The organism is Bacillus sp. ISL-46, from assembly GCF_018613205.1.
Window position 1 is genome coordinate 1 of record NZ_JAGGQR010000002.1, and the last position, 57,671, is coordinate 57,671.

At 39.2% G+C, this 57,671-nt stretch carries 52 protein-coding genes (1 of these 52 running past the window's edge); 47 read left to right on the top strand and 5 right to left on the bottom strand.

Annotated elements, in window-relative coordinates; all coding sequences use genetic code 11:
• Positions 1–308: 308 nt before the first annotated feature.
• Complete coding sequence (locus J7E67_RS01010; RefSeq protein ID WP_214718863.1) at positions 309–2,228, bottom strand: ABC-F family ATP-binding cassette domain-containing protein; 1,920 nt, start codon at positions 2,226–2,228, stop codon at positions 309–311.
• 178 nt (positions 2,229–2,406) lie between these two features.
• Here J7E67_RS01010 and moaC point away from each other — a divergent pair, with 178 nt between their 5' ends.
• The 12 genes from moaC to J7E67_RS01070 all read left to right on the top strand — a co-directional run bounded on the left by moaC (position 2,407) and on the right by J7E67_RS01070 (position 15,072).
• Positions 2,407–2,904 (top strand): cyclic pyranopterin monophosphate synthase MoaC, encoded by a 498-nt coding sequence (gene moaC, locus J7E67_RS01015; protein ID WP_214718862.1) that lies wholly within the window; start codon positions 2,407–2,409, stop codon positions 2,902–2,904.
• Between the two features lie 36 nt (positions 2,905–2,940).
• Positions 2,941–3,597 carry a redox-sensing transcriptional repressor Rex gene (locus J7E67_RS01020; protein WP_214718861.1) on the top strand — a complete coding sequence of 219 codons (657 nt, stop codon included), beginning with the start codon at positions 2,941–2,943 and terminating at the stop codon, positions 3,595–3,597.
• 159 nt (positions 3,598–3,756) lie between these two features.
• Positions 3,757–5,004, top strand: coding sequence for an NADP-dependent malic enzyme (ystJ, locus tag J7E67_RS01025; protein ID WP_214718860.1), 1,248 nt, complete (start codon positions 3,757–3,759; stop codon positions 5,002–5,004).
• Between the two features lie 271 nt (positions 5,005–5,275).
• Positions 5,276–6,028, top strand: coding sequence for a sulfite exporter TauE/SafE family protein (locus tag J7E67_RS01030; RefSeq protein ID WP_251026494.1), 753 nt, complete (start codon positions 5,276–5,278; stop codon positions 6,026–6,028).
• Positions 6,029–6,224: 196 nt separating this feature from the next.
• Positions 6,225–7,844 carry a DcuS/MalK family sensor histidine kinase gene (gene dcuS, locus J7E67_RS01035; protein ID WP_214718859.1) on the top strand — a complete coding sequence of 540 codons (1,620 nt, stop codon included), beginning with the start codon at positions 6,225–6,227 and terminating at the stop codon, positions 7,842–7,844.
• Positions 7,822–8,529, top strand: a complete 708-nt coding sequence (locus tag J7E67_RS01040; protein WP_214718858.1) for a response regulator — start codon at positions 7,822–7,824, stop codon at positions 8,527–8,529. Before dcuS ends, J7E67_RS01040 begins: the two co-directional genes overlap by 23 nt.
• A 119-nt stretch (positions 8,530–8,648) precedes the next feature.
• Positions 8,649–9,992, top strand: a complete 1,344-nt coding sequence (locus J7E67_RS01045) for a 2-hydroxycarboxylate transporter family protein (protein ID WP_214718857.1) — start codon at positions 8,649–8,651, stop codon at positions 9,990–9,992.
• 82 nt (positions 9,993–10,074) lie between these two features.
• On the top strand, positions 10,075–11,289 hold the full coding sequence (locus tag J7E67_RS01050; protein WP_214730722.1) for an NAD(P)-dependent malic enzyme: 1,215 nt from the start codon (positions 10,075–10,077) through the stop codon (positions 11,287–11,289).
• A 176-nt stretch (positions 11,290–11,465) separates the two neighbouring features.
• Positions 11,466–12,089 (top strand): YhbD family protein, encoded by a 624-nt coding sequence (locus J7E67_RS01055; RefSeq protein ID WP_214718854.1) that lies wholly within the window; start codon positions 11,466–11,468, stop codon positions 12,087–12,089.
• A gap of 12 nt (positions 12,090–12,101) precedes the next feature.
• Positions 12,102–12,821: a bactofilin family protein gene (locus tag J7E67_RS01060; protein ID WP_214718851.1), complete on the top strand. Its 720-nt coding sequence runs from the start codon at positions 12,102–12,104 to the stop codon at positions 12,819–12,821.
• A 13-nt stretch (positions 12,822–12,834) separates the two neighbouring features.
• A complete protein-coding gene (locus tag J7E67_RS01065) occupies positions 12,835–13,545 on the top strand; it encodes a cytoplasmic protein (RefSeq protein ID WP_214718850.1) in 711 nt (236 codons plus the stop codon).
• Between the two features lie 12 nt (positions 13,546–13,557).
• Positions 13,558–15,072, top strand: a complete 1,515-nt coding sequence (locus J7E67_RS01070) for an MDR family MFS transporter (protein WP_214718849.1) — start codon at positions 13,558–13,560, stop codon at positions 15,070–15,072.
• Between the two features lie 51 nt (positions 15,073–15,123).
• Here the strand turns inward: J7E67_RS01070 and J7E67_RS01075 are convergent, their stop codons facing one another.
• A complete protein-coding gene (locus J7E67_RS01075; RefSeq protein WP_098934557.1) occupies positions 15,124–15,327 on the bottom strand; it encodes a YdiK family protein in 204 nt (67 codons plus the stop codon).
• Entirely contained in the window at positions 15,324–16,046 is a 723-nt protein-coding gene (locus tag J7E67_RS01080; RefSeq protein WP_214718847.1) for a CPBP family intramembrane glutamic endopeptidase, read from the bottom strand. Before J7E67_RS01080 ends, J7E67_RS01075 begins: the two co-directional genes overlap by 4 nt.
• A 353-nt stretch (positions 16,047–16,399) precedes the next feature.
• On the opposite strand from J7E67_RS01080, the gene groES reads away from it, so the two are divergent.
• The 9 genes from groES to J7E67_RS01130 all read left to right on the top strand — a co-directional run bounded on the left by groES (position 16,400) and on the right by J7E67_RS01130 (position 27,264).
• The gene (gene groES, locus J7E67_RS01085; RefSeq protein WP_026565252.1) at positions 16,400–16,687 is read left to right on the top strand and encodes a co-chaperone GroES; all 288 of its coding nucleotides are present in this window, start codon (positions 16,400–16,402) and stop codon (positions 16,685–16,687) included.
• A 56-nt stretch (positions 16,688–16,743) separates the two neighbouring features.
• Entirely contained in the window at positions 16,744–18,378 is a 1,635-nt protein-coding gene (gene groL, locus J7E67_RS01090) for a chaperonin GroEL (protein WP_088085080.1), read from the top strand.
• A 478-nt stretch (positions 18,379–18,856) separates the two neighbouring features.
• On the top strand, positions 18,857–20,350 hold the full coding sequence (locus J7E67_RS01095) for an aldehyde dehydrogenase family protein (RefSeq protein WP_214715659.1): 1,494 nt from the start codon (positions 18,857–18,859) through the stop codon (positions 20,348–20,350).
• 355 nt (positions 20,351–20,705) lie between these two features.
• Positions 20,706–21,608, top strand: a complete 903-nt coding sequence (gene dapA / locus J7E67_RS01100) for a 4-hydroxy-tetrahydrodipicolinate synthase (protein ID WP_214715660.1) — start codon at positions 20,706–20,708, stop codon at positions 21,606–21,608.
• Positions 21,609–21,654: 46 nt separating this feature from the next.
• Positions 21,655–23,046 (top strand): protoporphyrinogen/coproporphyrinogen oxidase, encoded by a 1,392-nt coding sequence (locus tag J7E67_RS01105; RefSeq protein ID WP_214715661.1) that lies wholly within the window; start codon positions 21,655–21,657, stop codon positions 23,044–23,046.
• A gap of 233 nt (positions 23,047–23,279) precedes the next feature.
• Entirely contained in the window at positions 23,280–24,656 is a 1,377-nt protein-coding gene (locus tag J7E67_RS01110) for an MFS transporter (RefSeq protein ID WP_214715662.1), read from the top strand.
• A gap of 119 nt (positions 24,657–24,775) precedes the next feature.
• Positions 24,776–25,678, top strand: a complete 903-nt coding sequence (locus J7E67_RS01120) for a DMT family transporter (RefSeq protein ID WP_214715665.1) — start codon at positions 24,776–24,778, stop codon at positions 25,676–25,678.
• 45 nt (positions 25,679–25,723) lie between these two features.
• Positions 25,724–26,236: a prolyl-tRNA synthetase associated domain-containing protein gene (locus J7E67_RS01125; protein ID WP_214715667.1), complete on the top strand. Its 513-nt coding sequence runs from the start codon at positions 25,724–25,726 to the stop codon at positions 26,234–26,236.
• Between the two features lie 158 nt (positions 26,237–26,394).
• Positions 26,395–27,264 (top strand): MurR/RpiR family transcriptional regulator, encoded by an 870-nt coding sequence (locus tag J7E67_RS01130; RefSeq protein WP_214715669.1) that lies wholly within the window; start codon positions 26,395–26,397, stop codon positions 27,262–27,264.
• A gap of 268 nt (positions 27,265–27,532) precedes the next feature.
• Here J7E67_RS01130 and J7E67_RS01135 read toward each other — a convergent pair whose 3' ends face one another.
• Positions 27,533–28,735, bottom strand: coding sequence for a macrolide family glycosyltransferase (locus tag J7E67_RS01135; protein WP_214715672.1), 1,203 nt, complete (start codon positions 28,733–28,735; stop codon positions 27,533–27,535).
• A gap of 314 nt (positions 28,736–29,049) precedes the next feature.
• Here J7E67_RS01135 and J7E67_RS01140 point away from each other — a divergent pair, with 314 nt between their 5' ends.
• The gene (locus J7E67_RS01140) at positions 29,050–29,553 is read left to right on the top strand and encodes a DUF6241 domain-containing protein (protein ID WP_214715674.1); all 504 of its coding nucleotides are present in this window, start codon (positions 29,050–29,052) and stop codon (positions 29,551–29,553) included.
• Between the two features lie 155 nt (positions 29,554–29,708).
• Positions 29,709–30,416, top strand: a complete 708-nt coding sequence (locus tag J7E67_RS01145; protein WP_214715676.1) for an SH3 domain-containing protein — start codon at positions 29,709–29,711, stop codon at positions 30,414–30,416.
• A 311-nt stretch (positions 30,417–30,727) separates the two neighbouring features.
• Here J7E67_RS01145 and J7E67_RS01150 read toward each other — a convergent pair whose 3' ends face one another.
• The gene (locus J7E67_RS01150) at positions 30,728–33,262 is read right to left on the bottom strand and encodes a tetratricopeptide repeat protein (RefSeq protein WP_214715677.1); all 2,535 of its coding nucleotides are present in this window, start codon (positions 33,260–33,262) and stop codon (positions 30,728–30,730) included.
• A 191-nt stretch (positions 33,263–33,453) separates the two neighbouring features.
• Between J7E67_RS01150 and J7E67_RS01155 the strand changes: the two genes are divergently transcribed.
• The 24 genes from J7E67_RS01155 to J7E67_RS30985 form a co-directional block, all read left to right on the top strand.
• Entirely contained in the window at positions 33,454–34,515 is a 1,062-nt protein-coding gene (locus J7E67_RS01155; protein ID WP_214715678.1) for an NAD(P)-dependent alcohol dehydrogenase, read from the top strand.
• Positions 34,516–34,542: 27 nt separating this feature from the next.
• Positions 34,543–35,955 carry an MFS transporter gene (locus J7E67_RS01160; RefSeq protein WP_214715679.1) on the top strand — a complete coding sequence of 471 codons (1,413 nt, stop codon included), beginning with the start codon at positions 34,543–34,545 and terminating at the stop codon, positions 35,953–35,955.
• A 59-nt stretch (positions 35,956–36,014) separates the two neighbouring features.
• Entirely contained in the window at positions 36,015–36,983 is a 969-nt protein-coding gene (locus J7E67_RS01165) for a carbohydrate kinase family protein (protein WP_308160648.1), read from the top strand.
• Positions 36,984–37,458: 475 nt separating this feature from the next.
• Positions 37,459–37,755, top strand: coding sequence for a WXG100 family type VII secretion target (locus J7E67_RS01170; protein ID WP_214715681.1), 297 nt, complete (start codon positions 37,459–37,461; stop codon positions 37,753–37,755).
• A 222-nt stretch (positions 37,756–37,977) separates the two neighbouring features.
• Positions 37,978–41,316, top strand: coding sequence for a type VII secretion protein EsaA (gene esaA, locus J7E67_RS01175; protein WP_214730724.1), 3,339 nt, complete (start codon positions 37,978–37,980; stop codon positions 41,314–41,316).
• The gene (gene essA / locus J7E67_RS01180) at positions 41,291–41,803 is read left to right on the top strand and encodes a type VII secretion protein EssA (RefSeq protein WP_214715684.1); all 513 of its coding nucleotides are present in this window, start codon (positions 41,291–41,293) and stop codon (positions 41,801–41,803) included. The genes esaA and essA overlap by 26 nt, the downstream gene beginning before the upstream one ends.
• A 13-nt stretch (positions 41,804–41,816) precedes the next feature.
• A complete protein-coding gene (locus tag J7E67_RS01185) occupies positions 41,817–42,068 on the top strand; it encodes an EsaB/YukD family protein (protein ID WP_088085120.1) in 252 nt (83 codons plus the stop codon).
• A 66-nt stretch (positions 42,069–42,134) separates the two neighbouring features.
• Positions 42,135–43,316 (top strand): type VII secretion protein EssB, encoded by a 1,182-nt coding sequence (essB, locus tag J7E67_RS01190; RefSeq protein ID WP_214715685.1) that lies wholly within the window; start codon positions 42,135–42,137, stop codon positions 43,314–43,316.
• An 11-nt stretch (positions 43,317–43,327) separates the two neighbouring features.
• Positions 43,328–47,866, top strand: a complete 4,539-nt coding sequence (gene essC, locus J7E67_RS01195) for a type VII secretion protein EssC (RefSeq protein WP_214730726.1) — start codon at positions 43,328–43,330, stop codon at positions 47,864–47,866.
• A complete protein-coding gene (locus J7E67_RS01200) occupies positions 47,859–48,263 on the top strand; it encodes a chorismate synthase (RefSeq protein WP_214715687.1) in 405 nt (134 codons plus the stop codon). The genes essC and J7E67_RS01200 overlap by 8 nt, the downstream gene beginning before the upstream one ends.
• On the top strand, positions 48,250–48,549 hold the full coding sequence (locus tag J7E67_RS01205; protein ID WP_214715688.1) for a WXG100 family type VII secretion target: 300 nt from the start codon (positions 48,250–48,252) through the stop codon (positions 48,547–48,549). Before J7E67_RS01200 ends, J7E67_RS01205 begins: the two co-directional genes overlap by 14 nt.
• Positions 48,546–49,256, top strand: coding sequence for a DUF5081 family protein (locus tag J7E67_RS01210; protein ID WP_251026495.1), 711 nt, complete (start codon positions 48,546–48,548; stop codon positions 49,254–49,256). Before J7E67_RS01205 ends, J7E67_RS01210 begins: the two co-directional genes overlap by 4 nt.
• Complete coding sequence (locus tag J7E67_RS01215) at positions 49,249–49,572, top strand: hypothetical protein (RefSeq protein ID WP_214715690.1); 324 nt, start codon at positions 49,249–49,251, stop codon at positions 49,570–49,572. Before J7E67_RS01210 ends, J7E67_RS01215 begins: the two co-directional genes overlap by 8 nt.
• Before the next feature lie 4 nt (positions 49,573–49,576).
• Positions 49,577–49,876: a hypothetical protein gene (locus tag J7E67_RS01220; protein WP_214715692.1), complete on the top strand. Its 300-nt coding sequence runs from the start codon at positions 49,577–49,579 to the stop codon at positions 49,874–49,876.
• A gap of 12 nt (positions 49,877–49,888) precedes the next feature.
• A complete protein-coding gene (locus J7E67_RS01225; RefSeq protein WP_214715694.1) occupies positions 49,889–50,359 on the top strand; it encodes an SMI1/KNR4 family protein in 471 nt (156 codons plus the stop codon).
• A gap of 37 nt (positions 50,360–50,396) precedes the next feature.
• Positions 50,397–50,795: a hypothetical protein gene (locus J7E67_RS01230; RefSeq protein WP_214715696.1), complete on the top strand. Its 399-nt coding sequence runs from the start codon at positions 50,397–50,399 to the stop codon at positions 50,793–50,795.
• Between the two features lie 47 nt (positions 50,796–50,842).
• Positions 50,843–52,771, top strand: coding sequence for a hypothetical protein (locus J7E67_RS01235; protein WP_214715698.1), 1,929 nt, complete (start codon positions 50,843–50,845; stop codon positions 52,769–52,771).
• Positions 52,772–52,787: 16 nt separating this feature from the next.
• Positions 52,788–53,171 carry a hypothetical protein gene (locus tag J7E67_RS01240; protein ID WP_214715700.1) on the top strand — a complete coding sequence of 128 codons (384 nt, stop codon included), beginning with the start codon at positions 52,788–52,790 and terminating at the stop codon, positions 53,169–53,171.
• 74 nt (positions 53,172–53,245) lie between these two features.
• Positions 53,246–53,635 (top strand): hypothetical protein, encoded by a 390-nt coding sequence (locus tag J7E67_RS01245; RefSeq protein ID WP_214715702.1) that lies wholly within the window; start codon positions 53,246–53,248, stop codon positions 53,633–53,635.
• 282 nt (positions 53,636–53,917) lie between these two features.
• Positions 53,918–54,409 carry a hypothetical protein gene (locus tag J7E67_RS01250; protein WP_214715704.1) on the top strand — a complete coding sequence of 164 codons (492 nt, stop codon included), beginning with the start codon at positions 53,918–53,920 and terminating at the stop codon, positions 54,407–54,409.
• A gap of 15 nt (positions 54,410–54,424) precedes the next feature.
• Entirely contained in the window at positions 54,425–54,889 is a 465-nt protein-coding gene (locus J7E67_RS01255) for a hypothetical protein (protein WP_214715706.1), read from the top strand.
• Between the two features lie 14 nt (positions 54,890–54,903).
• On the top strand, positions 54,904–55,053 hold the full coding sequence (locus J7E67_RS01260) for a hypothetical protein (protein WP_214715708.1): 150 nt from the start codon (positions 54,904–54,906) through the stop codon (positions 55,051–55,053).
• A gap of 116 nt (positions 55,054–55,169) precedes the next feature.
• Positions 55,170–55,598, top strand: a complete 429-nt coding sequence (locus J7E67_RS01265; RefSeq protein ID WP_214715709.1) for a hypothetical protein — start codon at positions 55,170–55,172, stop codon at positions 55,596–55,598.
• A 302-nt stretch (positions 55,599–55,900) separates the two neighbouring features.
• Positions 55,901–57,671: the 5' portion of a DNA/RNA non-specific endonuclease gene (locus tag J7E67_RS30985; RefSeq protein WP_251026496.1), read on the top strand. The gene runs 29 nt beyond the window's last position; 1,771 of the gene's 1,800 nt are visible here — the first part of the coding sequence; its start codon is at positions 55,901–55,903; its stop codon lies off the right edge, out of view.

The following is a 57,671-nucleotide window of genomic DNA, read 5'->3' on the forward strand; positions in this document are numbered from 1 at the left end:
GGATTTGTCGACAGTCTGAACTCTTCTGGATAAGAAGAGTTTTTTTGTTGATAAGATTTTATAAAAATGCAGATCAAAAACTGGTGAATGTGGATAAGTGGGGTGTTTTCTGTGGATAATGTGGATAAGTAAGGTCTTTATTGTGGATAATGTGGAAAAGTAAAAATAACATTGAAACTGTCCTGTTTGCAATGTGAATAAGAATGTGGAAAAGTGTATAACTTAATGAATTAATGCCATCATATCAAAATTTGTCGATAAATGTCATAATAAACAAAAAACCAGGCGAATGCCTGGTTTTTGCATAATTATTCAGCCAGCTCTGCCCATTCTTCCATTAAGTGCTCGAGTTCAGACTTTGCCTTTTCATTTTTTATGTTGATTTCCAACACTTTTTCATGATTTTGAAAAATGTCTGGTTCGCATAATTGCTGCTCGAATTCTTGAATTTGCTCTTCTAGCTCTTCAATTCGTTGTTCCATTTCTTCTAATTTCCTTTTGCGCTGACGCTCTTGTTTTTTACTTTCCTTATCCTGTTGATAAGAGTTTTTCTCGAAAGCATCCGTTTGTGCTGCCCTTTTTGCTGTTGCGGCTAGCGCTAGTGCTGCAAGTTCTTCCTGTTCTAGTTTCTTCTCTAAATAATAATCATAATCCCCGAGGTATTCTGTACTTCCATGACGACTAAGTTCTAAGACCTTTGTGGCAATCCGGTTAATAAAATACCTGTCGTGTGAGACAAACAATATCGTGCCCGGGTAATCGATTAATGCATTCTCTAGAACTTCCTTACTATCTAAGTCAAGATGGTTGGTAGGCTCGTCCAAAATTAAGACATTTGCTTTCTCCAGCATCAGTTTAGCTAAAGCTAGACGGGCTTTCTCACCACCGCTTAAGGTGGAAACTATTTTTAAGACATCATCACCAGAAAATAAGAAATTACCGAGCACCGTACGTATTTCTTTTTCATTTTTTAGTGGATAGTCATCCCAGAGTTCATTTAAGACCCGCTTATTGGAGGTCAATTCAGCTTGCTCCTGGTCGTAATACCCAATCTGAAGGTTTGTCCCATAGAGTATGGTTCCCTCAAGTGCAGGCAACTTTTTGATAATTGTTTTTAAAAGTGTTGATTTGCCGATACCATTCGGTCCAACCAATGCGATACTTTCACCTTTATAGGCCCGGAAAGAAATGGACTCTGAAACCTTACCATCCTTGTATCCAACAGCGAGTGAATCCACTGTTAAAACATCATTTCCGCTTTGTTTTTCAATTTCAAACGTGAAGGAAGCAGACTTTTCATCGCCTAATGGACGATCCATCATCTCCATCTTTTCAAGCTTTTTACGCCGGCTTTGGGCTCGTTTGGTTGTCGATGCCCGCGCTAAATTGCGGTTGATAAAGTCTTGGAGATCAGCGACCTCTTGCTGTTGTTTTTCGAAAAGCTTTAAATCACGCTCATAATTTGCCGCCTTTTGATCAAGGTAAGAACTATAGTTGCCTGTAAACCTTTGGATTTGCTTACGGGATACTTCATAAACTTGAGTAACAACTTTATCTAAAAAATAGCGGTCATGGGAAACGATCAAAATCGCCCCATGATAACTTTGTAAATATTGCTCCAGCCAGGAAAGCGTATCAATATCAAGGTGGTTTGTGGGCTCATCCAATATTAGGATATCAGGCCTGGTTAACAAGAGTTTACCAAGGGCTAGACGAGTTTTCTGACCGCCGCTTAAACTAGATATCATCAAGGATTTGTCATGGAAATTCAGCCCATGAAGGACGGAGCGCATCTCTGCCTCATATTGATACCCTCCCTGTTCTTTAAATTTCACCTGAAGATGATCGTACTCTTTTAGGATCCTTTCGTACCTGCCACTGTCTTCAAAAACAAGAGGATCAGCCATTTGTTCTTCAAGTGTGCGGAGTTGTTTTTCCATCAATCGCAGCGGTTCAAAAACCGTCAGCATTTCATCCCATATGGATAATGATGATTCTAACCCAGTATTTTGAGCTAAATAGCCAATCGTCACTTCTTTTGGCTTGATGATTTCTCCGCCATCATGCGACAAGTGTCCGGCTATAATCTTCAACAATGTCGATTTTCCCGCCCCATTGCGTCCAACAAGGGCAACACGGTCCCGAGTTTGTAATTCGAGCTTAATATTCGATAAAATAAGGTCAGCACCATAATATTTTTGTAATTGATTAACCTGTAGCAAAATCATTCTCATTCACCTCTATTACATAGGATTAGTGTACCTTATTCCCGGTATGTCGGCAATAAACTGCTCGCCATATTAGCGGAGTAAGGGTCCTAAATCGACATAAAATGTAATATTTAGTTCAAAGTTTCACACACATATAAGGAAAAATAGTGTATGATTTGATGGGAGGATTTTTTATATGGCAGAATTTACGCATTTTAATGAAGAAGGCAGAGCAAAAATGGTCGACGTCAGTGATAAGCCGGAAACGGCACGTACGGCGCTTGCTCATTCCAGCATTACCGTTAGTAAAGAAATTTATGATAAAATAACTAATAATGAGATGAAGAAGGGCGATGTCTTAGCAGTGGCCCAGGTAGCAGCTGTCATGGCAGCAAAGAAGACATGGGATTTGATTCCAATGTGCCATCCGATTCCATTAACAGGTGTTAATATTTCTTTCTCTTGGGAACAGGATAAGGATGAGAATTATCAATTATATATTGCTGCAGCCGTTAAAACGAAGGGGAACACAGGAGTGGAAATGGAAGCGTTAACAGCCGCATCCGCATGTGCCTTAACAGTTTATGATATGTGTAAAGCCGTTGATAAAGGTATGGTAATTGGACCGACGTATCTTGTCGAAAAAACAGGCGGTAAAAACGGTGATTTTAAAAGAGATGAAAGAGTTAAATAAATTTTTAACTAAACCATTCATGGGGTGTGGGAGATTATGAGTAATGAAACAACGAAAATACCACAGGCGACAGCAAAACGGCTGCCCCTCTATTATCGATTTCTAAAAAACCTGCATAGTTCCGGCAAGCAAAGGGTCTCTTCAGCGGAATTGAGTGAAGCAGTAAAGGTAGACTCAGCAACGATTCGCCGCGACTTTTCCTATTTCGGTGCGTTAGGAAAAAAGGGCTATGGGTATAATGTTAATTACTTAATATCCTTCTTCCGAAAGACCTTAGATCAGGATGAATTAACTAAGGTTGCCTTAATAGGAGTCGGAAATCTTGGGACTGCCTTTTTAAACTATAACTTTTTAAAAAATAATAACACAAAAATAGAATGCGCCTTCGATGTGGATCCCGACAAAATGGGAACCATGATTCGCGAGGTACCCGTTCATCCTATGGATGATTTAGAGAAGGTGTTATCAGAAACTAATATTTCAGTGGCGATATTAACGGTTCCGGCTCCTGCCGCACAAATGATAACCGATCGACTGGTCCAAGCGAATGTAAAAGGGATCTTAAATTTCACTCCGGCAAGGTTAAATGTTCCACCATTAATAAGGGTCCATCATATTGACTTGGCTGTGGAGCTTCAATCGCTAGTCTACTTTTTAAAGCATTATCCAACGGTGGAAATAGATGAAGAATAATTAGTTAATAAGGCTTTCCACAAAATTTGTGGAAAGCCTTTTGTATGATTAAATCCCTGCTTTTTTTAATTACATAATCTATCAAAATATTGACCTATGCACTAAGATTTAGATAGATAAAGTGCAAGCGGTTACTAATTCGGAAAGTGGGGAAATCCAATGTCAATTTTACGAGATGAAGCGTTAAAAATGCATAAGGAGCATCAAGGAAAGGTTGGAATCTATTCAAAGGTTGCAGTACATAATGCAAAAGATTTAAGCCTAGCCTATTCACCTGGTGTGGCAGAGCCATGTTTGGACATTTATGCAGACGAAAATAAAGTCTATGATTATACCTCAAAGGGCAATCTAGTTGCAGTTGTATCCAATGGGACAGCAGTCCTGGGGCTTGGGAACATTGGACCAAAAGCTGCGATGCCTGTGATGGAAGGAAAGGCCGTGTTATTCAAATCATTCGCAGATGTTGATGCTTTTCCCATTTGCTTGGCCACAACTGATACAGACCAGATCGTAGAAACCGTCAAATTGCTAGAACCAACATTTGGCGGAGTGAACTTGGAGGATATTGCTGCGCCGCAATGCTTTGATATTGAAGACCGCCTCCGCAAAGCCTGTGATATTCCTGTTTTTCATGATGACCAGCATGGAACAGCGATTGTAACAGCGGCTGGTTTAATCAACGCATTAAAATTAGCGGATAAAAAAATTGAAGATATTCGTGTTGCAGTAAATGGAGCAGGTGCAGCAGGAGTAGCGATTGTTAAACTTATGCTACATATGGGCGTGAAGGATGTTATTTTATGTGATACAAAAGGAATTATTTATGAAGGCCGCCCGGTTGGAATGAATCGATTCAAAGATGAAATGGCACAAATCACAAATCGCGAGCAAAAACAAGGAACGTTAGCCGATGCGCTTGTTGACGCAGATGTGTTTGTGGGGGTATCAGCAGCTGGGGCCGTTACGAAGGAAATGGTTGGTTCTATGCACCGTGACCCGATAATCTTTGCCATGGCCAACCCGGTACCGGAAATTATGCCGGATGTGGCCAAAGAAGCAGGAGCACTTGTAGTGGGTACAGGACGTTCTGATTTTCCGAACCAGGTTAATAATGTGCTTGCATTCCCAGGAATTTTCCGCGGTGCTTTAGATGTCCGTGCAAAGGAAATCAACGAGGAAATGAAGCTCGCCGCGGTTTATGCAATTGCTGGTTTAATTTCAGAGGATGAGCTCCATGCCGATTATGTCATTCCAGATCCATTTGACCCTCGGGTCGCAGCACAGGTAGCAACCGCGGTTGCGTATACTGCAATGGAAACAGGGGTAGCCCAAAAAATTATCAATGTTGAGGAAATTAAGCAACGCCTATCAGCATTAGCAGAAGCAAAACAACCAGTGCTTGCTTAGGTCGAGTAAAATCTAGCTTTTAAGGGAAGACTACCTCAACCTAGTTGAGGTAGTCTTTCAAATTTTGGAAATTAGGGCATAATTCCAATATATCTTTTAAATTTTTAGTACAATAATGAATGATAGTTTTTTCTTTTTCAAATCAGTGGGTAAAATAAGGACAAAATCGATGGTGAACTGACTCATTTTGTCGGTATGACCCCGTCCTTAGGTAAGTAATAAAACATTTCCTAGAAGGACATCTAGGGTTTTGCAATCGGAGGGGATGAAGTTGGCGATTGTGCTGACGATGTTTGTGCTTGGGATTTTATTAGGATTTGTCGGGGCAGGCGGCTCTGGCTTTATTATTGCCATCTTAACAGTTATTTTTGGAGTACCAATACATATGGCGTTAGGGACATCACTAGCAGCGATGGTATTTACTAGCATGTCAGGTGCCTACAGCCATTTTCGTCAAGGAAATATCTCAATTAAAACGGGTTTAATCGTCGGCGGATTTGGGGCAGCTGCCTCCTATTTAGGTTCAAAACTAGCCAGTTTGATTCCGACTCATTCTTTGCATTGGTTAACAGCGGGGATGTTATTTTTGTCGGCTGTGATCTTGGTTGTTCGCTTATTTATTGTTCAAAAAATAAAGGCAAACAACAAAAAAGTGAAACCTGGCAACCTGTTTCTCATTAAGAAAGCGGCAGTTGTCGGGTTGGTTACCGGATTGTTGTCTGGTACATTTGGGATAGGTGCTGCACCGTTCATTCAAATCGGATTGCTGGTCATCATGGGACTTTCGCTTAAGCAATCAGTGGGTACAACAATGCTCGTTATTTTGCCGATCGCTTTAGCAGGAGGAATCGGCTACTATTTCGAAGGATACCTGAATTTAACCCTGTTAGTTGAAGTGGTAGGAGGAACGATGATTGGCTCCTATGTCGGGGCTAAGTTTACAGCCCTTGCTCCGCAGCCCGTATTAAAAGGTGCGATGGTCCTGACCCCTATTATCGCAGGAGCTATTTTGCTCATAAGTTAAGGCATCGTTCGCAAGGATGGTTAACTGAGACGATGAACTCTCAGACCAGCCTAAGTTAAAGAAAGTTTCTAAGACTGCAAGGTATTTTCATAAGAATGCTTTGCAGCCTTTTTGCGTTTACTTACCGGGATGGTTAGTATGTCATCAGGTGGAGATCAGAATGGTGCCTGTCGCCTTCTCAAAGATGGAGGGAAATATGAGAAAGGGAAGATGGAGTTTACAGTCGGTAATTATTGTCTTTGTGTGTATGGTGGTTACTTTTTCACTATTGATAACAGATTTACTAATAAGTTCGAGAATTGCTAAGGAGACGGAAAAAGGTCAGGCTGAGAAAGCAAGAAATGTGGCTCGAATGGTTGCTCATAGTCCGCTTGTTGTTAATGCAATGAGTAGAAAACAGAATGAAAAGGAAATCCAAACGTTTGCCAATGAAATGAGAAAGGTCACGAACGTTTACTTTATTGTTGTGATGGATATGAACGGGATCCGAAAATCCCACCCTGATAGTAAAGAGATAGGGAAACCATTCAAGGGTGGAGATGAAGGGCCTGTCCTAAAAGGAAAAGAGCATCAATCTATTTCAAAGGGATCTCTTGGACCTTCATTACGCTTCTTTACGCCAATTAAGGATGCAACCGGGAAGCAGATCGGGGCCGTGGCTGTTGGGATATCTTTAGATAATGTGGAAAAGGCCGTCAAAAAGAGCAGAATGGGGATTTATATTGGGACGATGATTGGTATCTTAATCGGTGTTCTCGGGGCTGTTATTTTAGCTAGATATATAAAAAAGATCTTACTTGGGCTTGAGCCGTTTGCGATTGCTAAATTATTAGAGGAACGAAGCGCGATGCTTCAATCGGTGCGTGAGGGAATTGTTGCAGTGGATCAACACTCAAACATAACACTTGTCAATCGAGCAGCCTTAAAGCTGTTTGATAAAGCAGGCCTGCAAGATAACCCAATGGGGACAAATATAGAAGAATATATGTCATCTACTCGCTTAAGTGATTTATTAAAAACAGGTAAACCTGAATTGGATGAAGAACAGAATATAAATGGGATGACCATTTTAACCAACCGAGTCCCCGTTATCGTTGGGAATAAGGTAGTGGGCGCAATTGCTACTTTTCGCGATAAAACAGAAATACAGGTACTCGCTGAAGAACTGACAGGAGTAAGAGCATACGCCGATGCACTTCGGGCCCAGGCACACGAGTTTATGAATAAACTTCATGTGATTTTGGGGATGGTCCATACAGGTTATTATGAAAAAGTTGTCGAATACATCAATGAAACGGTTGATCATCGTAATAACGAAATTGGCTTCGTTACCAAAAAGATAAAGGACCCTGTTTTAGCTGGCTTTTTAATTGGAAAGTTGAGTTATGCAAGGGAATCAGGGGCAGAGTTATCAGTTTCCTGTGAACAGCCTCTTCCGCAGCCCGCTGTTTCTGATGTGACACACGAACTCATAACCATTGTTGGCAATTTAATTGATAATGCCACCGAGGCTGTGAATGGTTGTACGGTTAAAAAAATAGCAGTAGAATTCGAATATGGCGATGATATTTTAACAATTGAAGTAAATGATACAGGGGCAGGGATGAGTGAAGAACTGCAAAATCAAATTTTTAACAAAGGATTCTCAACAAAAGGTGAAAATAGAGGGTTAGGACTGTATCTCGTTTCGCAGGCGATTAAGAAGCTGAGAGGGGAATTAATTCTTTCATCAAAGCCTGGAAAAGGGACTGTTTTTACCGTGTATATACCATATGAAGGGGAGGGGGTCCAGAATGATCCGGGTAATGATTGTTGAAGATGACCCAATGGTGGCTGAATTTAATAAACGCTATCTTGAGCAAGTTCATGGATTTACCTTGATGGCAATGGCCGCATCCGTGGATGAGGCGATTGGGAAAATTGAAAAACTAGAAATCGATCTTATCTTATTGGATATATTTATGCCGGGGAAACAAGGATTAGAGCTGTTAACCTACCTTCGTGAAAATGAGAAAGAGACCGATGTGATTATTATTTCAGCTGCGTCAGATATGGAGCGGATTAAAAAGGCTTTAAGATACGGAGCCGTTGATTATTTAATTAAGCCTTTTGAATTTGAACGCTTTAGTAGAGCATTAGTTGCATATAAGGATCAAACAAAGTTTATTCAAACTCAACAAGTGATTAACCAAGACGTATTGGACAATCAATTACTGCACCGAGAGGATAGGCCTCTTATCGAAGATTTACCAAAGGGATTGACAAAAGATACCCTTAAGCAAATCTGGGATACGATTCAAGAGTTAAAAAATGTCCCGTTTTCAACAGAGGACGTAGTGAAGGTCGTGGGAATTTCTCGGGTCTCGGTCCGTAAGTATTTAAATTTTTTAAAGGAAATTGGAATCCTTGACGTTAAGGTAATCTACGGTACAGTAGGGAGACCCGTTTACCAGCATGAATTTAATCGATTGAAACAACATCTGATCAAAAACTTTTTGTAAGCAGCCTAAAACTGCTTACTTTTTTTATTTACAAAAACCTTATTAAATTTACATAAACTATGAAAGCGGTTTAATTCAGAATATGATAGAAACATCAATAGATTGGGGGATGAACACTTATGGAACCAGCAAGAAAGTTGCAATCGCTTACGGTTGTTGCAGGGGAAAAGGAAAATAAGGGGATTTTAGGTAAATTTGGCAGTTTGAAGGTAGGGGTAGTTCCACTGCCACTTTATATCGTTATCGCAGCTGTTGTCTACTTTTCAGCCGTCTATAAATTGCTTCCAGCGGATATGATTGGTGGCTTTGCCATTATTATTGTTATGGGTATTTTACTTGGCGATCTTGGCATGAAGATTCCGGTTCTAAAGGATATTGGCGGACCGGCAATTTTAGCACTTTTGATTCCGTCTATTTTAGTCTATTTTAGTGTAATTAACACGACTGGTATGAACGCGGTTACCCAGTTGATGAAAACATCCAATTTCCTTTACCTCTATATCTCTATTTTAGTAGTGGGCAGTATTCTTGGGATGAATCGTAGAGTCTTAATTCAAGGCTTTACACGCATGTTTATCCCGCTTATTTTCGGAACACTTGCATCTGTTACAGTAGGCGTTCTTGTTGGTTTGCTTTTTGGATATGACATGAAACACACATTATTCTTTATTGTTGTTCCAATTATCGGCGGTGGGATTGGAGAAGGAATTTTGCCACTTTCATTAGGCTACGCAGAAGTGCTCGGAAAATCTTCTGAATCATTTGTAGGGCAATTAATTCCAGCAGCGGTGATTGGAAATATTGTCGCCATCATTTGTGCAGGGATTTTATCACGCTTAGGGGAGAAAAAGAAGCATCTGACTGGTAATGGAGTATTAGTGAAGACAAAAGGCGGCGATGGTATCTCAGAAGCCGCAACGATAGATAAACCGGTTGATTTCCCACTCATGGGTGCTGGACTGCTAATAGCGTGTAGTTTCTTTATCTTAGGTGGACTAGGAAATAAATTCCTCGGTATTCCTGGGCCAGTGTTAATGATTATTGCAGCAGCCGTTGTGAAAAGTATTAAAGTAATGCCGGCTAAAATGGAACAAGGTGCCTATCACTTATATAAATTTGTATCATCGAGTTTAACCTGGCCATTAATGGTTGGATTAGGAATGCTGTATATACCGCTTAAGGATGTAGTAAAAATCGTCACACCTGGATATGCGGTTGTCTGTACCTCAGTCGTAGTCGCAATGGTTACTACTGGTTACTTCGTAGGAAAGTTGATGAAGATGTACCCGGTCGACTCAGCGATTGTTACAGGCTGTCATAGTGGTTTAGGGGGAACGGGTGATGTTGCAATTCTTTCCGCTTCCAACCGGATGTCATTGATGCCATTTGCTCAAGTTTCGACTAGAATCGGGGGCGCCTCAACGGTTATTTTGGCTATTCTTTTGCTTAAATTATTAAGCTAGTCATTCGTAAATCGGGCTGTGCCTGTTTGTCACGGCCCGATTTTTTATTAGTTTTAGATTGGACCAAAAGGAGAAGGTTGGAATGAATGAAAGCAAGATAAAAGAACAGGCAGTGCTGCTCCATAAAAAGCTGGCAGGTAAAATTAGCATCGTCAGTAAAGTAGAAGTGAACAATGCCGATGATTTGAGTTTAGCTTATACGCCCGGTGTAGCTGAGCCTTGTAAGATCATAGCAAAAAATAGTGAAGCTTCCTTCGAGCATACAGGTCGGGGTAATCTAGTAGCAGTTGTAACAGATGGAACAGCGGTATTAGGATTAGGAGATATTGGCCCTGAGGCTGCTATGCCAGTAATGGAGGGAAAGGCTGTTTTATTTAAACAATTTGCCGGGATCGATGCGTATCCGCTTTGCTTAGGTACAAAAAATGTCGATGAGATTGTCAATATTATCAAAGCACTAGAGCCAACGTTCGGCGGAATCAATTTGGAGGATATCGCCGCCCCAAGATGCTTTGAAATTGAGGAACGCCTAAAAAAGGAACTTAACATTCCGGTCTTTCATGATGACCAGCATGGAACGGCGATTGTCGTACTAGCAGGCCTTTTGAATGCACTGAGAATTGTGAAGAAAAGTATCTATAAGGTTAAGGTTGTTCTAAATGGTGCTGGTTCTGCTGGTATAGCGATTGCCAAGCTTTTATTAAAAGCGGGTTTTAAGGATGTTACCTTAGTAACCCTGGAGGGAATTCTTTGTCCAGGTGAAGAGTGGATGAACGACCGGCAAGCAGAAATAGCAGAGAGAACAAACCTGGGCAGGTTACATGGGACCCTAAAAGACGCGATTAAAAACACTGACATTTTTATCGGAGTCTCAGGTCCAAAGGCTTTAACAGGAGATATGGTCAGGACCATGAATAAAGATTCAATCGTTTTTGCAATGGCAAATCCAGTACCCGAAATTTATCCAGAAGAAGCGCTTGCGGCAGGTGCAGCAGTAGTCGGAACAGGCCGTTCTGATTATCCTAATCAAGTAAATAATGTGCTCGCCTTTCCAGGAATCTTTCGTGGTGCTCTCGATGTAAGGGCAACCGACATCAATGAGGAAATGAAACTTGCAGCAGCTTACGCCATTTCAAGTCTTGTATCGGATAAAGAGCTTCGTGCGGAGTATATCATTCCTAACGCCTTAGATTCTCGTGTAGGGGATCGAGTGGCAGCAGCTGTTTCGACTGCAGCGATTGAATCGGGAGTAGCACGAAAAAGCTCCAACTTAAAAAAACTAGTAGAAATCATCTAAGCAAAGCTTATCGAACGGTGGAAAATGAGGAAAATAGGTTCAAGAAGGTCTTTCACGATATAACGTGAGGGGCCTTTTTTTGTAAAATAATAATTAGGACATCCTAATATTTACATTTGCGCTTTACAAGCGTAACAGTGTTATGTTACATTATTTTTAAGGAAGGTGTTTTTATTATGAGTGAGGAGTTAATCTCTAAGAAAGACCTGTTAGAATTAGCCGGAATATCCTATGGACAGCTATATAGATGGAAACGGAAGGACCTTATTCCAGAAGAATGGTTCGTAAGAAAGTCAACGTTTACGGGTCAGGAAACTTTTTTTCCAAAGGAAAAGATCTTAGAAAGAATCGAAAAAATCCAAACAATGAAAGAAAACTTATCCTTGGATGAACTAGCTGACATGTTTTCGCCAAATGTAACGAATTTAAATTATACCAAAGATGAGTTAATAAAACGTAACATTGTTTCGACAACAGTTGTCGATTTTTACCTTGAACAGGAAAAAGGCAGTCTTCAATTTAATTTTACAAGAATGCTGGAAGTGTTTATTTTAGAAAAGCTGCTTCAGTCGGGTGAAATTAATTTGGAGGAAGGGAAAATGGTCTTGCAGGTGTTAACGGACAATACGGCCTTAATCAAGCAAAAAAGCTGCGAATTGGTGATGACTCGAAAGTTGGGCATGTCATCATGTCTGTTACTAATTAATGCAGAAGAATTTCATTTTGAACGCGGAACAAAAGTGGTTGCCACTTTGTCGCTAATGACGTGCATGGAAGAAATTAAAGCGAAATTATTATAAAGGAGAATGATGATGGATACGAAAAGCAGGGGAGACTTGGTTATTAATGGCTTCGGTGCATCCAATGGGGGACAGTTCCGCGTTGTCACATTAAATGGCCGAGGGACGGTTAACGATGATTTAGAATGCGTGGAACTTGATTGTAATGGTTCCGGGATTCTCAATGGAAACGTCATTTCTGAAAAAGCAAAAGTAAACGGGCATGCAAGGTTCAGAGGGAGTATCGACAGTAAGATCCTAACGATTGATGGATCAGCCAGAATCGACAAAAACCTATCAGCTGAAAAATTAAAGGTCTCCGGTAAGGCAACGGTTGGCGGCAGGGTCAAATGTGAGGAAATAAAAATTCAGGGGACATTTACGGTCAGTGAGGATTGTGAGGCGGAAATTTTTAAAGCGGAATCGCAGTTTACGATTGGCGGACTTCTAAATGCAGACCAGGTGGACATAAAGATGTTTGGAGAATGTAAAGCAAAAGAAATCGGCGGGCAAACGATTACGGTAAAGGCGAAGGGATCCTTAGTCGGTAATTTGCTTAAGGCCTTTTTTAAACCACAGCTTGAAACGGAATTAATTGAAGGGGATAAAATTGAACTTGAAAATACGATTGCCAAAGTCGTTCGTGGGAACCAGGTGTGGATTGGTCCAAATTGTCAAATTGGTCTAGTGGAATATACTGAGGAATTTTCGATGGATAAAAAGGCAATTGTTACTGAGAACAGAAAGGTTTAAGGGGGATAAGAAAATGACAAGAAGCGAAAATCTGATTATCAATGGCTCGGGCAGCTATCCTGGCGGCCGTTACGATAAAATCAGTATTCGAGGGGAAGGAACGATTGTCAATGCTGTGGAAAGTTCGACTTTCCATGTCTATGGTACGAGTGAAGCCGTCGAAAATGTCAAAACAGGCTCGGTAAAAGTATTTGGTGAAGCAGAGATCAAAGGGAATATGGATGCAGAGGAAACACTGATCATGGGAACGATGATGGTCGGTGGCAATGCTCTTTTAAAAAAGATAAAAATTTTCGGATTGCTGGAAGTCGGCGAGAGACTGACAGGGGATGAAGCAAACATTAAAGGGAGTATCTCAGTGAATGGCGATGTGGAGTATGAGACGTTCGACTCTAGTGGCGGCTTTGAGATCAAAGGATTACTGAGTGCAGATACAATTAAGGTCGGTTTGCGTTTTGGGCAAAGCACAGCTGAGGAAATCGGCGGCGGAAAAATAACCGTCAAAAAAAGAAGTAACTCACTCCTCCCCTTTGGAAAAGAGGCAGGGTCCCTAAGTGCGAAAGTCATTGAAGGGGATGATATCTACCTTGAAAATACCAAGGCTGATATTGTTCGGGGCAACAAGGTGAAAATTGGACCTGGCTGCCAAATAGGAGTGGTGGAGTATCGAAATGATTTCTCGCATGACCCGAGGGCGGCAATAAAAACGACGATTAAGATATAAAGGAGAAATGTGATGGTGACAAAAGAAAGCAAATTAGGATTGGTTGTTGCGGGGTTATTGCTGGGGATTTTAATGGCCTCGATGGATAATACGATTGTTGTAACCGCAATGGGTACGATTGTCGGTGATCTCGGTGGTCTGGAGAGCTTTGTCTGGGTCGTATCTGCCTACATGGTAGCTGAGATGGCAGGGATGCCGATTTTCGGTAAGTTGTCGGATATGTACGGTCGAAAAAGATTCTTTATTTTCGGATTGATTTTGTTTATGGTGGGTTCCGCTTTGTGCGGTACTGCTGAAACGATCACACAGTTAAGCATTTATCGTGCCATTCAGGGGATTGGCGGTGGGGCGCTTGTCCCAATCGCCTTTACGATAATGTTTGACCTGTTTCCCCCTGAAAAGCGTGGGAAAATGGGGGGCTTGTTCGGAGCCGTTTTTGGATTGTCGAGTATTTTTGGTCCATTGCTTGGTGCGTATATAACGGACTATATCAGCTGGCATTGGATTTTCTACATCAATATGCCACTAGGGATCTTATCACTCGTTTTTATTACTATCGCATATAAGGAATCTCCAATTCACAAAAAGCAGATAATTGATTGGTCGGGGGCCGTGACATTGGTCGGAGCCGTAGTTTTTCTAATGTTTGCGCTTGAACTTGGAGGGCAAAAATATGACTGGAATTCAACCGTGATCATCAGCCTGTTTGCAGGATTTGCGATTCTATTTTTGATCTTTTTATTTGTGGAGACAAAAGCAAAGGATCCGATTATTTCCTTTTCTATGTTTAGAAACCGCTTGTTTGCAGGCAGTACACTCGTTGGCTTATTTTACGGTGCTGCATTTATGGCAGCTACGGTTTACATCCCGATTTTTGTGCAAGGGGTTTATGGCGGGACTGCCACCAATTCAGGGTTAATATTATTGCCAATGATGCTCGGCTCGGTGGTTACCGCACAAGCTGGCGGTTTTTTGACAACGAAGATGAGCTATCGAAATATTATGTTTATCTCCGGAGTTATTTTGATTGGCGGCTTATTGTTATTGAGTACGATTACACCAGAAACAAGCAGAGCGGTGTTGACGCTTTACATGATTATAATTGGTTTAGGTGTCGGCTTCTCTTTTTCTGTGTTAAGTATGGCAGCGATTCATCCGTTTGGAATTGAGCAAAGGGGCTCAGCAACATCCACTAGTAACTTTATTCGTTCCTTAGGAATGACGATCGGGATTACCGTTTTTGGTACGATCCAACGAAGTGATCTCAAAGAAGGATTGGAAAATGCTTTTGCTGGAATGGGGCCGATTCCAAAGGGGCAGAGTTTCGGAGATTCGCGGGCCTTATTATCGGAGGAAGCAAGAAAATTAATTCCACCACAAATTCTCGATAAAATAACTGATGCACTCTCAAGTTCCATCGTCCACACATTTACATGGGCACTCGTACCCGCAGGTCTAGCCTTCCTATTCATTTTTATCCTAGGAAAAGAGCGTATGGTGATTCACAAAAAAGTGGCTTCAAAATGAAAAGGTGTCAGGCACCATGTGAAAAATTCACATGGTGCCTGACACCTTGTTTTATTTCTTTTTCATTTTATCTTTGTATTTAACGTGAAAGATAATCATTTTTACGCCTGAGCCAAAGTCAAAGGTTGCTAATAGGACGAGGAGGTAACTGAAAAACCCCCAGCCATTTTTTTGAACATTATCAATGGCAAAGTAAGTAAACAACCCGCCAAGTAAAAAGTAAATTAATCCGGAAAACAAAGGTGAACGTCTCATAGAAATCCTCCGATAAAGTTTTGAACCGCCTCGGCTTCTCGCTGGAGCCTCTCAATGTCGTCTTTGTACACCGACTGAACCAAGACCACCAAGGTGTTCATTGTGACATGGGCAAATATTGGGACGAAAATGGATTTTGTTTTTACATAAAGAAAGGCGAACGTAAAGCCCATGGCCGAATATAGCAGAATGTGCTGAAACTCCATATGGGCGGCGGCAAAAATGACTGAACTGATAAGAGCAGAAATAAAAAAGTTAAATCGTTGATGAAGAGCTCCGAAAATAATTTTTCGAAAAACGATTTCTTCTAAGATTGGTCCAATGATGCTCGTGACTATAATCGCTAAGGGAAAAGCTTCAATTATCGTCAGAATATCCTTTGTGTTTTCGGAACCCATATTGATGCCTAATAGGTTCTCGATGATTGCGGCTGCGTACTGGGCAGCTAAAGCAAGGAAGATTCCTGAAATGGCCCATACCACCGAATGACCGAAAGAACCGCCATTTTTGCTGAAGCCTCGGTTGTTCATTTCTTTCCGTAATATAAAAATAATGAGTAATAAGGCAATCGTAAAACTAGCTAGAAGCCAGGAAGGAACAGCAAGACTTTGATTGATCCCAAAGTTTTTAAAGCCAAACAAAAATAGGGGTATCCCGATTAGGCTAGAAAACTGCATCGCGATGTAAACAATAATGATTATCCAATATTCCCGTTTCAAATAATCTAGTCTCCTTTAGATTCCATTTTATATTTTTGACGAATAGTCAATTTATAATCATCCATTTTACAAGGCCCCAAATCGCTTGGCCTTTATATATACTATTCTTCATTCTACTCTTTAAACTGGCTTTGTTTCAATTTAGAAAGACTTTTTAAAAAAATAGGTATAGAAAATGACGTTTTTCACATACTTTATAAGGTTGTCAGCAGGGAGAATTTTTTTAGTAATTTTTTATTCTTCACACTTGCAAAAGATGGGGAGATTCATTATTATAATAATTGTGTTAGCACTCATTCATAGAGAGTGCTAACAAGTCAGAATTACATATATTTTTGAGGAGGTTGTTTGATTTGTTAAGACCATTAGGTGATCGTATTATCATTGAGCTTGTTGAATCAGAAGAAAAAACTGCAAGCGGGATCGTATTACCGGATTCAGCGAAAGAAAAGCCTCAAGAAGGAAAAGTTGTTGCCGTTGGTACTGGCCGCGTACTTGAAAGCGGAGAGCGTGTAGCACTTGAAGTTTCTGTAGGTGATCGTATTATCTTCTCAAAATACGGCGGTACAGAAGTAAAATACCAAGGAACAGAATATTTAATCTTACGCGAATCTGATATTCTTGCTGTCGTTGGCGCTTAAGATTTTTACTTAAAAAAATACAAAGAACTTAAAAGATATGAGGAGGTTTTTAAACAATGGCTAAAGAGATTATGTTTAGTGAAGATGCACGCCGCGCAATGCTTCGTGGTGTTGATGCTCTAGCAAATGCAGTTAAAGTTACTCTTGGACCTAAAGGACGCAACGTGGTTCTTGAGAAAAAATTTGGTTCACCACTTATCACAAATGATGGTGTAACTATCGCAAAAGAAATCGAATTAGAAGATGCATTTGAAAACATGGGTGCAAAACTTGTTGCTGAAGTTGCAAGCAAAACAAACGATGTTGCCGGTGACGGTACAACTACTGCAACAGTTCTAGCTCAAGCGATGATCCGCGAAGGCTTAAAGAACGTAACAGCTGGTGCAAACCCAATGGGTATCCGTAAAGGGATCGAAAAAGCAGTTATTGCAGCTGTTGAAGAATTAAAAGCAATTTCTAAACCAATCGAAAACAAAGCTTCTATCGCACAGGTTGCTTCCATCTCTGCTGCTGACGAAGAAGTTGGCCAATTAATTGCAGAAGCAATGGAACGCGTGGGCAACGACGGCGTAATCACTATTGAAGAATCTAAAGGCTTCACAACTGAATTGGATGTAGTAGAAGGTATGCAATTTGACCGTGGTTATACTTCTGCTTACATGGTAACCAACACAGATAAAATGGAAGCTGTTTTAGAAAATCCATATATCTTAATTACTGACAAGAAGATTGCTAGCATTCAAGAAATCCTTCCTGTTCTTGAGCAAGTAGTTCAACAAGGCAAGCCACTATTATTAGTTGCTGAAGATGTTGAAGGTGAAGCACTTTCTACTCTAGTAGTTAACAAGCTTCGCGGCACATTCAATGCAGTTGCTGTTAAAGCTCCAGGCTTTGGCGATCGTCGTAAAGCAATGCTTGAAGATATCGCTGCTCTAACTGGTGGGGAAGTAATCACTGAAGAGCTTGGCCGTGAACTTAAGACAACTACAATCAGCTCTCTAGGACGTGCTGCTAAAGTTGTTGTGACAAAAGAAAATACAACAATCGTTGAAGGTGCAGGAGATTCTGCTGAAATCGCAGCTCGTGTAAACCAAATCCGTGTTCAATTAGAAGAAACTACTTCTGAATTTGACCGTGAAAAATTACAAGAGCGCTTAGCTAAATTAGCTGGCGGTGTAGCAGTTATCAAAGTTGGTGCTGCGACTGAAACTGAATTAAAAGAGCGTAAGCTTCGAATCGAAGACGCTTTGAACTCAACTCGTGCTGCAGTTGAAGAAGGTATCGTATCCGGTGGTGGTGTAGCCCTTCTTAACGTATACAGCAAAGTTGCTGAAATCCAAGCTGAAGGCGATGTAGCAACTGGTATCAACATCGTATTACGTGCGATGGAAGAGCCTGTACGCACAATTGCTCACAACGCTGGTCTTGAAGGATCTGTTATCGTTGACCGCTTAAAGCGTGAAGAAATCGGTACAGGTTTCAACGCTGCGAATGGCGAATGGGTAAACATGATTCAAGCTGGTATCGTTGACCCAACTAAAGTTACTCGTTCTGCATTACAAAACGCTGCATCTGTAGCGGCTATGTTCTTAACAACTGAAGCAGTTGTTGCTGACAAACCAGAACCAGCTGGCTCAGGCATGGGTATGCCTGACATGGGCGGTATGGGTGGAATGGGCGGCATGATGTAATAAAGGTTTTAAAACCTTGTTATATCAACGTCTAAAATAATAATATGCTTTTCTTGTCCTCGGATTTGTCCTCGTTGTGACAAGCCAGGATAAAAAGGCTACTTAATGGAGAAGGTCTTTCATCAGTTTTCTAAACTGTTGGGAGGCCTTTTTTTCCGTATTGGCGGTCATATGAGCGAGTAATTAATGTCTACAATTTTGGTAAATGAATATTTTTAAAGAACTTTAAGAGGAGATCCTACGGTTTTAAGTAGTATCTCCTTTGTTATTTTTGAGAGAAGAATTAAACGACTTTATTATTTGTACGCAAAATAATTTATAAATATTAAAATATGAACTTAAATATTCCCTTTTTAAAAAAATGATTTACAATTAATCAAATTGTTGGTATATTTAATTTCATAAATAATTAAAATAATTTGATTATTTACACTTTTAAAAAAGAAAATATCAAAGCTAAAAAAGGAGAGGTGTAAAATTGCAAGCAACTGATTACAAATTAAAACCGAAGGTAAAAGAATTCCTGGAAGGATTTATAGGTCTTTATATTAATGGAGAATACGTACCAGCAGTTAATGGCAAAACATTCGATGTCATTAACCCTGCTACTGAAGAAGTAATTGCACAAGTCAGCGAAGGACAAACGGAAGATATTGATATTGCCGTTCGAGCTGCAAGAAAAGCATTCGATGAAGGTGCATGGCCGGAAATGGAAGCGGCTACACGTTCGCATCTTCTTTATAAGTTCGCAGACCTTTTGGAAGAAAACCGTGAAGAGCTTGCGCAACTCGAGGCCCTTGATAACGGTAAGCCATATAAAGTCGCATTAACAGATGATGTTGATGGATCCATCCAACACTTCAGATATTATTCGGGTTTTGCAACGAAAATTCAAGGAAAAACGACACAAGTATCACCAGAATATGTGAATTATACGGTGCATGAACCGGTCGGGGTTGTAGGCCAAATTATTCCATGGAACTTTCCTCTTTTAATGGCCGCTTGGAAGCTGGGATCGGCTCTAGCAGTTGGTTGTACCGTTGTTATTAAACCAGCAAGTGAAACACCGCTTTCTCTACTTTATATAGCAAAACTGTTCAAAGAAGCTGGTTTTCCAGACGGCGTTGTTAATATTACCCCTGGCTCTGGCCGAGTTGCTGGTGAAGCAATTATCACCCATACGGGGGTAGACAAATTGTCGTTCACTGGATCAACAGCTGTCGGAAAAGAAGTGATGAAGAAAGCAGCAGATCAAATCAAAGGAGTCACGCTTGAACTAGGTGGTAAATCACCTGCAATCATCCTAGAGGACGCTAACCTGGACGAAGCAATAGAAGGGGCATTTAATGGTACAATGTACAACCATGGACAAAACTGTAGTGCTTGTACACGAATCTACGTTCATCGTAAAATTTACGATCAGGTAGTGAATGCATTGGCAGAACGTGTGAACACGTTAAAATTGGGCCCAGGAATGGATCCGGAAACAGATATGGGTCCACTCGTCTCAGCAAAACAGCAACAATCTGTACTTGGCTACATCGAGCAAGGAAAAAGAGAAGGTGCACGTCTTGTTGCTGGAGGAGTAAAAACATTTGATAAAGGCTATTTTGTTGAACCAACGATTTTTGCGGATGTAAAAGACGACATGACGATTGCACGTGAAGAAATCTTTGGTCCAGTAATGTCGGTTTTCGTTTTTGATACGGTTGAAGAAGTAATTAAAAGAGCAAATGACAGCGATTATGGTTTAGCAGCTAGTGTTTGGACAGAAAATATTAAAACTGGTCATTATATTGCTCGTAAACTACAAGCAGGGACAGTTTGGATTAATGACGTTGGTCTTGAGTGGGAGACAATGCCATTTGGCGGATACAAACAATCTGGTATTGGACGTGAAATGGGCGGAGAGTATGGCTTAGAGAACTACACGGAAGTGAAAAGTGTATATGTGAACATTAAACAAAAGTAGACTGGAATATCTTAAAATCATACAAATTCGGTAAAGCTACACACCTATTTAGATGGGCGTAGCCTTACCATGTTTTTGATAAAGCATCATGTAAATCCCAAACTACATTTTTTTAATCAGTATTTTGTGTAAATGAAATGCCTAGGATTTACTTTGAGTATCAAATGAAAATAAATATTCCCTTTTTAGAAAAATGATATACAAGAATTCAATTCTCTGATAATATCTACTTAATAGATAATTCAGAATATTATTTAATTAGTTATTTCAGAAAAGAGGAAATTATTATTTATTTAGTTTTTCAAATTTATTTGTAGAAATTCCATTTTAATTAACATTTATGAGGAGGATAAATATGTATAAACCTTTCGGAATGATCCCAGCTTTACCTACACCTATGAAAGAGGATAACAGTATTGACTTTAAGGGGCTTGAACAACTAATAGAACATTTGATAGATGGGGGAATGAACTGTCTTTTAGTGGGAGGAAGTACTGGAGAATACTCTCTGATGAGCATGGAAGAACGAAAGGCAGTAATTAAATTTGTGTGTGAAACAGCAAACGGCAGAATTCCTGTTATGGCGGGGACAGGATGTCACCGAACAGAAGATACAATTGAACTTACTCAATACGCAGCTAAGGTTGGGGCAGATTGTGCCTTGGTCATTAATCCTTATTATATGACAACTAGCAGACAAGGAATTATTGATCATTACAAGGCAGTAGCAGAAAACTCCAGCATTGGAATTGTCATCTATCATTATCCAGATGCTACAGGTGTTGAACTTGATCCAGAATTGATTCATGAATTAAGTCAAATAGATGGAATTGTTGGCATTAAAAATACTGCCGATGGAATTCATACTTCTAAACTGATTGCATTGACAAAAGACAATCCAAACTTCGCGGTACTTACTGGATTTGAACATTTAATCTTACCTACATTAGCATTAGGGGGACATGGTGCTGTTGGATTAGTCCACAACTTGGCTCCGAAAAAAATAGCAAAACTATATGATTTAATCGTAAATGAAAACAACTTAAAAGAAGCGACTAAATTAAATCAGGAACTGCTAGAGTTATATAATGTGATTGAAGAAGAAACGATTCCAGGAACATTAAAGGCAGGCTTGGAAGCACTAGGATTACCAGGAGGTCCAAGCAGACTGCCGCTAGTGTCCGCTTCCGAAAAGTTCAAATCAAAGATTGAAACAGTATTAAATGAACTAGGGGAACTAAGAGTAAAACAACTTTAATTGAATTTGGAAAATGATAAATACACACGGGATAGGAGGAAATCCAATGAAAGATGTAGTTATAATAGGCGGTGGACTTGCTGGTTTGTCTGCTGCCTGGCGCCTTCAACACCATGATATTTTACTTTTAGAATCCGATGATCGTATTGGCGGGCGTGTACGATCTGAACGCCGAGGAGATTATTGGTTAAATTGGGGCGGACATCTATATGCTGGACCTGGTTCGGCTACAGATGAATTATTTACATCTGTAGGAATAACTGCAGCACCTGTACCTGGAATTTTAGCTGCCATGTCTTTGAATGGGAAGTTGCTTAAAGATGGTCCAGTTGAACTGTATCCATTTAGGGCCCCTATGTCATGGAAAGCTAGATTTGCTATGATACGTGCAGGTGCTAAAGTGCGTGCAGCTGTTATCAAGTATGGCAAAGTAGCAAAAAAACGTCCGGGAGAGGACTATAGAGTTCGACAACAACGAATTTTAGAATTTATGGGTGATCGAACTTTTGCCGAATTTACTGGTAAATTACCGCCAGATGCCGATGCGATTTTTAGACCTACTGTTAGCCGTTCGACCGGCAGTCCTGAGACTATGACTGCAGGATCAGGTGTAGGATATTTCCACACTGTATGGAACAAAGATGATGGGTTAGGAAGAAATATTGTTGGGGGACCATCAACGCTTACGAACACGATTGCAACAACATTAGGTGAACGGGTTCAACTAAATGCAAACGTTTCAGAAGTTCTTCAGAAAGAAGACCGTGTTGTCGTACACTATATTCAAAATGGCGTGAAGCATGTGGTGGAGGCACGTTATGCAGTACTCGCGACTCCTGCCACCATTACAAAAAAAATAGCGAGAAACATTGACCCAGAAATCGCAGACGCTCTTGGTAAGGTTAAATATGGTCCACATGTTAGTGCAGCATTTTTAACAAATGAAACAGGACCTCAAGTTTGGGATGATGTGTATTCTTTTGCTACGCCTAAAAGGTCATTTGACATTATTCTTCATCAATCGAATCTAGTCCGTTCAACGGAAACTGAGAGACAGCCAGGCAGTAGTTTTATGACCTTTTCACCGGGGGAAAGCGGGCGTCGTCTAATGGATAAATCTGATGAGGAAATTATTCAATTGAAATTGAAAGATCTAAATGAAATATTTCCTGGTTTTAGTGATCATGTAGTGGAGGCTCACGTAATGAAATTTCCATTCGGATCAGCTTATATTTTCCCAGGTCGTGCAGAACTACAACCAATTTTAACAAAATCTGCGGGTCGATTGTTCCTAGCAGGTGATTATTTAGGCTCCTATTATACTGAAACAGCTATTCAGACAGGATTCACTGCAGCACAAAATATTAATAGTTTACTAGAATTCGGGCTTATTGAATCTCAAAAAGAGAAGAAATTAAGGGCTGTGGTTTTTAATTAATAATAATAATCTTGTTGAGTGAATTAGATAATCTCATATTGAAATTATACTAATTCTCTCAATTGCTACGTAAAATGCAAACGTTTACTTCGGATATCAGTTAGACTTTAGAGATTGAAAAGTTACAATATCTTAAAGACGAGGACCGTGTGATTTGAGAAATCATCTGTGATATTTCACTTGAATGAACTGATCTTAAAATAAAAAATCATTGCCATAACAGGAGGGAATTTATGAATAAAGTCCGCACAATGGAAGAACTGCCGTTAAGTGGATTCCATTATAAAATGTTTGGTTACGCCAGTGGGAGTACATTCATCGATGGGTATATTATCGGAATTATTGCGGTAGCACTTTCTGTCATGCAGTCTTATTTCGATATGTCTTTAACCATGATTGGTCTGCTTGGAATGGCAACTCTTGGGGGTATGTTTGTTGGGGGAATAATTGGAGGCTATCTTACAGACCTTATTGGCCGGAAGACGATGTTTCTCATCGACATGCTTATCATGCTTATTGTGTCAATCCTTCAGTTTTTTATCAATGATCCCATGCAATTGGTTATTTTACGATTTATTTTGGGTATTGCTGTAGGTGCAGATTATCCCATTGCAGGGGCCTTGATGGCGGAATTTTCTCCGAAAAAAAAACGCGGTGCCTTACTTGGAGGGCTTAATGGATTCTGGTATGTCGGTTACGCCATTTCCTATTTGGTCGGTTACTTTTTACTGTCCATAGGTGATACGAGCTGGAGATGGATGCTTGCAAGCACTGCGATCCCAGTACTCCTCATGCTTTTAGCACGTTTAAATATGCCAGAATCCCCTCATTGGCTGGCTAGCAAAGGAAGGGAAAAAGAAGCAAACGCTATTATTCAGAAAATATTCGGGGATCATGTCATCATGTCGAACGAACCAGAGACAAAGGTGAAAACCAGCTTTCTCGATATATTTCGAAATGGTTATGGAAAATGGGTATTTTTCGTGTCTGTTTTCTGGTCGCTTCAAGTTATCCCCACCTTTGGAATAGGAACCTATATCCCTGAGATCCTTAAACAATTTGGTTTTGCTAATGGAACGAGGGAATATCTGGGGGCGGCGGTCATTAATATTGTCTATCTTGCTGGCTTGCTTCCTGCCCTTTATTTAGTTGAAAAATATGGACGGAGACCTACACTTATTTTTCCATTTTTAGTATCTTCCATCGCTTTATTCGTACTGGGAGCAACCTCTGGATTGAATATGTCGTTTATTTTTATCGTAGTTCTCTTTATTATATATGGAACGTTTAATACTGCGATGGGAGCCCATGATTGGATCTATCCGAATGAACTTTTCCCAACCCATATTCGGGGGACGGCAATGGGCTTTATCACAGGGGTAACCAGAATCGCCTCTGCCATTGGTACGTTTTTCTTCCCAGCCATTTTGGCTAATTTTGGTTTGGCAGCTACGTTGTATATTTGTGGGGCATTGTTTTTCATTGGATTTTTAGTCTCGCTTATCATGGCCCCGGAAACAAAGAATATGAGTTTATCGGAATCTAGCTCCATAAACAAAGGCACTACTCGGCGGCCAGAAAGCATCTTAATAGGAAAAGCGGTTAAATAGAAAGAGTGAAAGTTTGTGGAACAGCAGAAACCATTGAGTTTCTGGGGAGGGTTTGACCCGGTTAGTGGCAAAGTGATTAATCGGAGTCATTCCTTCTATGGAAATAAGAGGTGCATAAAATGGAAAAACTGTCGAGTTTAAGAGTTTACATCATTACAATTGCTGGTGCGGTATGTTGGGGACTTATTGGTTTATTTATTGCCCCATTGTATGCTCGCGGCTTCACGGCTTGGGACGTAGTTGCCATTCGGGGTATTCTTACCTTTGTTATCTTAATTCTACTTATGACAGCATTTTATCGTGATCAGTTACGTACCAGATTAAAAGATCATATTTTTTTCGCAAGTGCGGGAATTTTTAGTATCGCCTTATTTAATTTTTTTTATTTTGAAGTTTTTTCTCAATCGAGTTTATCCCTTGCAGTAACACTATTATATACAGGTCCACTGTTTGTAACCATCCTGTCTCGGCTCTTTTTTAAAGAGCCCTTGACCATTCGTAAAGGCTGGTCACTTGCTCTTGCTATTATAGGTTGTGCATTTGTTGTAGGTCTACTGCCACTTGGCCAAGAAGGTATACATATGAAAACCTTGTTAATGGGGATTCTATCTGGATTTTGTTATGCGTTGTACAGTATTTTCAGTAAACCTGTAACCAAACGGTATTCTGCATTGACAATTACAACGTACACATTTCTTTATACGAGTATTTTCATGTTATTGACAAGTGACATAATAAAAAAGATTGATCAATTTCAATATGTAGATGTTTGGATGTCAGCGGTGTTGTTAGCGTTAGTAGCAACGGTTGCAGCTTTTGTTTTGTACACATCAGGACTTAAACATTTAGAAGCAAGTAAGGCTTCCATTTTAGCAACGATAGAACCCATCATTGCAGTAGTAACTGGAGTACTTTTTCTTGGAGAACATCTACGGGGATGGCAGGTGTTAGGAATCGCTTTGGTTTTGTATTCAGCAATTCTTGTCGCAGGTGGAAGGTCTAAGGCTAAGAAAAGCTGTTGATATACAATTTTTAAAATGTGTCACTTGAGAGGAGGAAAGCACAACATGATACTACTAGAGCAGGAAAAAAGTGTATATGATGTTTTAGAACAACTAAAAATTTCCTTTAAAAGGTATGAGCATGTTCCTGTTTTTACAGTTGAAGAAATACGTAATTTGGATATCACTATTCCCGGAGGACATACTAAAAATTTATTTTTAAGAAATCGAAAAGGGGATAAACATTTTTTAATGATTGTATCAGAAGATAAGGATGTAGATTTAAAAAGTTTATCTAAGCTTATTAATAGCACTCCGTTAAGTTTTGGTTCTCCGGAAAGACTGAATAAATATTTAAAAGTTTATCCTGGAGCAGTCGGCGCTTTCGGATTGTTAAATGATACGACTAACCATGTACAGGTTGTATTAGACAGTGATTTACTTGATAAAGACACAATTAACTTTCATCCTAATGTAAACACAGCAACAGTCAACCTTTCAGTCCAGGAGTTTAGAAGATACCTTAATTCGATCAATAATCCTGTTTCAATTCTAAAATTTTCGTCGTCACAATTTTGAACATGGTGATATAACAAAACCTTATAATACGAACGGGCGCCATTCAGTAGGCGTCCTTTTTGAATTGGGCCATTTTCTCGAATATGAGATATAATGGACTCAAGGTGGATCAATGTTGACGGATAATTTATAAATTGAAGGTAAAAAGAGGGATATAAATGAGTTTAGATAATCCAAGAACGACAATTAATAAAATAGTTGATATTAAAGATTCTTTACCAAAAAAACAAAGACAGTTATGCGATTATATTCTAAAAAATCATCAGTCAATAGGTTTGATAACAATTAAAGAGCTTGCTAGTAATGCCAAAGTTGGAATTTCAACTGTTATGCGTACAGTAAATACCTTAGGGTATGAAAATTTTAATGACTTACGAAAAGATATCTACGATGAATCGTTTCCTTCCGAATCAAGATGGACATTAAAGAATTCTATTACAGATATTCAAAAAGAAGGAGGGAGCGTTTCAACTTTAGTACAAGTTTGGAAAGAATCAGTTAATTTATTAAACAAATCCTTAGACTCTAATTTAATGGAAAATTTTGAAAATGCAATTGATTTCATTGTAAAATCAAGTTATATTAATGTTTTGGGTACTCGACCGTACAAAGCAACTGCATTATATTTTGAACTATTGCTTGGAGAATTCTATCCTAGGATAAGGCAACTAGGCCATGATACGGAAGTGATTTATGATAGGATTTTGCAATTTGAAAAGGATGAAATTTTAGTGGTTTTTGCATTTGAACCATACACTAATCGAATTATCGAAGCCGTTAAGCTGGCTTATGAACTAGGCCATAGCATTATATTGATAACAGACCATATCTCATGCCCAATTATTTCATATGCGTCTGTAACGTTGAAAGTAGAAGTTAGTGAAGAACAATTTTCAGTAATACCTATTATTGCATTGTTAGATGCATTGGTAATTGAAATTGGTAAACGGACATCAGAAGAATCGATTAAAAAGCTGAAAAGACTTGAAAAAACACTTATAGAAAAGAATGTATTGTTTTCTTATTAAAACTTAAGTCCATATCATCATTTTCTAAAGTTAAGACTACTTCCTAAAAACTAGGAGGTAGTCTTTTTATTAGTAAGCTCTGGATATGTCTATAATTATCGTTTCTAGTACGTTCCAGTTGCTTGAAACCTACCTTCACCCTTCACGTAACTATTAAAGAATTCCAATTCATCTTCCACATCTTGTGAAATATCCGGATGATTAAAAAAGGAATTGCTGTAACCACTAAAAAAAGCCACCAATAATGGCAGCAGAGAAATTCATATATTTAGATATCATATTGACTTTTAAATTCGATTATCTCATCAACAGCTTGGTGATATCCACCCGATTTTTGAAAGGATTCCCTTATATTTGAAACAGCTTTATGGATAGATGGGCTTTTTAACACATGTTCTGCGGCTTCACGTAGTTGATTTGCAGTCAATCCTTCCATTTGTAATTTAATACCGGCTCCGATATTGGCAACTTGCCCGGCAATGATCGGTTGATCCGCGCTTTGTGGGATTACAATGAGCGGAACCCCGTAATAGAGACCTTCATGGGTACTATTCATTCCACCATGTGTAATAAATAATTTAGTGTATTTTAACACTTCTGTTTGTGGAACATATTTTTTTACAATGAAGTTTTGGGGAATCTCTCCTAAATCGATTAGTGGGGTTTGTTTCCCGATCGACATGACAACCGTGTGATTGCTATTTCCAAATGCTTCGAAACAAAGCTTATAAAAATCAATGGCTTGGTTAAAGACAGTACCTAGTGAAATATAAATTGGTCTTTTTTCCTTGATTGCTGTAAGGTCAAAGTTTTCTTGAATTAATCGTGATGAGATGGATGGACCTATAAATTTGTAAGTTTGGTCAAATGCTTCACCAAAAGGTTGAAACTCCCTTGTAGTGTAAACGATTGTAAGTGGGGCAGGATTACAAAAAACCTCGTAAGGAGAATGGATCTCGACATCATATTTTTCCTTCACCTTTGCCGTCAGGATTTGATATTCATCGTTTATTTCTTTACCCACTTCTGTAGGAATGTTTTTAGAAAGCTGTTCCAACATTTGATCGAATGATTCCTTTGTCTGCGCAAAGGAAGTACAAGAATTGATTGCCGGAAGTTTAAGAATTTGGGCAAGTATACGTCCACAACCAAACATGGAATCATGGATGATGTAATCAAAATGTTCTCCTTCAATCTGTTCAAGCACGCTAGGTATGACAATATCTGCCGTAAGTAAAAGACCGTTAATTCTTTCAAGTAAATAATTTCTTCCACCCGAGATAAAGGCTGTTATAAATTTTTGACCGTCCAATGTTCGTACAATTGCTCCCGTCTTCTCAATTCGCTCTCGAAAAGCTTCTATCGTAAAGTACACTACCCCTTCGCCGCGCGAAATAAGCTCTTGTACAACTCCAATAGTTGGATTGATATGTCCTTCTGATCCGGCATTAATAAATAAAACACGTGCCATTTCTACCACTCCTTAGGTAATTCTTAATTGTGTAAGAGTAAGGGTCACTGTCCCATACTCTTGCCTACTCAAATAATGGAATTAATTTTATCATAGTACAATTCTTAAAAATCTCAAATTTCTAATCACTTGCAAAACCATTCCCTAAATAAATTTAGGGAATGGTTTTTTGTTGTTAAAAATTCGGTAATTGAGACTTTTTAAAAGGTATTAAAGGAAAGTAAAGGGAAAATGTTGAATTATTATAGTTAAAGCCTATCTTGGAGGGACGGAGCGGTGTTCCAGACCTTCACATTAGAGGAGCAGGAGAAACTATGAAAAAAATACATAAAAAAATATGGATCCCAGTAGTACTCGTGGTTGTATTAATTGGGGGTTATTTATATCTTGATAAGGAAAATGTCACTGTTAGGGTAGGAACTGCACCTAGTGGCGAAAAAGTGGTCCAAGTAAATGAACAAAATAATAAGGTTGATCGTGAATTTCCGTTTAGCATGAGTGAAAACTCTGTTCAGCAAGCCATACATAATATGTCACATCAAAAGGTATTAGCGAACAAAAAATGGGGTGCGTTGCCATTAACGCCTGAACGGGTTAAAAGATTACTACAAGTGGTGGAAGCAAATAAGAAAAAGTATGGAAATGCTGATTTATATTTAAATATATTAAGATCTTGGGATAAAGGCAATTTTGATAATGTGGTTATTAACCACAATGCCATTTGGTCGCTGCAGGGTGGCACGGTTGGAAAGGCTAATGGCATAGCCTCACCTGAAGAGGAAATGGAATTTATACAGGAGAATTTCGATGTTGAGTAGAAAGAAGCGTTCATTTGGAGCGCTTTTAATTTGATGTTTTCGAGATAGCATCAAAAAAGGGCTGATCTGTTCTTATTTTTGTTTCGTATCGCTGGGCGATATATCTTGCAAATGAACCAATAAACCTTCATATTTAATAGAAAAGGAGGTCCGATATGCGACGTGATATACAATCGAATGAACGAGCTTTCTCATCCAAGGAAGTGGCAGAAGAAGTTGGGATTGCAACACCAACTGTTCGAAAGTATGGCCAAATCTTAGAACGGAATGGATATGAGTTTTTAAAAGATGGCGATCGGCGTATCTTTGTTCAATCTGATATCGGAGCGCTTATAGCGCTACGCGATACGGATAAGCCCCTAGACGATACAGCTAAAGACCTTGCGTATCAACAAAAGGAAAGATTAGTAGATTTCAATGAAACGGAAATTGCGGTACCCGATACATATGAAAATTTACCCCAAGACCCTAATCAATTAAAAGAGATTTTAAAGGTTTTGGTCAATGAACTTGCCGCCACGCGTGAAATGAATGTCCAACTGACAAACGATATGTCTCAGCTTAAACTAACGGTTTCCCGACTCCAGCAAGATCACCATGTTATAAGTTCCGGTATTGCTAATTCAGCGCAAAAAACTCATGCGAAAATTGAAAAATTAACGGAACAACAAAATAACCATTACGAAACTTTGCTGCAGCAAGAAATACAAAAAAGTGAATTTTTACAAAAAGAAATACAAAATATGCGGGACGAACTGGAAAAAGAATGGCGTTCACAAAATGATTTTAATAAACGTTTAGAAGAAGCGATACAAAAACCTAAAGAAAAATGGGAGAGGCTTTTCTCCATATTCCGAAAATAAGGTGCCTGTTTTAGGCTTTTTTTTGCTTACCTGTATCGTATCGCCCGGCGATATAACGAATTAAATATGAGTTTTTAATAGGGTTGTTGGTGTATCGTTCTTCAATCCGACATTAATGCGCTTATATCGGTACGCGATACGGACATTCCTCCAAATTTCAACAAATTCCCGGGAAATATCTACAAATTCTGAGTATAAAGCGACAAAATGCCACTATTTTCTTCTATAAAAAACCACTTCCTAATAAAATTTAGGAGTGGTTTTTATTGTTGAAATTTACTGCCAAGCCTTTGGCCTTTATTAAAACACGGCTAAATATGTAAATTACTTTCAATTACATCATTAAATTGTTCTACTTCTTTTCGAATACTGATGGTTGGTTCCCACGAATCAATAAGGGTAATAGCGATTTGATTTGATTGCAGTGCTTTTTCATTATCGCCTTTCTTAGAAAACATTTGGGCCATCCCATAATGATAATATATTAGCTCAATCTGATTAGCCTTATTTTTGTGATAGAGAATATTATCAAACGCTGCTTCTGCCTTTTCAAATTCGTAGCAATTAACATAAGCTAAACCTAAATTAAAATATGCTTCAATCGTCTTTTCACCGCCATACATTGTGCTGATTTGATTAGCGGCTTCGTATAAATTGATTGCCTCTTCATAATTTTTTCGCAACAAGCTTAAGTCTCCGCGAACTAATAAAACTCTATGTTGGATAATAGGGGTCGCGGATATATCTATGACTTCTCTTAAAATTGCTTCTGCCTTTTCATTATCGCTTGATTTTAAGAACAGTCTGGATTTTAAGGCAAGTCCCCAAACCTTTAAATCAAAAACATCCGCATTATTAGAATCTAAATGCTCTAGTATCTGAAGCCCGGCTTCAATTTGTTGAAGGGCTTCATCCAATTCATTGACTTCTATTAATGCCCAGCCTACTGTATCAATTCGAAGAAAAGCTTCATGCGTTTTTTTATCCAATTGGTTGGCATAATCAGCGGCTTTCAGTCCGTACTCGATTCGTAGCGGCAAGTTAATCCGACTTAAAAAGTGACTTATGCGTGTTACTAGATCAATTAGCAGCTCCTTTTCTGGAACTTGGCTTGCCCACTTTATAACTTTAAGTATGTTCGGCCATTCTTTCTTGATTTTATCCAAATCACGACCAAGCAGGTAACTCCAATAAACAGAATTTAGCTGCTCCCGTTTTAAATGGGTTTCTAAGTACTGAATATAATATCGGCTCCATCGACTGCGTGCTTCCTTTTCAAAGTCATGATTCTCTAACAAGTGCTGCTCGCCATAAGCCACTACGGTTTGATGCCCAAGATAATATAATTTCCCTTCTATCCGCTCTGGTTGGATCAGGGCAAAGGTCCGCATCTGTTCAACAGCATAATAATAATTTCGAACATCTAATCCAGCGGCTGCAGCCCAGCTCTCTTCATCAGGAGGTTTGCTGAAAAAACATAGCACCTGCCATAGACGCCGGGTATCTTCATCACAGCGTTTCCATGTGCGCCCAAAGAGGAAATCAAACATTTCCAACAATGTGTAGCCGGCTTTCCCTAATTCCTGAATAAGTTGTTGAGCAGGAATGTCATCGTCTGAAATATAGGCTATGCTGAGTGCAATAGCTTTAGGGTTACCAGCAGTCGCTAAAAACAACTGGTGCTGGATTTCAAGAGATATATTCAATAACTGTTCTATCTTCTCTCGCTTATCTGGAGAGTTACAAGTTTGTAATTGACGGCGTACTTCATAAGTAAAAAAATCAAAAGCTTCAGTTTTTTCAAGACCCTTCAGCTGAATGGTAACCATTTCCCGAAAGGCTTCCCGATATTTTTGATACAAATTCTCACGAGAGGTTAGGATTACTTTAACACCTTGTGGGAGATTGGTAATGAAATCGTGAATATCACTTTCGGCAGTATCAATACTGTCTACAATCAGCAATACCGGTTCTTGCCGAGAATAATTCGCCAATGCATTACGGACAACAAAACGTTTTTCATTAATTGATTTATCTATTTGTTCTACGCGTCCTAGTTGATAGGCAATTGTATTTAGGAAATCACTAAAGGTTAACCCTTTCCAATCAGCACTTACCCAGATTATGGATCTAAATGTTGGCCAATTTTCGTCGACATTAACAGAATCCCCATGGAGATTTCCCCCAACACAGGCATAGGCTACTTCAAGCGCGATGGTCGTTTTTCCCATGCCAGCCCAACCAGTAATTGTACATACTGGTGAAGGAGAAAGCACCCACTGACGAATAGCTTCTAAGTCAAAGCTCCTACCGATGAAGCCCCCTGACCAGCGAGTTGGCAAGTTATGCGTCATTGGCTGTTCTTTAGGTGTAATAGTATTGCTTATTTGCTTATCAGGAAACAATCGATTAATTACATTTTCAATGTCTTCATCAAGCGGTGCACCGAATGCCCCGTTATTTCGTAAGATTTTAGCTTTTTTTAGACATGAAACGACCCAGATAGGTAATGCAGGTTTAATTACAGGTATGGAAGTAGTCTCAAGTAGTTTTGTAAACCACTGTATATTCCTGTCACTCTTTTGGATTACAATCCAGATAATTCCAAATAATTTGCCGTCGTCAATTCGACCGGGAATATATTTGGGGCCCATTTGCCCTATCCAGCTTTTAATGGTGTTAGAAGAGACCCCAAGCTGGTAAGCGACTTTGTCTAAGTAAGATTGTCCGGATGTATTAACTTCATTTTTTTTCCTTCTGATCTTAAAGTCAGGATGGAGTTTTAAAGACTTAACACCAGATGATAACAGTTCCGCAAAATCTTTCTGGTCCTCAAGTTCAGCCATAATGCCTCACACCTCCTATTATGTTATTTTACCAATCCATCTCTTTTTGTATATGAAAAATTAAAAAGTACAGTGCCGCTGTACTTTTATACAGTGTAAAAAGCTACTAGATCATTGGGGCAGCAAGTAAAATCAAAATATAACAGAGGGAAATAAAATGTATGCACTTACAAAAAGAAAGGAATTTTATAATGAAAAACACACTACCTACACACATGAAAGCAGCAATTATGCACAGTACAAGAGAAATTACAATTGAATCATTGCCTGTCCCGCAAATTGGTCACGATGAAGTTTTGATTAAAGTAATGGCCGTTGGAATTTGTGGTTCGGATTTACACTATTATACTCATGGCAGGATTGGTAAATACATCGTTGAGAAGCCGATTATCCTTGGCCATGAATGCTCAGGTGAGATTGCTGCTGTTGGAACGTCTGTTAATAGATTTAAAGTCGGTGATCGTGTTGCGGTTGAACCAGGTGTAACCTGCGGACAATGCGAAGCATGCAAAGAGGGTCGTTATAACCTTTGTCCGGATGTAGAATTTTTGGCAACGCCACCAGTAGACGGTGCATTTGTACAATATATAAAAATGCGGCAAGACTTTGTCTTCGCAATCCCGGATACACTATCCTTTGAAGATGCTGCCCTAATCGAACCCTTTTCTGTTGGAATTCATGCAGCGATGAGAACGAAACTTCAACCTGGATCAAGCATTGCCATTATGGGAATGGGCCCAGTGGGGTTAATGGCTGTCGGTGCAGCCAAAGCATTTGGGGCAGGCACGATAATAGTGACTGATTTGGAGTCATTACGACTTGAGGCTGCTAAAAAAATGGGGGCAACTCATGTTATCAACATTCGGGATCAGGAACCACTCGAGGAAATCAAAAACATTACAAATGGCAGAGGGGTTGACGTTGCTTGGGAAACAGCCGGGAATCCAGCAGCACTGCAATCCGCACTGGCTTCCGTTCGTCGAGGTGGAAAACTTGCCATTGTAGGATTGCCTTCCCAGAATGAAATCCCACTAAATGTACCATTTATCGCGGACAATGAGATTGATATTTATGGCATCTTTCGTTATGCAAACACGTATCCAAAAGGGATCAACTTCCTTGCTTCTGGCATAGTTGACACCAAGCATCTTGTGACGGATCGATATTCGTTAGCTGACACACGTGAAGCGATGGAACGAGCCCTTAATTTTAAAAATGAATGTTTAAAAATTATAGTCTATCCGAATGACTAAAACTGAACGAATGGAGAGGTATAATCTATGATAGAAACAGGACAATTAGCAGGATTGAAGGCCAAAGGCAAAAATAGTTCCCGCTCTAGTAATACTAGTACTGGTTTATCCTGGTTAGAACGATTTGGATACGGACTTGGTGATATGTCGTATAATATTGTTTTCCAATTTGTTAACGCTTATCTCCTTTTCTATTATACGGATGTCGGTGGGATTCACCCTGCGGTTATTGCAACTCTTTTCCTTGTCGTACGAATTTTAGATGCTATTTTTGACCCAATCATGGGGATGATTTTAGATAAGACCAACACACGCTGGGGGAAAGCAAGACCATATTTATTAGGGGTCTCCCTTCCGTTCGCGTTATTCACTTTCCTGTGTTTTACCAACCCTCACTTTGGCCCGACTGGAAACATTATCTATGCGTATGTTACCTATATTTTGCTAGGAATGTCCTTTAGTATGCAAACGATTCCAGTTAACAGCTTAACAGCGCGGATAACTAATGACGTGCAAGAACGAACCGTATTAACAACTACTCGGATGATATTGGTTTATATAGGAATCCTACTATCCATTTCATTTGCAACACCACTTGCAACAGCATTTGGAGGGGTGAATCAAGAACTTGGATTTCAGATGACTGCTCTAGTCTATGCGATGGTAAGTATCGTTTTGAACCTCTTTAGCTTTTTTACAGTACGGGAGCGAATTGTCCCCAAAAAGAGCGAGAAACATGGAATTAAAATGACGTTATCTGTTTTATTTAAGAACAAGCCTTTGTTAATTCTAGCCTCATCATTTTTGGCGTTTGCTATTGGATTTAATATTAAACTTAGTACCATGGTGTACTACTTTACGTACAATATCCATCAAAAGGAATTAGTGTTTTGGGGAACCGTTTTATTTTTTGGGGCAGCGTTAATCAGTAACTTATTTATCCCTGTATTTTCAAAAAAATGGGGTAGAAAGAACGTGATGATTATCTCAGCTGCTATATCTCTTATTTCGTACATCGGGCTGCACTTTACTCCATATTCTTCAGTTACGTTAATTTTATTTTGGTTATTTGCTTCGGGCTTTTTTACCACTCCTTTAAATACGCTAGCTTGGGGTATGATTGCCGATTGTGTAGATTATGCTGAATGGAAAACTGGAGTTCGGGCTGATGGCGTGGTTATTTCCAGCATGAGTTTTACTAATAAATTAGGAGTTGCCCTCGCGGGGTCGTTCTCTGCCATTTATTTAGGGATAGCAGGCTATGTACCTAATGCAGAACAGACAGTAACTTCACTAAATGCTATTAAAAATATGAATGCATTGATCCCAGGACTTTTTATTTTACTTGCTGTATTAATCATAAGCTTCTATCCGTTAACAGAGAAAAAATATAAAAATATGATGTCAGATTTGGAGCAAAGATCAAAACAACCAGTTTAATTATTCTTTATATAAAAATTTAAATTTAGTAAATGAGTGTGATAGATGTGCAAAATAATATAACTAGAAATCTTTCAGTTGTCTGTGTTGGAGAATTATTAATTGATTTCTTTTGTACGGATATTGACATGGATTTAATAAAGGGACGTCAATTTTTAAAAAGTGCTGGTGGTGCACCGGCCAATGTCGCAGCTGCCATTGCAAAATTAGGCGGGGACGCAGCGTTTAGCGGAAAAGTAGGGAAGGATCCATTTGGAGATTTCTTGAAACAAACATTAGACGCTGCAAACGTAGATACCTCTATGCTTGTCATGGATGAGAAAGTACCAACCACTTTAGCCTTTGTTTCATTAAAGAAAAGTGGAGAGCGGGACTTTGTATTCCATAGGGGAGCAGATGCTTTTTTGACCTTAGACGATATTGATCAAGATAAAATAAGGAATGCAAAGATTCTCCATTTTGGTTCGGCGACAGCTATGTTATCTGAGCCATTTTGCAGCACTTACCTAAATCTTATTTCCAATGCTAAAGATGAGGGACAATTTATTTCGTTTGACCCTAACTATCGAGGCGATTTATGGAAGGGAAGAGTCGATGAGTTTGTCAAAATTGCCAAAAAAGCAATTGCTTTAAGTGATTTTGTTAAGGTAAGTGATGAGGAATTGGAGATTATCACAGAGACTAAAAATCATGAAGAAGGTGTTAGTCTCCTTCATGAAATGGGAGCGGAAATAATAGCAGTTACGCTTGGTAAAAGAGGTACATTGCTGTCTAATGGAAAGAAAAATGAGATTGTTAACAGCATTCAGGTTACATCCATTGATTCTACAGGTGCAGGTGACGCTTTTGTCGGAGCAGCCTTATACAGATTTGCTGACTCTGAACAAATCAAAACTATTAGTAATGATTTTGATAAGCTCCATGACATCGTGTCTTTTGCAAATAAGGTTGGAGCGCTTGTTTGTACAAAAATAGGAGCTATTGAAGCATTGCCAAGTGGTTATGAGATAGAAATTGCAAAAGTTTGAATGCAAATTTATAAAAATGACAAATATTTTACTCTTTGAAAGAGGCTTCTCGTAATGGTAATTATGAGAAGCCTCTTTTTTCATTTCTTCGTATCAACATAGCTACTTATCACATCGTCTTGTCAAGTAAAGTTTGTGTATTTGGAACTGTGCAAGGAACCCGTTCTAACTCGAAAAACAGGTAAATAGTGCTACAATTTTTAATAATTCCTTATATATAGTCTAAAAACCAACCCTTTGTCTTACTAAGAAAGAATCATATTCCCCTTATCCTCCGGCTGAAAATTCCCAGTTTCAATGTAAATTAGAAGGAAAGTACTAGACGAAATACCACCCATTTCCAGAGACGTTTGAATGTTCCAAGATCCTATGTTAAATAAATAGATAGGAATTTACTTCCAACGTAGTGTTATTGTCTGGAATTAGTGATTAATTAATTCCACGGCAAACTATAGGCAGAGGAGATGGAGAACAAGTGGCTGGACAAATTCGTATGACCCCAGCGGAGTTAAAAGCTAAAGCGACTCGCTATGGGCAAAGTTCACAACAAATTGAGCAAATTTTAAGGGACTTAACTAATTTACAAAATGAACTTCGTGGTGAATGGGAAGGTCGTGCCTTCCAAAGATTTGACGATCAGTTTAACCAGTTGAAGCCAAAAGTACAAAATTTTGCTCAATTAATGCAAGAAATTAACACACAATTGAACAAGACGGCAGAGGCAGTTGCTCAACAAGATGAGCAATTATCGCAGAATTTTGGGCTTAATTAATTCATTTGCCTGTCAAATGAAAGATGAGCATTAGATAAGTGGAATGTCATTCGGGGCAATGTTCCCAAAAAACCAAAAGCCACGCGACAATTGTTGTGTGGCTTTTATTCTTTGTTTGCCACAACAGGCCATTTCAAAAGTCTTCTAACATATTAAAGTATTTTTATATATAAATAGAAATCATTTCTTTATTACATACTAAAAATTTCAGGGGTTGAGTGGATGAAAAGGGTTGAGCGGGGTGTCTTGTTATTTCTAGTTCTGATCCTTGCGCTATCTTCAGGCATCTCTTATCTGGCATTGAATCAAGTTTCAAATAGCAAAGCCAACACAGATGAGCAGAAAATGACCGTAGCATTGGTTAATGAAGATAAAGGTGCAAGTTTTAATGATAGGAACTATGAATTCGGTGCTGAATTTATCAAGAATATTGAGAAAGATGATACACATGACTGGTATGTTGTCAGCCGTGGTGTGGCTGAAAGCGGCCTTGCGCGGAATGTCTACAACATGATGATTGTCATTCCGAATGATTTTACAGAAAAGGCATTATCAATTGATTCGAAATCACCAGAACAGGTGGTATTGAACTACAAAATTAATGCTTCAGATAACAGCAATATAAAAGCAAAAGCCGAGAAAACGGCGAGCGCTATCCTGGGAGATTTTAACCGCCAGATAATTGATGTCTATTTCGCAAGTGTGATCGGCAATTTACATGATGCTCAGGACAATATCAGAACATTGGTAAACAAGGAGCAAGTATATACGAACTTCTATGATCAATCGATCCATCGTCCCATATCCGGTTACACCGCTCAGTTTGGAGCTGTTGAGAGTAACACAAAGATATCGAGAGAGAGCTTTACCGGCTTACAGGACCTATTAAAGGGGTTTGAAACTAGCCTGGGTGAGGATGTAACCGCAAGCCATACCTACCAATCCAGCTTAGTGGATTTTACAAAACTGAAAGCGGCAAATGGTCTATTAACAAAGGGTTTCTCTGGCCAGCTTAATATGTTAGATCGTGAAATGAATCATGGCGATGTCATGCAGCAATTAGATTATTTAACGTCAGCTAATAAGGCTATCAATGACCAGTTCCACCAGAATGGTAATCAGTCGGCGACTATTTTAACCGAATCAGCCGCCCTTCAAGCGTACCTGAAGGACACGAAGGATAAAATGGATCAAATGAATGCAGAGCTGTCGGACAAATTGGCATCAGATATGGAGAAATTAATTGCCGATAAGCTTAAGAACGAAATAAAACATAGTTCAGGTCAAGAGCAAAATATTTCCTTAAGTCATATGTTTGCTGCTCCAGATAAAAATGCACGGGATACATTACAAAAGCAAATTGATTTGCTGCCAACACTTGATAGTAATGATTTAGACGGCCTAGGCCTAAGTGATCAAACCATCACACAGCTAAAAAATGTCATAGCTGTCACCAATAAATACAATCAAGAGTTTGGTTATACCCCTAATCGTGATGCAAATGGGATTCCTTTGTCTGAAAAAGTAAAACAAGTCAAAAGTGATTTGATGACAAAGGGGGTAACTCTGACAGATACCGTAAACCTGCAGAAAAATAAAAAGAATGGGCAGGAATTTACTCTATCGATTCCAAAAGAATTTGAGATTGAGAGAGTTTTATTATCATTACCAAATAGTCAAGAAATGGATTATACTGAGTCGTTTCTTCCGTACCAAAAAATTAAACTGCCTTCAACTGATGAAGGACAATTCACTGTAAAAGTTGATGTGAGTCTTAAAAACATGGATGCCATCCTTGATGTTTTCCAGCCGATTACATGGAGTTGGGAACTCGATCAGAAGGATATAACCGATGTAGATCATCCAGAACTGCCAGGAACGGAAGAGGGAACTTCAGCTGAAATTAAAAAGAAAACAGAGCAATCCGTATCGTCCTATGAAAGTAATCAGCCCATAACAGTTGAAGAAATGGGCAAAAGTCCGAATGATACGACGAACGAAAAGACGGTAGAAAATCAAGAGTTGACTCAACCAAGTGACAATGACGACATAAGCATTATTGAGAGATTACAAATTTTAAATAATCATATTGCCCACCAAGTGATGTCACCACTTACCGGGGATTCGACAAGTGTTCTGATCAATGCTTCCAGCGATACCGTCAGTGATTTCCATAAGTTATTGACTCTGTATAATTTATACTTTGGCATTGGCATAGATCAATTTAATCGTCAGGACCTAGTTAATGATTTGAATCAAACCAATCTGACGGATATGGCAGATGGGGATTCACTATATTATTTATTTAATAAGCAAGACATTGTCGATGTGTTAGCATCTTATATTGCTGAACAAATAACAGAGGAAATACGGGAACAGACAGAAGATGTAAAAGGCAAAATAGATGAATATATGCTGCTGGTTGACAATGCCAATCAAAATGCGGCCCAAATGTCGGAGCGGATTAACGAAACAACAGCACAAGCGGAACTATTAAATACAAACCTTTCTGAGACGTTAAAAGATTTGGGAGCATGGCGCGAAGCAAGTCTTAATTTACAAACTGAACAAGCAAAAGTTTTGCTGAATGGGGACGAAGAACAACAGGCAGTTCTATCGATAGGAAATGAATTTAACTCGCTGCTTGCTGCAAGTCAATCCCTAGCGGACCAGTCGAAATCTAATTTAACTTCCGCTGATTCGGTTTATCAAACCTTCGATGCAATCGATCGTCAAGCGAAGGAAATTCAAGCCAGTGGAACGACTTTAGTACAACAAGCAGGGAACCTTTCGAGTAATTTAACAACTAAATTGGCAGAGGACCAAAACTTTGCTGACAATTTCGCCGGGGTGCTAGCCAATAGCCGCATAGGTGAGCGGCCAAATGAAGATTTGTTAAGCTTTCTTTCAAATCCGGTCCAAACCAAGAATGCTGGGGTTATCGCTGCAGGTGATACCTTTACACCTTACTTTGTTGTCTTGATCTGTTTTATTGTCGCCTTATTTACCGCCTATGTTCTCTCTAATCATGAGCGAAAACGTCTGCAAGAGGACACATTTGCGGGAGAACAAACAATTGTTGGCAAGAATATACCGCTCACAATTATGACTGTGAGTATTGGTCTGGTTGAGGGAATCGTGATCGGACCGCTGTCAGCCTATTTACTGCAAATGAGTGAAGGGAAATCCCTGCAATGGATCGGTTTAATCACGTTGATTATGGTCACATTGCTGATGGTGTCAGCTTATTTATTACGGCAGTTGAAAATGGCAGGGATGTTTATCCTTTTGGTGATTTTGAGCCTCTATTTATTCCTAACCGAGGCACTTGGACGTCACTTTGATCAATTTTCTACCGCTGCTACATTAAGAGACTACTCACCTTTGCAATACATTGAGACGTTATTAATGAAGTTTGGAAGTGGAGCAGCTGATACAAAGTGGATTATTTTTGGCTTAGCAGCCCTGACGGTTGTCAGCCTTGCCGGCCATTTGTTTGTCTTTAATCGTTCGGCTAAAAGCGAGGAGGTTAATCATGAAGGAATTAATGAAGCTCTGTAGTGTTATCACTGTTTTTACAGGATTCCTTTTTATGTTTTCACTCCAGCCTTTGGCGGATGAAACTCTTGATCATAGCGGGAAAATTCGATTGCAAACGGACCGGATTGGCCAAGATGCAGTTGAAAGAGAGAACTTAGAAACTCAAGACTATCAAGAAACGGAATTGGAAAAATTGGCGCCGAACCTGTTTAAGGAACAAACGCAGGCTGCCCTCAAAACAAAACAAATAGAAATGGAACAATCCACGTCAGATTTACAACAAGGGCTTTTTGTTTCGCCGAGTAAGCCCGATATTACCCTGAAACATACCGAAAAGGTACTGTTTTCGAGTAATTATACAGTTCAATATACTGCAGCTCCCTCCGAGAACGAGCCTGAGGATCAACAAGGTGGTATTTTGAACACAAAAACAATCACGACGTTCTTAGGGATGGTCGTGATTGGCTGCGGCGGGATCTTTACTATGATGAGAAAAACGCTTGGGTAAAGGAGGGGCCACCATGCCTAGTCAAACACATGTTAACGTGACCGTTGATTTTAGCAGATGGGGCAAAGGGCAGTATGACGTAAGAATTCCTGCACACCAACCGATTAATCAACTGCTGGTGAATTTGGCAGAAACCTTAAATCTGGATCTTACAATGGCACCACTGTTTGCAGTAAAGCTTTCCAATAAAAATCTCTTATTAGCAGATGACGATCGGCTTATCGATTACCCGGTAACCAATGGAGACCTTTTACTAGTTTTATAAGTATATAGAAACAGGCACTAATCTTTCTGAAGATGGCGCCTGTTTCGCAGGAAGGAGTCAGAACTCATGAATGAAATAAGCATCCAATGGGAGTCAATCACATACAAGTTTCTCATTCTTAACAATAGCTGGCAGCTGAACTTGCCGAAATCACAAACACGAGTAAAAGATGTTCGCCAATTGGCTTTAATCAATAACGACTCAGACTTATTCGTACCCGCAATGGTTGAAGAAGGAGACGATATATTTACCTTCTCTTTTGAAGTCGACCCAAGGGCTAACACATGGGAAGATGTACAAAAGCTAAACCGGAAAGATAAACTACGCCTGTTGTACAATCTAGCTCGATTCAAAAAAATCCTAACCACGCGCATGACCTTCTTCTTACATCCCAACAATCTAATTTTTGATGATAATCTTTTACCATCTATCGTGTTTCGCGGTATCCGGGAGTTGATTCCTCCACATGAGCTGAATGAAGAAAAATTATTACTCCAATATAAATGTTTAATCGTCGCCTTATTTTCAAAAAAGTATACCTTTGACGAGCTCTATTCTGGTTCATTGAAAAATGCCAAGGATACTCCATTTGAACGTCAAGTGCGTGAACTAGATGATTTTGATGCTTTAATCAAGTTTTTGGAAGAACAGTACATAAAGGAAAAAATAGAGCTGGAAAAAACCATGGTACATGTACCTGCAAAGCGATTTCGCCTGTTTAAACAATTAACTTTTACTATGATTGCTCTTGCCGTTATATTGGCCGTGCCGCTCGTCTATCTGAGTTTTGTAAAAACACCTTTTCAGGAAGATCTCCTCGAAGCAGATCGTCATTTTTTATCCTTAGATTATGGGGACGTCATTAATGATTTAGAAGATCAAACACCAGAAAAATTACCAGATACTAGTAAGTATGTTCTTGCTTATTCTTTCATTAAAACTGAGAAGCTTTCGGAAGATCAGAAAGAGGTCATCTTGAAAAATATTAGTATAAAAAGTGATCCTAATTATTTGTTGTATTGGATTTACAATGGCCGGGGCGATTTTGCCAGAACGATCGACCTTGCCAAGTATATTGATGATCCTCAATTAATCATGTATGGACTAATCAAACAAATCGAACAGGCGAAAAATGACCCTGACTTAAGTGGGACAGAGCGTGAAAAGAAGGTTCAAAAATATCAAGAACAATATAATACATATGCTGATAAATATGGTCTGGACTCCATCCTAAACCAGCAGAACTGAGGGAGAGAAAGATGGCACAACGATTATTACTGCTGAGCTATAAAGATCATTTGCACAAATGCCATTTAACGATAAATGAACCAAAAACAATAACAGTCGGAAATGATCGTTCCAACACGATTACCTTTCTCGATTTAAATCCAGGATTGTCCATTATATGGGATGGAGCTGCATGCACAATCGGTAATCAGCAGCTGCAGGTTAACGAATGCCTTACATTAAACACTCATGACGAGCCGATCCAGGTTTATATCAAGGAAGAAGCGGAGCGGTGTGTATACGATACAACAGAAAACTATAGTATTACTTTTGGTGCTAATGATTACGATGATGTAAGAATCGAGAACGCTGCCCTCGATTTTGTACTGATTCGCGAGAATTTGGGCGATCCTTTTAAACTTGAAATCTTTGAAGGTCAAATTTACCACAATTATGTTCGGGCAACGGGTGTGGTGCTGCTAGAACCAGGAGATCAGCTTTTTTTTGACGGGATGATGATGAAGATTGGTCAGGAGGACCTTGAAATTCTAGGAGTCGAATCCATCATAACAACGAAATTAGTTCGTTTATTTGACGTTCACCATGATTTCGGCAGTCATTACCCTGATTATCATCGTTCACCAAGGATTATATACCGTGAGCCAGAGGAAAAACGAAAAATTGCTAAACCCTCTAATAAACCTGGAAAACCGAGTGAACAGCTGGCACGGGTGATTGTTCCGCCGCTTGTGATGATTGCAGCGATGATCATGGTCTCATTGTTTCTGTCGAATGGGTTTTATATCATCATTATGCTTGCTATGACAGTAACGACGGTCATTTTTTCAATCACATCCTATCTAAAAAGTCTGAAGCAATACCGATTAGATATAAAAGAGCGGGATATAAGCTACCGCGAGTACTTGAAACAGAAAACACAGCAATTATATCAAGCTAGTGAAGAACAGCGGCATGCCCTCTATTATCACTTTCCAGATGTGGAGCAATTGCGTGTGATGGCGATGAAGGTTGATCCCCGAATTTATGAAAAAACCAGCTTGCATCATGACTTCCTTATGTATCGTGTTGGATTAGGGAGGGGTGATTCGAGCTTTGAGGTCGAATTCAATATCGAGGAGTTTACCCTTGATAAGGATGAACTGGTGGATGCAGCCCGCAATCTTCGGGCTCAGTATCTCACATTAGAAGATGTACCGGCAGCGACATCATTAATGAATGGACCGGTTGGGTACATTGGACAGCGTCCGCTTGTGCTGGAACAATTACAAATGCTGGTGATGCAGACTGCTTTATTTCACAGTTACCATGATGTCCAGTTTGTCACGATCTTTCCTGAAGAGGAAAAAGGGAAATGGGAATGGATGCGCTGGCTCCCGCATGCTAGTTTACGAGAACTAAATGTAAGGGGATTTGTTTATCACGAACGTTCTCGTGATCAGGTCCTTAACTCCCTTTATCAGATATTAAAAGAACGCAAGCTTGCTATCAATGAGAAGAGTAATAAAAGTGAAAAAGTTCATTTCACTCCTCATTTTGTTGTGTTAATAACCGATGAAAAAATGATATTGGATCATTCCGTGATGGAATACTTTAATGAAGACCCGAGTGAATTAGGTGTTTCTCTTGTATTCGTACAGGATGTCATGCAGTCTCTTCCGGAACAAGTGAAAACGGTTATTGATATTCGTGATGCCACAACCGGAATGATGATCCTTGAGAAAGGTGAATTGGTCAATCGACGATTCACACCCGATCGTTTTTCGGAAGGCTTTCATAAAGAAGATTTTTCACGGGCATTGGCATCGCTTAATCACCTGCAAAATTTAAAAAATTCGATTCCAGAAAGCGTGACCTTTCTCGAAATGTATGGTGTAGAGAAAGTGGAGGAGCTCGGTATTGATGGGCGATGGACACAAAATGAAACCTATAAAAGCCTGGCTGTTCCTCTGGGAATGCGTGGGAAAGAAGATCTTGTCCATTTGAACCTCCATGAAAAAGCACATGGACCACATGGTTTAGTGGCTGGGACGACTGGCTCTGGAAAATCAGAAATTATTCAGTCATATATTCTCTCGCTTGTGGTAAACTTTCATCCGCATGAAGCTTCTTTTCTGCTCATTGATTATAAAGGCGGAGGGATGGCAAATTTATTTAAAAATCTCCCGCATTTATTAGGAACGATTACAAATTTGGACGGTACGCAATCGATGCGGGCTCTTGCATCGATTAAAGCAGAATTACAAAAGCGCCAGCGGTTATTTGGCGAACATGATGTCAACCACATCAATCAATATCAAAAACTGTATAAATCAGGTGAGGCTAGAGAGCCGATGCCTCATTTATTTTTAATATCAGATGAATTCGCCGAGCTCAAATCTGAGCAGCCCGAATTTATGAAGGAACTTGTTTCGACAGCCCGTATTGGACGTTCCCTTGGGATTCATTTGATTCTGGCTACACAAAAACCGAGTGGTGTGGTGGATGACCAAATATGGTCCAACTCTAAATTCAAGCTGGCACTCAAAGTTCAAAACGCCAGCGATTCGACAGAAATCTTGAAAACGCCGGATGCGGCGAATATCACACTTCCTGGTCGTGCCTATTTACAGGTCGGCAACAATGAAATTTATGAACTATTTCAAAGTGCCTGGAGCGGGGCTGATTATATTCCTGATAAAAACGAACAAGACTTACTGGACACAACGATTTACTCCATTAATGAACTTGGCCAATATGACATCCTCTCGCATGATTTAAGTGGACTATCAAATAAGAAAGACATTAAAAAAGTTCCAACAGAACTGGATGCGGTTGTTGATTATATTCAAGCCTATGCAACGGAAAAAAGGATTGCTGAACTTCAAAGACCATGGCTGCCGCCATTAGAGGAGCGGATTTTCCTTCCAGATTTAAATGAAGTGAACTATACAAAAGCTTGGGATCAAAAGAAGAGATTGTTAGAAGTGACATTCGGTTTTCTAGATCTGCCTGAAAGGCAAGCACAAAAACCACTGACCTTGGACCTTTCTAAAGATGGCCATCTTTCTGTGTTTGCGAGTCCTGGGTATGGGAAGTCTACCTTTTTACAAAGTGTGGCCATGGATATCGCTCGACAGCACAGTCCGGAGAGAGTCCATTTCTATTTAATCGACCTCGGGACGAATGGTTTGCTGCCATTGCGGGAATTGCCTCATACAGCCGATACGATTATGGTAGATGAGGAAATCAAACTAGGAAAGCTTTTCCGCCGCCTGCAAAATGAGTTAAAGGAGCGAAAACAAAAATTAAGCAGGTATGGTGTGGCAAATATTCAAATGTATGAGCAGGCGAGTGGGGAAGAAGTCCCCGTCATTGTATTACTCATCGATACATTTGATTCCATCGTCGATGCTTCCTATCGGGACGATTTTGAGAGAATAGCGGCACAGATTGCACGGGAAGGTGTCAGTACAGGAATCCATATGGTGATCAGTGCTGGGCGGCAAAGTGCCATGCGGGCACCGGTTCTGGCAAATATTAAGCATCAAATTTCGTTGTTTATGATTGATAGTATGGAGCCGCGGAATATTGTCGGAAGAACAGAGTTAACGATTGAAGAAGTTCCAGGACGCGGTTTAATTAAATTAGAGCAGCCAACCTTATTTCAAACGGCTCTTCCTGTCAAAGGAGAAGATACGCTAGCGATTATTAAACATATTCAAGAAGAGAGTCGAGCGATGCGAAACGCTTGGAAGGGCGAGCTGCCATTGCCGATCCCAATGGTTCCGGAAATCATTGACTTCACAGCTTTTATTGAGAAACCGGAAACCAAAGCCATTTTAAACAAAGGCGGCATACCGTTTGCGGTAGATTTTGAAAATGTCGAACCTGTCGAATTAAGTGTCGTTAAAGATCATACCACCTTACTTTTAAGTGATCGAATCGATGCAGTGGAACAAACCTATCTAACTCTAATAGCAAGTATCTCAGTTAATCATCACATCGATGTGGGGCTAATCGACAATGCTGCGTCAAGATTTAGAATGTATAAGGAAAATGTCAATCTTTATGCCGACCATGCCGGTTCAATGGAGGAGTTTATCGAGCGGCTTCAGCAATTATTTGAAACAAGGGAAGATGCCTTCCGTCAAGTTCAAATGGCCACCAATGGCCGTGCAACTAGGAATGATTTTCTGAAGGAGATCCGCCCAATGGTTGTCTTCATAACCGATGTGTCATTCGTGATCGAATCGATGTCCTTTACAGAACAATCGATTCTAGTAAAACTAATGGACACGGGAGCTCGCACAGGCATTCATTTTGTTGTCGGAGCTGTCCATGGCGCATTAGAAAGGCAATACGATGATATCGCGACCATGGTGAAGAAACAAAAGACCGGCATCTTGATTGGAAGAATTACGGAGCAGAACATTCTTGAGGTCCTAACTAGACCATATAAAGAGCCAAATTTACTTCCATATGAAGCCTATTACATTAAACAGGGCAAAGCAGAAAAGATCAAAATTGCTGCTCCTAGTGTAAAAAGAGAGGAAGTGACTGTCCATGTTTGATTGGTTTAAAAGCGATTCGGAGAGAAAAAGAGATGATTATTACGAGCTGTATGAAAAACTCAAGAGTGCCATTTCGGAACACGATCATAAGGTATCAGAAGCAAATGCAGCCTACAGTTCATATCTAGGTGCTATTCCGAATCTATCTAATTCAAAAATACCTTCAAATGATTTTGAAATGAGCAGGGAAGAACTAACGGAAAAGTTAAAGCAGTGTTTTCAGGCAGATCAGGAAAAGCGGAGTTCACTGGCTGCCGCGAAAAATAAGGCATATGAACGATATGTCCATTATAAAAATTTGGCCATTAAAGAGGCGGAAGCGGAAAGAGTAAGAAGAGAAAAGGAATTGAAAGAGCTACAGGAGAGATTGGAGCGATTGATCAGTGGGGAGCGTTAGAATTGACGGGGATAAAGTAAATGAAGCGAAGGCCGCAGCGAAGGCATTAGAGCGATCGATTGAACAAACCTATGAATCTTGTGAACAACTAATTTCTTACCTTCATTCAGCTGAATGGAGCGGGAAATCTAGAGATTCCTTTTTAAGTTATCTGGAAATCATTCAGAAATATCATCATGATCTGAAGTCCGCTGTCGCAAAACAAACAAAAGCGTTAAATAACCTAGGTGGCTACGTAGATGATTTCCTTCAAGACGGCTCAGTAAGGGAAGTGAAGAATTTATGATCGAACAACCAACTGATACGTTTTTAGTGGCTGAATTATACCTATTAGCAGCAGCATTTGGTGGAACAGTTCTTTTTGGCTTACCTGAGAAGGAAGTTTACCAATTAAAAGGCGAAGAGGTTTTTAAAGAGGCACATGATCGGTTGATCGAGAAGAAAATCATCACACCGGAGGGAAAGATAACAAAATCTGGGGCCCTGGTCATCCAAACCATTGAATTTTATCATCAAAGTCAGAAATACGTTCGTATCAATAATCTTCTCTTTGCCTTCCGGGAACGTGAAAGAGATGAGGTCATTGTGCTGGCAGAGTTGGATAAACAAGGGTCTTATCAGTTACGTATCACCTCTAAAGCATCACTTCTAAAAATGTTAAGTGAACATTTTCCGGTGATTGTAAGAGAACCGGTTGAAACGGAAAAAGCGTTCTTAAAAAAGGAATTATCCAATCAAGAAAGACGTGAGACCGAGAGTTTTGAGCCGGAAGAGATGTTTATGAATCTAGAATTCTTCCATCTTAAGGAGGAACATAAAGATCGATATAATTGGCACTATTATCAGCAGTGGCTCATTTTTACGAAAAATGAAAAGTTAATCATGGTCGATACTGTAAATAAAAAATATTACCATGCTAGTCAATATTGGTTTTTGAAGGTCCTATTTGACGAAATGGAGTTCCCTTATAAGGAGGCGAAGTCATATGCTTAAAGCTGATGGGGGGGGTTCTAACTTAATTAATATTAATCCTGATGAAATAACCACGATATATCAATTATTACAGGGCATTATTACAGAATTAGAGACCAACGCTGCTCCCAATATTGAAAAGTTGGGAAACCTCGACTATTACCAAGAAGGTAAAGCCAAAAAAGCGATGGAGGTATATGCGGAAGCTAACCAGAAGGTAATGGATTTACACGACAATTATTCCCGTGCTGCTGCATTGGTAATAGATATCCTCAACACGATGATCCAAACAGACCAAGCGATTGCTGAACAAATCATTGCCAAACTGGGGGTATGATTTAATGGATGTAAAATATATCCCTTCGGACTGGGAAAAGATGAAGGACGGGATTGGTGATTTAATTGGTTTAGGTCGCTGGGGCAAAGGTATGATTGATGATTTAAAAAAATTAACTGATAACCTAGAGGGTGCCGAGTCTGATATAGCGAAATATGATAGTGATGGTGTTATCTCTTTTGATCACACGAGCCAGAAAAACAATTACCAAGGATTGTATGAGGATTTCGAGGTATTGCATAGTTTCGCAGGCAAGGTGGGAGGTCAACTGGTATGTGGGCAGATGCCCCTAGATGATTATTAAGGAGGAATTTCTATGAAAATAGATATGTCGACTATAACTCTTCCGTTACCAACAGATGATTTGTTTGAGAGAAAAGAGAATATATGGAGAGTAAAACTTCCAAAAGATTTTGTTGATTTTATGAAAGAAAATAATGGAGGAAGACCAATAGCAGGAGTTTTTAAATGTAATGGCTTCGAATATGCAATAGACCGCTTTTTATGTTTATTAAAAACTCCTAGAGAAAATCCATTAGGAATGTATGATATGGATGTTACATTAACGCAACTTGAAGATAGATTGACGGATAATGAAGATTTGATAGGTGCAGATATTTTACCTATTGCTGTTTTGTTTGCTGGTGATTTTGTATGTCTGGATTTTAGGAAGAACAGAGAAAATCCGAATGTGGTTATTTGGAATCATGAAGAGTCGGTTGAATTGGAGCCTGTAACATACCTTATAGCTGATACATTTAGCGAATTTATTTCTAAGGTGGAGTAAAATAGCAAAAGTTCCAGAAAGGACAGGTAATAAGATATTGGATAAATTAATGGCAGGAACGCTTGAAGTTGGCGGGATTACTATTAAAAGCCTGACTACTTTGGATAGTTTTAGAAACCAAGATTTGAATATTAAGATTAGAGAAGGTAAACCCACTAGTTTTGTGTATTTTTTGTCTCCACAACCTATATATTCCGATTCATTTCTCATCCAAATAGTATTTACCAATGAAAAATTAAGTAAAGTTATCCTTAGGGCCTATTCGGAAATCGAAGAGGATGGTTTAACCATCGCTAAACGACATAGAAAATGGTTAATTAAATTATTGGGCGAACAAATGGGAATTAAAAATACAATAGAATTTGATTGGGGTGTAATTAACCCTTGGGTAGACATGAGGAGCGGCCAAGCGGAGGTTCATATAACATATTTTTAAACTGGTAATTCAGTAATGGCCAAATAATCTAAAAAAGGGGTTATTATATGGATGTAAAATATATCCCTTCGGACTGGGAAAAGATGAAAGATGGAATAGGTGATTTAATCGGTCTAGGCCGATGGGGCAAAGGAATGATCGATAATCTGAAAAATTTAAGCGATAATTTAGAGGATGCCGAGTCGACAATAGCGAACAATGATAGTGATGGGGTTATAACATTTCACCACACAAGTCAAAAAAGCAAATACCAAGGACTTTATGAAGGCTTTGAAATATTACATAGTTTCACAGGCAAGGTCGGAGAAATAGTCGACCGCACCATTGATCAGCCATTCTATCAAGATATGGATGCATTTGTCGAGGCAATGCGAGATTTAACCATTTCGAACTATACGACAAAAAATCGGATCGGTATAACCGAAACACAGTTCGTCTATACCGAATACGGTCCGGCGCAATCATTAGAAGTGCCAAAAACTGAAGTGAGTCTTGATGACTTGTTCAGTGGCGATAATTTTTATGCAGGACAAATGAAGCTAGAATACGATGCATGGAAAGAACTTAATCCAGACCAGGATTTTTCGCAAGAAGAATATCAACAAGGTGTTCTAAATACGCGTGCCTTTGAGTACGAATCGATTCGAAACCAACAAGAAGACAAGGAATTTTGGGTTCAAATCGGAGCGTTGGTCGTCATTGTTGGGGCGACGATTATTTGTCCTCCAGCAGGTTTGGCGTTAGGGGCTACTTATGGGTCGCTTGAATTGAGTACAGCTGTGTCAGGTGAGGATTGGGTATCCGGCCGGGAGCTCGGGACGAGCGAACGGTGGTTTCGTGGACTATTGGCCCCATTGGATATTGTTCCTGGTGTCAGCGGATTAACGAAATTCTCAAGCACAGTCCGTCTAGCTCATCTAGGGGAGAGTATTGGAACGGTCGGATTGCGGACAGGGGTTAAAGGGAGTATCCATCAAGGAATGACTCATATCGACAACATGGTAAAAACCGCTGGTCAGCAATCGGTCACACGCTTGAAGAATGCCTCATCGGTAATAATAGATACTACCAATGTGATGAAAAATAAAATCACAAAAGATACACTGGAAGCAGGAAGATTAGTAGACTCTGCTATAACACAAGCGAAAAACATTACCCGGTCGCGGCGAATGGGCTTAGCTGCTGTTGATTTGGGTGAAACTGGGAAGGTTCGAATGCCTGCTGAGAATACCCATGCGGTGGAAAATAAGCTGAAAGATGTGCTTAGTCGGATTGATGGGGTTAACCTTGAAAGTGGTACAAAGGAAGTTAGTAATGCAGTAGATAACAAATATGGATTTGACCTAACAAGTGATTTGAAAGGCTTTAGTCAACAAATCCCCAATGAGTTAGAAAAACATAGTATTACATTGGATTTTTTCAATGAATTGCGGTTAAAACCACAATTAGAGTTAACCGATGATGAAGTAGCAATTTTGAGGAAAATTCGAGATGCGGTACCACCCATTACTAAAGCAACCTTATTACAAAAAACTTTACCGATAAAGGATATATCAAAGTACCTTTCAGGAGAGTATACAGAAATAGGCGGTTATGTAGCAAAGGTAGAGGATGTTGCTGATGTGAGAATGTATGATGATGTCGTTGAAACATCTCGATTGGATTATACAATTAGGGACGGATCAAGACCTTTCCCCGAGGGTGAGAATTCCTATGCAATGATTAGATTTAAGACATCCCATATCGATGATATAGATATTCCTTATGGTGAACGTTTTGGAGGAAGCGATAACGACGGTCCACCATGTACGCAAAATGGATTTACTGGAGCTGGAAATGGCAGGGTATTACCAGAGTGGAAGTTCAATAGTTATTATAAACCACAAAATGGTGCTGAATTATTTGAGGTTATCAATGGAGAAGAGAATTTGGTAGCCATTTATAGGAATGGTAGATTCATTTCGGTAAATAAATAATAAATGAGGTGGAATTATGCTTAAGTCTGGTGACTATGCAATAATTAATAATTTCGAATATGAAATATACGATAATGGTGATGACACTTTTAATTTAGTAACAAATGATCCTCAATCTATTAAAGAAGGATTTAGTAAGGATAATTTTTCTAATATCTTTTTTAAGGTTATTAATGTAAAAGATCTTAAGAACGCTTTTAATGTTAAAACGTATGGAAAATATAAGAATATAGAGATAAATGTGCATAAGGAAAATGAAAATCAGTTTCTGGTTGGTACTTCCGATTCTTCAATAGCTAAAACCTTAGGTTTAGATAGAACTGATAAATATTATTATGAAAAATGGGTGCCCAAAGAAGATGTACAATTATTCGAAGTCAGAAAGCCACTCATATTTTAAAATTTACCTGAGCTGTATAGCATTAATAAATATAATCAGGAAATATGGGTCGTTAATAAAGGATTCAAAGTCAAATGCGCTTTGAATCCATTTTTATATTCCCAGAAACAACTGTTTTTAATAATGAAAGTGATGCGCTTGACAATTTTATTAAAAGATTGAGAACTGAAAATAATATTATACAAGTAAATACGAGAGTGAATAGAATTATGACAAAAAATGAATTTTTAAATAAGATTTCAAATGAAAATCCTAATATTGGTGCATATGAGATTGAAAAAGATGGTATTACAGAGGCCTCCTATGTCCTAGGATGTTATTATGACGGTGAGGACAGAATTTGGAAAGTATATGAAACCGATGAGAGAGGCTTTAAATCGATTATTTTTAAAGCAGCAGATGAAAATACAGCTTTTGATAAGCTATATAAACTAATAGGCATACATGAAAGATTAAATAAATAACTCTACAAAGAAATTTTGGAAATGTTGGACTATCAAGATAGGGATGAATGTATTATTGAAGTCGGGAATATATGGTAAATACAGAGGGATGATGAAAAAGATAATGGATAAATTAATGGCGGGAACATTAGAGGTTGGTGGAAAGTTTTACAGGAAAATAATATCAGTGTAGAGGAATTTCAACGCATTAAGCTGACGCCAGTATCAGAATTGTAAGATCGTGAAATGAATTTATTCTTTTACCTTCGGGAGTCTGTAGAAAAACCAACAGAAGACACTTTAATGAGTAAGGTAGTACCAATAGACTCCATTGATGACTATCTAAGGAGAGAAAAGCCATATACAACCGTTGCCGGTTATGTAGCAAAGTATGAAGATGTTGCAAATGTAACAGGTGACTATAAGGAAACCCTTGAGACGTTACGGTTAGATTATACGTATGATGAAGATGGGATTGTTATTAGAACATATCCGGATGATGGTGATTCTTATGCGGTCATCCGCTTTAAATACCGTGATGTGTCGGACGATTTGATTCAAATACCATATGGTACAGAATTTTATGGTTCAACGACTGATGCATATCCTTGTATACATAATGGCTTTTTAGGCGGAAGAAATGAAACAATTGTTCCTGAGTGGCAAGTGAAGGATTATGATCGGGCAAACATTCAAGAAGGTGCTGAATTGTATAGGGTGGTTGATGGCAAAGAGGAGAAAATTGCTATCTTTAATAACGGCCGTTTTGAACCAATAGACTTTAATAATAATTAGAAGTGTGGGGGTATTATGGATAGATGCGTTGCTGTTTATGATAATAAGAAATATAAGGCCTTTGCAGCAAGGATTAAAGGTCAAATAACGAGCATCAAATTATTTCTGCACCGAAAAGAACCTGGTTTCACATCTGCTATGTCTGCATACGATAAAGATTTACATGAAAAAGAAGTAAAAAAGGAAGAGGTTTCGGAGTTATATCGGGAGTATTTTAAAGCCCGATATAAAAATTATGAATTCTTTGTTACTCGTATTTTCCAGGATGATAAAGAGATGGAAATTGTGACGGCAGATTCCAATTTAGGCAGAGAGTGTAATCTCGATTATCAAGATAGAGATCTGTATATGAAAAGACTAGGATCTGATGATGAATATCAACTTATTCATGTTAAGGAAGATTATCTGACCAAGAACACGATCCGAAGAGAAGTTACTATAGAGGAGTGTTTTAAAATAGAAACTGAGCTTTTTGAATAAGGGGGGATGGATCGATGACAGAAAGTCTTGTACAGGAAAAGATTGCTTTATTAAATGGATACGAAGAATCGTCAGAACAATTTCAGTACTGTTATGAAAAAATTATCTTCGATATCGTCAAAACAAAAGACTTGTTTACGGTGGTAAGGAAGGAATATCAGTAGAAAGTATTAAGGATGGGACGGCTCCCATTTTCTGCGGCATAGACTATAACGATATTCCGAGCGTTTGGTTATTTACTGAGGAAACTATTGCAAAGGAATATACGAACCATTACAACTTGAAAAAAGATGAGGTTGGCTTATATAAGAAAGTAGCCATTGAGGAATTAACGGTTTTTTTATTTAATGCGATGTTTTCTGGGGTCAGTGGATTAATTGTTGATGAAGGGAAAAATACGCTGACCACCAATGTATATGATTTAATAAATACCTCATTACTAGCGATGCAGCGCCAGCCTGTTTTAGAAAAACAAGAATACAAGATTATGACTCTGTTTAATCAAATGAAATTTGGGTCAAAAAAATTATGGATCATACCTGCAAAAGAGACGACAGGGGAAGAGCTAATCTATAATCAGTTTTCTCCGCTGCAAATTGAAAATACTATTAAATTTTATGCAAATCAGGATGAAAGTAAAAAAGAGTCGTTGGAGCATGGTTATAAAAATGAATTTTCAGCATCCGTCGACATAAACAGTCTGTATTAGTATTAAACCATTCTATCAACAAGGGGATAGAGGAAATACTTTTCGTTGGCAATGATTATGAAGTGAAAATGAGTTTTATAAAAGTATTAAATATATTGGCACGAATGAATGATCGAAAACGTAGTTAAATATTAAACCATTATTTTTAAGAGGCTATGGTTTTTCCTGCTAATTAAGGAGAAGCAAGATAGATTAAAGACAGGATTCAAAGTAAATCAGCTTTGAATCTATTTTTATAATCTCTTTTATCTTTACAATATAGATTGCCGAACAGTTCATCGCAAAACTGGGGGTATGATCGAATGGATGTAAAATATATCCCGTCTGACTGGGATAAGATGAAAGACGGCATTGGCGATTTAATTGGCCTGGGCCGCTGGAGCAAAGGGATGATCGATACTCTAAAGGATTTAAATGATAATTTAGAGGATGCTGAGTCTAATATCGCGAACTATGATAGTGATGGGGTCATATCCTTTCATCACACCAGCCAAAAAAGCAGGTACCAAGGATTGTTTGAAGATTTTCAGGTATTACATAGCTTTACCGGGAAGGTTGGGGAGATTGTCGATCGTACAATTGATCAGCCGTTCTATGAAGATATGGATGCGTTTGTTGAAGAAATGCGTGATTTAACGATTTCCAACTATACGACGACTAATCGAGTCGGGGCGACAGAGACTCAATATGTCTATGCAGGTTACGGTCCTGCTCAATCTTTTGAAGTACCTAAAACGGAAGTAAGCTTGGATGACTTGTTTAGTGGTGATAATTACTATGCTAATCAAATGAAGCTTGAATACGATGCTTGGAAAGAACTTAATCCAGACCAGGATTTCTCGCAAGAAGAATATCAACAAGCCGTTTTAAATACACGTGCTTTTGAGTATGAATCCATTCGGAACCAACAAGAAAACAAAGAATTTTGGGTGCAAATTGGGGCGTTAGTGGTCATTGTTGGAGCGACACTCATTTGTCCTCCAGCAGGCATGGCCTTAGGGGCTGCCTATGGTGCAATGGAACTTAGTTCATCTGTTTCCGGCAATGATTGGGTCTCTGGACGGGAGCTTGGGACAGGGGAACGCTGGTTCCGCGGGTTATTAGCTCCGTTGGACATTGTCCCGGGTGTGAGCGGTTTAAGCAAATTTAGCAGCACCGTACGCCTCGTACATGTGGGAGATTCATTCGGCCAGCTAGGCTTGAGAACAGGGGTTAAAGCGGGTCTTCATCAAGGAGTCACTGATATTGATAACATGATCAAAACTGCTGGTCAACAATCGATGACACGATTGAAGAATGCCTCGGCTGCCATAAAAGATGCAGCTGATGTTGTGATAATTAAGCTGGCAAAGGATACAATTGAAATAGGAAGACTAGCGGACACAGTTATAACAGGTATAAATAACACAGTCCCTTTCCCAAAAAGACTTGTGGTAACTTCAACAGGTGAAAAGGTGTATTTCCCTGTAGAAAAAAGTCCAGCCGTGGAGAATTCTTTAAAAGATATAATTAGTAAGATTGATGGAATTAATTTTGAGATTGCTGCAAGTAAAGGTAAGAGCAATGGTAAAAATATAATAAATGATACCATTGTCAAAGAGGTTAGAGAGATAGATTTTGGAGAACATATAATAAAGGGGAAAAATGGAAAAAAAGAACTCCTGCCGAATATAAAATATATAACAAATGATAACTATAAATACACTACTGACGATCTTGGGCGTATTATTGATGTTGATGCTCCTGAGCTTGTATTAAAAAAGGCTGATAGAAATAAATATGCACAAGCCAATGTCGGGGGAGAGGATAGATTACCAGATGATGATGGCGGTCATTTAATTGGAGCACAGTTTAATGGACCGGCTGATATTGATAATCTAGTACCTCAAAATAGTCAAATTAATAGACATGGTGGAGTCTGGTATGAGATGGAGACAGAATGGGCAAATGCACTGAAAGAAATACCACCTAAAAAGGTGTCTGTTCAAATTGAACCCATTTATACCAAGACATCAATGCGACCAGATTCATTTATGGTAGAATACGAGATTGATGGGGATTACCCAGTGATTC

Coding starts and splice junctions, on each gene's coding strand:
- J7E67_RS01140 (WP_214715674.1), top strand. CDS start 29,050: ATGAAAAAAATACATAAAAAAATATGGATCCCAGTAGTACTCGTGGTT.
- J7E67_RS01055 (WP_214718854.1), top strand. CDS start 11,466: ATGAGTGAGGAGTTAATCTCTAAGAAAGACCTGTTAGAATTAGCCGGA.
- essB (WP_214715685.1), top strand. CDS start 42,135: ATGAATGAAATAAGCATCCAATGGGAGTCAATCACATACAAGTTTCTC.
- J7E67_RS01225 (WP_214715694.1), top strand. CDS start 49,889: ATGAAAATAGATATGTCGACTATAACTCTTCCGTTACCAACAGATGAT.
- J7E67_RS01260 (WP_214715708.1), top strand. CDS start 54,904: ATGACAGAAAGTCTTGTACAGGAAAAGATTGCTTTATTAAATGGATAC.
- J7E67_RS01135 (WP_214715672.1), bottom strand. CDS start 28,735: ATGGCACGTGTTTTATTTATTAATGCCGGATCAGAAGGACATATCAAT.
- J7E67_RS01065 (WP_214718850.1), top strand. CDS start 12,835: ATGACAAGAAGCGAAAATCTGATTATCAATGGCTCGGGCAGCTATCCT.
- J7E67_RS01105 (WP_214715661.1), top strand. CDS start 21,655: ATGAAAGATGTAGTTATAATAGGCGGTGGACTTGCTGGTTTGTCTGCT.
- J7E67_RS01220 (WP_214715692.1), top strand. CDS start 49,577: ATGGATGTAAAATATATCCCTTCGGACTGGGAAAAGATGAAGGACGGG.
- J7E67_RS01130 (WP_214715669.1), top strand. CDS start 26,395: ATGAGTTTAGATAATCCAAGAACGACAATTAATAAAATAGTTGATATT.
- J7E67_RS01240 (WP_214715700.1), top strand. CDS start 52,788: ATGCTTAAGTCTGGTGACTATGCAATAATTAATAATTTCGAATATGAA.
- esaA (WP_214730724.1), top strand. CDS start 37,978: ATGAAAAGGGTTGAGCGGGGTGTCTTGTTATTTCTAGTTCTGATCCTT.
- J7E67_RS01070 (WP_214718849.1), top strand. CDS start 13,558: ATGGTGACAAAAGAAAGCAAATTAGGATTGGTTGTTGCGGGGTTATTG.
- J7E67_RS01210 (WP_251026495.1), top strand. CDS start 48,546: ATGATCGAACAACCAACTGATACGTTTTTAGTGGCTGAATTATACCTA.
- dapA (WP_214715660.1), top strand. CDS start 20,706: ATGTATAAACCTTTCGGAATGATCCCAGCTTTACCTACACCTATGAAA.
- J7E67_RS01185 (WP_088085120.1), top strand. CDS start 41,817: ATGCCTAGTCAAACACATGTTAACGTGACCGTTGATTTTAGCAGATGG.
- J7E67_RS01200 (WP_214715687.1), top strand. CDS start 47,859: ATGTTTGATTGGTTTAAAAGCGATTCGGAGAGAAAAAGAGATGATTAT.
- J7E67_RS01255 (WP_214715706.1), top strand. CDS start 54,425: ATGGATAGATGCGTTGCTGTTTATGATAATAAGAAATATAAGGCCTTT.
- J7E67_RS01040 (WP_214718858.1), top strand. CDS start 7,822: ATGATCCGGGTAATGATTGTTGAAGATGACCCAATGGTGGCTGAATTT.
- J7E67_RS01060 (WP_214718851.1), top strand. CDS start 12,102: ATGGATACGAAAAGCAGGGGAGACTTGGTTATTAATGGCTTCGGTGCA.
- ystJ (WP_214718860.1), top strand. CDS start 3,757: ATGTCAATTTTACGAGATGAAGCGTTAAAAATGCATAAGGAGCATCAA.
- essC (WP_214730726.1), top strand. CDS start 43,328: ATGGCACAACGATTATTACTGCTGAGCTATAAAGATCATTTGCACAAA.
- J7E67_RS01145 (WP_214715676.1), top strand. CDS start 29,709: ATGCGACGTGATATACAATCGAATGAACGAGCTTTCTCATCCAAGGAA.
- J7E67_RS01125 (WP_214715667.1), top strand. CDS start 25,724: ATGATACTACTAGAGCAGGAAAAAAGTGTATATGATGTTTTAGAACAA.
- J7E67_RS01045 (WP_214718857.1), top strand. CDS start 8,649: ATGGAACCAGCAAGAAAGTTGCAATCGCTTACGGTTGTTGCAGGGGAA.
- J7E67_RS01050 (WP_214730722.1), top strand. CDS start 10,075: ATGAATGAAAGCAAGATAAAAGAACAGGCAGTGCTGCTCCATAAAAAG.
- J7E67_RS01010 (WP_214718863.1), bottom strand. CDS start 2,228: ATGATTTTGCTACAGGTTAATCAATTACAAAAATATTATGGTGCTGAC.
- J7E67_RS01235 (WP_214715698.1), top strand. CDS start 50,843: ATGGATGTAAAATATATCCCTTCGGACTGGGAAAAGATGAAAGATGGA.
- J7E67_RS01075 (WP_098934557.1), bottom strand. CDS start 15,327: ATGAGACGTTCACCTTTGTTTTCCGGATTAATTTACTTTTTACTTGGC.
- J7E67_RS01245 (WP_214715702.1), top strand. CDS start 53,246: ATGCGCTTTGAATCCATTTTTATATTCCCAGAAACAACTGTTTTTAAT.
- J7E67_RS01110 (WP_214715662.1), top strand. CDS start 23,280: ATGAATAAAGTCCGCACAATGGAAGAACTGCCGTTAAGTGGATTCCAT.
- essA (WP_214715684.1), top strand. CDS start 41,291: ATGAAGGAATTAATGAAGCTCTGTAGTGTTATCACTGTTTTTACAGGA.
- J7E67_RS01215 (WP_214715690.1), top strand. CDS start 49,249: ATGCTTAAAGCTGATGGGGGGGGTTCTAACTTAATTAATATTAATCCT.
- groL (WP_088085080.1), top strand. CDS start 16,744: ATGGCTAAAGAGATTATGTTTAGTGAAGATGCACGCCGCGCAATGCTT.
- J7E67_RS01160 (WP_214715679.1), top strand. CDS start 34,543: ATGATAGAAACAGGACAATTAGCAGGATTGAAGGCCAAAGGCAAAAAT.
- J7E67_RS01020 (WP_214718861.1), top strand. CDS start 2,941: ATGAGTAATGAAACAACGAAAATACCACAGGCGACAGCAAAACGGCTG.
- dcuS (WP_214718859.1), top strand. CDS start 6,225: ATGAGAAAGGGAAGATGGAGTTTACAGTCGGTAATTATTGTCTTTGTG.
- J7E67_RS01120 (WP_214715665.1), top strand. CDS start 24,776: ATGGAAAAACTGTCGAGTTTAAGAGTTTACATCATTACAATTGCTGGT.
- J7E67_RS01155 (WP_214715678.1), top strand. CDS start 33,454: ATGAAAAACACACTACCTACACACATGAAAGCAGCAATTATGCACAGT.
- moaC (WP_214718862.1), top strand. CDS start 2,407: ATGGCAGAATTTACGCATTTTAATGAAGAAGGCAGAGCAAAAATGGTC.
- J7E67_RS01250 (WP_214715704.1), top strand. CDS start 53,918: ATGAGTAAGGTAGTACCAATAGACTCCATTGATGACTATCTAAGGAGA.
- J7E67_RS01150 (WP_214715677.1), bottom strand. CDS start 33,262: ATGGCTGAACTTGAGGACCAGAAAGATTTTGCGGAACTGTTATCATCT.